At 63.7% G+C, this 53,557-nt stretch carries 55 protein-coding genes and 1 pseudogene (1 of these 56 running past the window's edge); 34 read left to right on the top strand and 22 right to left on the bottom strand.

Annotated features, from left to right (window positions below; all coding sequences use genetic code 11):
* The 3 genes from E3374_RS13075 to E3374_RS13085 form a co-directional block, all read right to left on the bottom strand.
* A protein-coding gene (locus tag E3374_RS13075) for a threonine synthase (protein WP_136689405.1) crosses the window boundary here: on the bottom strand, nt 1-500 show its 5' end (the start). It extends 577 nt beyond the left edge of the window; only the first 500 of its 1,077 coding nucleotides appear in the window; its start codon is at nt 498-500; the stop codon falls past the left edge of the window.
* A 106-nt stretch (nt 501-606) separates the two neighbouring features.
* Nucleotides 607-1,338 carry a sporulation protein gene (locus E3374_RS13080; RefSeq protein WP_136689406.1) on the bottom strand — a complete coding sequence of 244 codons (732 nt, stop codon included), beginning with the start codon at nt 1,336-1,338 and terminating at the stop codon, nt 607-609.
* A 106-nt stretch (nt 1,339-1,444) separates the two neighbouring features.
* Nucleotides 1,445-2,548 (bottom strand): DoxX family protein, encoded by a 1,104-nt coding sequence (locus tag E3374_RS13085; RefSeq protein ID WP_136689407.1) that lies wholly within the window; start codon nt 2,546-2,548, stop codon nt 1,445-1,447.
* A 395-nt stretch (nt 2,549-2,943) separates the two neighbouring features.
* On the opposite strand from E3374_RS13085, the gene E3374_RS13090 reads away from it, so the two are divergent.
* Together E3374_RS13090 and E3374_RS13095 are read left to right on the top strand one after the other, a co-directional pair.
* Nucleotides 2,944-4,203, top strand: coding sequence for an ABC transporter substrate-binding protein (locus tag E3374_RS13090; RefSeq protein WP_136689408.1), 1,260 nt, complete (start codon nt 2,944-2,946; stop codon nt 4,201-4,203).
* A complete protein-coding gene (locus E3374_RS13095) occupies nt 4,200-5,987 on the top strand; it encodes a PDC sensor domain-containing protein (protein ID WP_136689409.1) in 1,788 nt (595 codons plus the stop codon). Before E3374_RS13090 ends, E3374_RS13095 begins: the two co-directional genes overlap by 4 nt.
* A 180-nt stretch (nt 5,988-6,167) precedes the next feature.
* On the opposite strand, the gene E3374_RS13100 is transcribed toward E3374_RS13095, so the two are convergent.
* Nucleotides 6,168-7,124, bottom strand: a complete 957-nt coding sequence (locus E3374_RS13100; RefSeq protein WP_136689410.1) for a succinylglutamate desuccinylase/aspartoacylase family protein — start codon at nt 7,122-7,124, stop codon at nt 6,168-6,170.
* Nucleotides 7,125-7,224: 100 nt separating this feature from the next.
* On the opposite strand from E3374_RS13100, the gene E3374_RS13105 reads away from it, so the two are divergent.
* Nucleotides 7,225-7,491, top strand: a complete 267-nt coding sequence (locus tag E3374_RS13105; protein ID WP_136689411.1) for a DUF7536 family protein — start codon at nt 7,225-7,227, stop codon at nt 7,489-7,491.
* Nucleotides 7,492-7,555: 64 nt separating this feature from the next.
* Here E3374_RS13105 and E3374_RS13110 read toward each other — a convergent pair whose 3' ends face one another.
* Nucleotides 7,556-8,770, bottom strand: coding sequence for a potassium channel family protein (locus tag E3374_RS13110; RefSeq protein ID WP_136689412.1), 1,215 nt, complete (start codon nt 8,768-8,770; stop codon nt 7,556-7,558).
* 211 nt (nt 8,771-8,981) lie between these two features.
* Between E3374_RS13110 and citZ the strand changes: the two genes are divergently transcribed.
* From citZ to E3374_RS13125, 3 genes and pseudogenes are all read left to right on the top strand, one after another.
* Nucleotides 8,982-10,127: a citrate synthase gene (gene citZ / locus E3374_RS13115; RefSeq protein ID WP_136689413.1), complete on the top strand. Its 1,146-nt coding sequence runs from the start codon at nt 8,982-8,984 to the stop codon at nt 10,125-10,127.
* Nucleotides 10,128-10,160: 33 nt separating this feature from the next.
* Nucleotides 10,161-10,559 carry a type II toxin-antitoxin system death-on-curing family toxin gene (locus E3374_RS13120; protein ID WP_136689414.1) on the top strand — a complete coding sequence of 133 codons (399 nt, stop codon included), beginning with the start codon at nt 10,161-10,163 and terminating at the stop codon, nt 10,557-10,559.
* A gap of 219 nt (nt 10,560-10,778) precedes the next feature.
* Nucleotides 10,779-10,937: pseudogene (locus tag E3374_RS13125) on the top strand (citrate/2-methylcitrate synthase); the annotation flags it as partial.
* Between the two features lie 38 nt (nt 10,938-10,975).
* On the opposite strand, the gene E3374_RS13130 reads toward E3374_RS13125, so the two are convergent.
* The gene (locus E3374_RS13130) at nt 10,976-11,686 is read right to left on the bottom strand and encodes a hypothetical protein (protein WP_136689415.1); all 711 of its coding nucleotides are present in this window, start codon (nt 11,684-11,686) and stop codon (nt 10,976-10,978) included.
* Between the two features lie 126 nt (nt 11,687-11,812).
* Here E3374_RS13130 and E3374_RS13135 point away from each other — a divergent pair, with 126 nt between their 5' ends.
* From E3374_RS13135 to E3374_RS13145, 3 genes are read left to right on the top strand one after another with little or no spacing between them, the layout of a single operon-like run.
* Complete coding sequence (locus tag E3374_RS13135; protein WP_136689416.1) at nt 11,813-12,319, top strand: hypothetical protein; 507 nt, start codon at nt 11,813-11,815, stop codon at nt 12,317-12,319.
* 47 nt (nt 12,320-12,366) lie between these two features.
* Entirely contained in the window at nt 12,367-12,759 is a 393-nt protein-coding gene (locus E3374_RS13140) for a hypothetical protein (protein WP_136689417.1), read from the top strand.
* Entirely contained in the window at nt 12,711-13,325 is a 615-nt protein-coding gene (locus tag E3374_RS13145; protein ID WP_248299488.1) for a hypothetical protein, read from the top strand. Before E3374_RS13140 ends, E3374_RS13145 begins: the two co-directional genes overlap by 49 nt.
* Nucleotides 13,326-13,372: 47 nt before the next feature.
* On the opposite strand, the gene E3374_RS13150 is transcribed toward E3374_RS13145, so the two are convergent.
* On the bottom strand, nt 13,373-14,236 hold the full coding sequence (locus E3374_RS13150; protein ID WP_136689418.1) for an aldo/keto reductase: 864 nt from the start codon (nt 14,234-14,236) through the stop codon (nt 13,373-13,375).
* A 110-nt stretch (nt 14,237-14,346) separates the two neighbouring features.
* Here E3374_RS13150 and ilvA point away from each other — a divergent pair, with 110 nt between their 5' ends.
* Complete coding sequence (gene ilvA, locus E3374_RS13155) at nt 14,347-15,558, top strand: threonine ammonia-lyase (RefSeq protein WP_136689419.1); 1,212 nt, start codon at nt 14,347-14,349, stop codon at nt 15,556-15,558.
* A gap of 67 nt (nt 15,559-15,625) precedes the next feature.
* Here ilvA and E3374_RS13160 read toward each other — a convergent pair whose 3' ends face one another.
* From E3374_RS13160 to E3374_RS13170, 3 genes are all read right to left on the bottom strand, one after another.
* The gene (locus E3374_RS13160; RefSeq protein WP_169051846.1) at nt 15,626-16,903 is read right to left on the bottom strand and encodes a response regulator; all 1,278 of its coding nucleotides are present in this window, start codon (nt 16,901-16,903) and stop codon (nt 15,626-15,628) included.
* Between the two features lie 86 nt (nt 16,904-16,989).
* The gene (locus E3374_RS13165) at nt 16,990-17,361 is read right to left on the bottom strand and encodes a hypothetical protein (RefSeq protein WP_136689421.1); all 372 of its coding nucleotides are present in this window, start codon (nt 17,359-17,361) and stop codon (nt 16,990-16,992) included.
* 82 nt (nt 17,362-17,443) lie between these two features.
* Nucleotides 17,444-18,673 (bottom strand): twin-arginine translocation signal domain-containing protein, encoded by a 1,230-nt coding sequence (locus E3374_RS13170; protein ID WP_136689422.1) that lies wholly within the window; start codon nt 18,671-18,673, stop codon nt 17,444-17,446.
* Between the two features lie 478 nt (nt 18,674-19,151).
* Between E3374_RS13170 and E3374_RS13175 the strand changes: the two genes are divergently transcribed.
* Nucleotides 19,152-20,267, top strand: a complete 1,116-nt coding sequence (locus E3374_RS13175; RefSeq protein ID WP_136689423.1) for a tRNA (guanine(26)-N(2))-dimethyltransferase — start codon at nt 19,152-19,154, stop codon at nt 20,265-20,267.
* A 19-nt stretch (nt 20,268-20,286) separates the two neighbouring features.
* Here the strand turns inward: E3374_RS13175 and E3374_RS13180 are convergent, their stop codons facing one another.
* Nucleotides 20,287-20,676, bottom strand: coding sequence for a hypothetical protein (locus tag E3374_RS13180; RefSeq protein WP_136689424.1), 390 nt, complete (start codon nt 20,674-20,676; stop codon nt 20,287-20,289).
* Between the two features lie 116 nt (nt 20,677-20,792).
* Here E3374_RS13180 and E3374_RS13185 point away from each other — a divergent pair, with 116 nt between their 5' ends.
* Together E3374_RS13185 and E3374_RS13190 are read left to right on the top strand one after the other, a co-directional pair.
* On the top strand, nt 20,793-22,166 hold the full coding sequence (locus E3374_RS13185; RefSeq protein ID WP_136689425.1) for a YhjD/YihY/BrkB family envelope integrity protein: 1,374 nt from the start codon (nt 20,793-20,795) through the stop codon (nt 22,164-22,166).
* The gene (locus E3374_RS13190) at nt 22,163-23,017 is read left to right on the top strand and encodes a phosphatase PAP2 family protein (protein WP_248299489.1); all 855 of its coding nucleotides are present in this window, start codon (nt 22,163-22,165) and stop codon (nt 23,015-23,017) included. The genes E3374_RS13185 and E3374_RS13190 overlap by 4 nt, the downstream gene beginning before the upstream one ends.
* Before the next feature lie 21 nt (nt 23,018-23,038).
* Here the strand turns inward: E3374_RS13190 and glnA are convergent, their stop codons facing one another.
* Nucleotides 23,039-24,409: a type I glutamate--ammonia ligase gene (glnA, locus tag E3374_RS13195; RefSeq protein ID WP_136689427.1), complete on the bottom strand. Its 1,371-nt coding sequence runs from the start codon at nt 24,407-24,409 to the stop codon at nt 23,039-23,041.
* 126 nt (nt 24,410-24,535) lie between these two features.
* Here glnA and lrp point away from each other — a divergent pair, with 126 nt between their 5' ends.
* On the top strand, nt 24,536-24,994 hold the full coding sequence (gene lrp, locus E3374_RS13200) for an HTH-type transcriptional regulator Lrp (protein WP_136689428.1): 459 nt from the start codon (nt 24,536-24,538) through the stop codon (nt 24,992-24,994).
* A gap of 21 nt (nt 24,995-25,015) precedes the next feature.
* Here lrp and E3374_RS13205 read toward each other — a convergent pair whose 3' ends face one another.
* From E3374_RS13205 to E3374_RS13225, 5 genes are all read right to left on the bottom strand, one after another.
* The gene (locus E3374_RS13205; RefSeq protein ID WP_345890595.1) at nt 25,016-25,711 is read right to left on the bottom strand and encodes a DUF7384 family protein; all 696 of its coding nucleotides are present in this window, start codon (nt 25,709-25,711) and stop codon (nt 25,016-25,018) included.
* 235 nt (nt 25,712-25,946) lie between these two features.
* Nucleotides 25,947-26,630 carry a potassium channel family protein gene (locus E3374_RS13210; protein WP_282568470.1) on the bottom strand — a complete coding sequence of 228 codons (684 nt, stop codon included), beginning with the start codon at nt 26,628-26,630 and terminating at the stop codon, nt 25,947-25,949.
* Nucleotides 26,631-27,258: 628 nt separating this feature from the next.
* A complete protein-coding gene (locus E3374_RS13215; protein WP_136689430.1) occupies nt 27,259-27,405 on the bottom strand; it encodes a rubrerythrin-like domain-containing protein in 147 nt (48 codons plus the stop codon).
* Nucleotides 27,406-27,760: 355 nt separating this feature from the next.
* Nucleotides 27,761-28,795: a PAS domain-containing sensor histidine kinase gene (locus E3374_RS13220; RefSeq protein ID WP_136689431.1), complete on the bottom strand. Its 1,035-nt coding sequence runs from the start codon at nt 28,793-28,795 to the stop codon at nt 27,761-27,763.
* Nucleotides 28,792-30,390 carry a methyl-accepting chemotaxis protein gene (locus E3374_RS13225; protein WP_136689432.1) on the bottom strand — a complete coding sequence of 533 codons (1,599 nt, stop codon included), beginning with the start codon at nt 30,388-30,390 and terminating at the stop codon, nt 28,792-28,794. Before E3374_RS13225 ends, E3374_RS13220 begins: the two co-directional genes overlap by 4 nt.
* Nucleotides 30,391-30,709: 319 nt before the next feature.
* Between E3374_RS13225 and E3374_RS17220 the strand changes: the two genes are divergently transcribed.
* The 14 genes from E3374_RS17220 (at nt 30,710) to E3374_RS13290 (ending at nt 42,477) form a co-directional block, all read left to right on the top strand.
* The gene (locus tag E3374_RS17220) at nt 30,710-30,871 is read left to right on the top strand and encodes a hypothetical protein (protein ID WP_169051847.1); all 162 of its coding nucleotides are present in this window, start codon (nt 30,710-30,712) and stop codon (nt 30,869-30,871) included.
* Between the two features lie 225 nt (nt 30,872-31,096).
* Nucleotides 31,097-32,023, top strand: coding sequence for a ribonuclease Z (rnz, locus tag E3374_RS13230; protein ID WP_136689433.1), 927 nt, complete (start codon nt 31,097-31,099; stop codon nt 32,021-32,023).
* Between the two features lie 61 nt (nt 32,024-32,084).
* Nucleotides 32,085-33,236 (top strand): ATP-binding protein, encoded by a 1,152-nt coding sequence (locus tag E3374_RS13235; RefSeq protein ID WP_136689434.1) that lies wholly within the window; start codon nt 32,085-32,087, stop codon nt 33,234-33,236.
* Between the two features lie 59 nt (nt 33,237-33,295).
* Nucleotides 33,296-33,676 (top strand): VOC family protein, encoded by a 381-nt coding sequence (locus E3374_RS13240; protein ID WP_136689435.1) that lies wholly within the window; start codon nt 33,296-33,298, stop codon nt 33,674-33,676.
* Nucleotides 33,666-34,001, top strand: coding sequence for a polysaccharide deacetylase family protein (locus tag E3374_RS13245; RefSeq protein WP_136689436.1), 336 nt, complete (start codon nt 33,666-33,668; stop codon nt 33,999-34,001). Before E3374_RS13240 ends, E3374_RS13245 begins: the two co-directional genes overlap by 11 nt.
* Nucleotides 34,002-34,125: 124 nt before the next feature.
* Complete coding sequence (locus tag E3374_RS17225) at nt 34,126-34,326, top strand: hypothetical protein (protein WP_169051848.1); 201 nt, start codon at nt 34,126-34,128, stop codon at nt 34,324-34,326.
* A 207-nt stretch (nt 34,327-34,533) separates the two neighbouring features.
* On the top strand, nt 34,534-34,812 hold the full coding sequence (locus tag E3374_RS13255; protein ID WP_136689438.1) for a hypothetical protein: 279 nt from the start codon (nt 34,534-34,536) through the stop codon (nt 34,810-34,812).
* A gap of 329 nt (nt 34,813-35,141) precedes the next feature.
* Entirely contained in the window at nt 35,142-37,118 is a 1,977-nt protein-coding gene (locus E3374_RS13260) for a DUF460 domain-containing protein (RefSeq protein ID WP_136689439.1), read from the top strand.
* Between the two features lie 76 nt (nt 37,119-37,194).
* A complete protein-coding gene (locus E3374_RS13265) occupies nt 37,195-37,719 on the top strand; it encodes a hypothetical protein (RefSeq protein ID WP_136689440.1) in 525 nt (174 codons plus the stop codon).
* A gap of 104 nt (nt 37,720-37,823) precedes the next feature.
* On the top strand, nt 37,824-38,111 hold the full coding sequence (eif1A, locus tag E3374_RS13270) for a translation initiation factor eIF-1A (protein WP_136689441.1): 288 nt from the start codon (nt 37,824-37,826) through the stop codon (nt 38,109-38,111).
* 86 nt (nt 38,112-38,197) lie between these two features.
* Complete coding sequence (gene rio1 / locus E3374_RS13275) at nt 38,198-39,079, top strand: serine/threonine-protein kinase Rio1 (protein ID WP_136689442.1); 882 nt, start codon at nt 38,198-38,200, stop codon at nt 39,077-39,079.
* 116 nt (nt 39,080-39,195) lie between these two features.
* The gene (locus tag E3374_RS13280; protein ID WP_248299490.1) at nt 39,196-39,426 is read left to right on the top strand and encodes a hypothetical protein; all 231 of its coding nucleotides are present in this window, start codon (nt 39,196-39,198) and stop codon (nt 39,424-39,426) included.
* A 256-nt stretch (nt 39,427-39,682) separates the two neighbouring features.
* Nucleotides 39,683-41,809 (top strand): ribonucleoside triphosphate reductase, encoded by a 2,127-nt coding sequence (locus tag E3374_RS13285; protein WP_136689443.1) that lies wholly within the window; start codon nt 39,683-39,685, stop codon nt 41,807-41,809.
* Nucleotides 41,809-42,477, top strand: coding sequence for an anaerobic ribonucleoside-triphosphate reductase activating protein (locus tag E3374_RS13290; protein WP_136689444.1), 669 nt, complete (start codon nt 41,809-41,811; stop codon nt 42,475-42,477). The genes E3374_RS13285 and E3374_RS13290 overlap by 1 nt, the downstream gene beginning before the upstream one ends.
* A 16-nt stretch (nt 42,478-42,493) precedes the next feature.
* Here E3374_RS13290 and E3374_RS13295 read toward each other — a convergent pair whose 3' ends face one another.
* Complete coding sequence (locus tag E3374_RS13295) at nt 42,494-43,324, bottom strand: TrmB family transcriptional regulator (RefSeq protein ID WP_136689445.1); 831 nt, start codon at nt 43,322-43,324, stop codon at nt 42,494-42,496.
* A gap of 267 nt (nt 43,325-43,591) precedes the next feature.
* On the opposite strand from E3374_RS13295, the gene E3374_RS13300 reads away from it, so the two are divergent.
* Nucleotides 43,592-44,599, top strand: a complete 1,008-nt coding sequence (locus E3374_RS13300; RefSeq protein ID WP_136689458.1) for a transcription initiation factor IIB — start codon at nt 43,592-43,594, stop codon at nt 44,597-44,599.
* Nucleotides 44,600-44,786: 187 nt separating this feature from the next.
* Complete coding sequence (gene nagA / locus E3374_RS13305; protein ID WP_136689446.1) at nt 44,787-45,944, top strand: N-acetylglucosamine-6-phosphate deacetylase; 1,158 nt, start codon at nt 44,787-44,789, stop codon at nt 45,942-45,944.
* Between the two features lie 39 nt (nt 45,945-45,983).
* Here the strand turns inward: nagA and E3374_RS13310 are convergent, their stop codons facing one another.
* The gene (locus E3374_RS13310; RefSeq protein WP_136689447.1) at nt 45,984-46,505 is read right to left on the bottom strand and encodes a nitroreductase family protein; all 522 of its coding nucleotides are present in this window, start codon (nt 46,503-46,505) and stop codon (nt 45,984-45,986) included.
* A gap of 211 nt (nt 46,506-46,716) precedes the next feature.
* On the opposite strand from E3374_RS13310, the gene E3374_RS13315 reads away from it, so the two are divergent.
* A complete protein-coding gene (locus E3374_RS13315) occupies nt 46,717-48,012 on the top strand; it encodes an OFA family MFS transporter (RefSeq protein WP_136689448.1) in 1,296 nt (431 codons plus the stop codon).
* A gap of 16 nt (nt 48,013-48,028) precedes the next feature.
* On the opposite strand, the gene E3374_RS13320 is transcribed toward E3374_RS13315, so the two are convergent.
* On the bottom strand, nt 48,029-49,258 hold the full coding sequence (locus E3374_RS13320) for an MBL fold metallo-hydrolase (RefSeq protein WP_136689449.1): 1,230 nt from the start codon (nt 49,256-49,258) through the stop codon (nt 48,029-48,031).
* Nucleotides 49,259-49,399: 141 nt separating this feature from the next.
* Here E3374_RS13320 and E3374_RS13325 point away from each other — a divergent pair, with 141 nt between their 5' ends.
* The 3 genes from E3374_RS13325 (at nt 49,400) to E3374_RS13335 (ending at nt 51,672) form a co-directional block, all read left to right on the top strand.
* The gene (locus E3374_RS13325) at nt 49,400-50,080 is read left to right on the top strand and encodes a DUF502 domain-containing protein (protein ID WP_136689450.1); all 681 of its coding nucleotides are present in this window, start codon (nt 49,400-49,402) and stop codon (nt 50,078-50,080) included.
* A gap of 127 nt (nt 50,081-50,207) precedes the next feature.
* On the top strand, nt 50,208-51,374 hold the full coding sequence (locus E3374_RS13330; RefSeq protein ID WP_136689451.1) for an alpha-1 4-glucan-protein synthase: 1,167 nt from the start codon (nt 50,208-50,210) through the stop codon (nt 51,372-51,374).
* Nucleotides 51,375-51,450: 76 nt separating this feature from the next.
* Nucleotides 51,451-51,672, top strand: a complete 222-nt coding sequence (locus E3374_RS13335) for a hypothetical protein (RefSeq protein ID WP_136689452.1) — start codon at nt 51,451-51,453, stop codon at nt 51,670-51,672.
* On the opposite strand, the gene E3374_RS13340 is transcribed toward E3374_RS13335, so the two are convergent.
* Both E3374_RS13340 and E3374_RS13345 read right to left on the bottom strand, forming a co-directional pair.
* Nucleotides 51,626-52,606 (bottom strand): 5,10-methylenetetrahydromethanopterin reductase, encoded by a 981-nt coding sequence (locus E3374_RS13340; protein ID WP_136689453.1) that lies wholly within the window; start codon nt 52,604-52,606, stop codon nt 51,626-51,628. The two genes, E3374_RS13335 and E3374_RS13340, sit on opposite strands and share 47 nt — an antisense overlap.
* A complete protein-coding gene (locus tag E3374_RS13345) occupies nt 52,603-53,355 on the bottom strand; it encodes a coenzyme F420-0:L-glutamate ligase (protein WP_136689459.1) in 753 nt (250 codons plus the stop codon). Before E3374_RS13345 ends, E3374_RS13340 begins: the two co-directional genes overlap by 4 nt.
* Nucleotides 53,356-53,557: the final 202 nt, after the last annotated feature.

Here is a 53,557-nt window from a genome sequence, read left to right on the forward strand (position 1 = left end):
GTCACGTCCTCGCGGGTTCCTTCGACCCGCCGTATGTCCGCCCCAGTCCGCTCGATCGCCCCGAGTTTCCCCGGCTTGGCGTCGGCGGGGACGAAAATCTCGGCGTCGATACCGGCCCTGGCGGCGTAGGTCGCGATCGCCAGCCCCGCGTTGCCAGAGGAATCTTCGAAGACTCGGTCGACCCCACGTTCGAGAGCGTGAGAAATGACGACCGCAGCACCGCGATCCTTGAAACTCCCCGTTGGAAACAGGTGTTCGAGTTTGTACTGGACGCCGCGGTCCTCGGCCGCGATCAGCGGCGTCCACCCTTCGCCAAGCGAGACGTGGGGGTCGACCGGAAGGAAATTCTCGCAGGCCCAGAGTCCGGTATCACGGTCGATTTCTGTTGGCTTAGCTGGCAGTTCGGGATGCCCTCGCAAGTCGAACGGACTCCCGCACGCACATCGCCAGGGCCCCCCGACTGGGTACGTCCGTCCGCAGTCAGTACAGACGCGCTCCATGGGCGTTCTTCCAGGCCCGGGATCACGGATCTGTCGTTCGGGATTCAGCGGCGAATGTCAACTCACCATACAGTTGCTAGAGGATTTCCCTCCGATGGTGATGTGCTCAGAGTTGACGATCAATGAGATCTCTGAGTTGCTGTTCGATAGCTGCCGGATCCGTTGTGTCGACGGTGATGCGGTGCTGACTTTCGTCGGAACCGAACATCGACTCGCCGCGCTCATCGACTTCAACGACGACCGTGAGCGCGTCACCCTGGCGAACTGGGAACAGTTCAATCTCATCGAGCTTGCCACTGTAGGGGCCACTACGTGGCTTGTACTCGAATTCTTGTGCGAACGTTCCAGGGCCGAACGAACGGGCCTTGACGTTGTCCACCGAGCTGCGGGAAAAGCCGAGATTCTCGACAGCCTCGACGAGCCCGTCCAGATACGGGCCTGGACGCACTTCTAGGTGGTCTTTGTCCTTCGGATCAACTGACCAGTCGATATCTAATCCCGTATATATCCAGGCCTGTGTCTTGCCGATGGTCGGCGGCGTGGACTCGGGGATCTGGATTTCACCCGCGTCGATCGTGCGTTCCTCGCCGGCCGTGATCGTGAACTCCTCGGCCAGTGTCGTTTCCATAATTTTGCCAGTCGAATAGCTACTCCCCTCGTCAGTCTCGACCTCGTACCGTGTCATCACTGCAAGCTCAATCTCGTCGACCTCCTGATCGTCCGAGCCGCCTTCAATTTCGATGTGGGCCGAGATGCTGTCGCCAGGCTGGACCGTCTCCGTTTCGAGTATCGTATCGACCTCGGCTGACCCGACGCCGATGCGGTTGAGCAATCCCATGTGTCGTGGTCACAGCACCTGTGAGCTTAGTAGTGGGGGTCTCAGCAGTCTCTTCCTGCTGTGTCCCGCTTTCGGTGGATGGGCTCACGGATCTACCGTTCAGTGATCAGTCGGCCGACGTCTGGCGATTAGCGGCGCGCTCGAAGTCCGAATCGAGTCGCCGGCGAAGCGCGGGCAGCAGCGTCGCGTCCAGCGAGTAGCGACCGGCCCCGACCACGAGCAGTGCCGAGAGAAGCCCAAACAGCGTGATGTGGGCAAGCACCGGGTCGTCGGGCAAGCCAAACAGCGTCGTCGTCAGCATGAGGAAGCCGACGGCAGCACTGCCACGGGTGAACAGTCCCAGCAGGAATGCCACGCCGACGCCGGCTTCGACCAGGCCAGCACCGAACACCCACAGCTCCGGGGTGACGGGGACGACCGCCGTGAGGTCGTACTTTTCGACGACGGCCATCCCGCCCGCCGGGTTGAGCCACTTCTGGGTGACGCCGAGATACAGGAAGTTCACCCCGACGAAAAGCCGGAGCAGGGGTGCGACCGGCAGCCGGTCGATACCCACCTTCGAGAACAGTTCGGCCGGTGTCGCCAGGCCACGGGCGCGACTGACGAGTGTCCCCTCAGTGACCACCAGTCGTCGGAGCAGCATGTCAGCGCTCGGCTGGCCGGCACCGACGATCATGATGCCCAGAAAGCCCGCGATGTACTCGCTGGCCAGCAAGAGCGTGCTATCCGTGGTGAGGAGACCGAGATAGACGACCAGCCCGATCGCCGCAACGACGCGCGTCGCCAGCCCGAACAACAGGAGGAACCCGATACCGACCTGCAGGAGTCGCGCTTCGACCGGGAGACTCGGCGTGAACAGGTAGCCGGCGAAGCCGGCACCTACGAGCGGGAGCCCGACCGTCAGTCGTAGCATCCAGGGGAGGTATGGTCGGTAGGATTGCAACGTCTGACTGGCGACAGCGAGGTCCGGGATCGAGCCCGCAAACCGGAGATAGCCGACGATCACCAGGAGTGCGCCGATCGCGCCGCCGCCCAGGAGGGCGACGCTCTCCGGATCGGTGAAGACGGCGGCGAATAACTCGGCCACGCTGCCGGCGCTCTCCTCGTCGGTCACGTACTCGACGTGGGCGCTCGCCGGGACGGCCAGCATGGCCGAGGCCAGCACGGAAAGCAAGAGGGTGCTGAGCGTTCGTTCCGGTTTTGTTCGCATAGGACAGATTGGGTTCGAACGAGTAATACCGTTGGCTTCCCGGAAGGACGTGTCGGGGCCGAAACGAGCTACTGATTGCGTTTGTCTCTTTTCGATTCAATCAGGTAAAGTCCTCCCAATGCAGTGCGACGGGCTCGATCAGCCGATGGGGTCGGCAATCGCGTTTCCCGGGATGAATGCGAGCACCGCAGCGAGGGAGCTCGGAGACCAACCCGTAGTTGGTGATCGACGTGTCGGCATTCATGTGGTTCAGGAAGTACCCCCAATCCCACAGCGGTGTGAACGGATCGGCGCCTATCGGCGTCAGGGGTCGGGAAATTTATACGGCTGCTAATAATAATTAGAAATACAATCGGACCGACACTCTCATATGCCGGTGTAAGACAGCAGAACGTATGGGCCTTAGACCCAGCCGAAGACAGCTCCTCTCTGGAATCTGTAGTGGCGGGGTAGCCGGTTTGAGTGGTTGTGCCGGTTCCATTCCCGGTTTCAACTCGGGGGGAAGTGATAGACGCGAAGGACTTGATCGGACAATCAAGATCGGGACGATGCTTCCGCTGAGCGGTCCTCGAAGTGCAGTCGGGGAATCCATTCGCGAGGCCGCCGTGTTACCGATCGATCAAGTCCGAGACGACGTTGCTCTCACGTTCGAGCATCGATCTGTGGATACGGAGAGTGATCCGACGACGGCCGCCCGGAAAGCCACGTCGCTGGTTGACGAGGGATACCCGATGGTTACTGGTCCCCTCGATTCCGATATCGTTTTGCAGGCGACCCAACAGGTACTGATTCCATACAAGACCGTCTGCTGTTCTCCGGGAGCGACCACGCCGACGCTCACAACACTCAACGACGGCGGCTACGTCTTCCGGACTGCCATCTCCGATGCGATTCAGGGGAGCCTTCTCGCTGACACCGTGGCCAGGAAACTCGACTACGACACTGCAGGTACGCTCTACGTCAACAACGATTACGGATGGCAGCTAAGTCAGGCGTTTAGCCGCTCCTTTCGCCGGGATTACAACGGCACGATAACCGACCAGGTGCCCATCGAAGACACTTCGAACTCCTACGTTGATGCGATCGACCAGGCTACGGAGGGCGATCCCGACGCGCTCGTCCTCGCTGCGTATCCGGAGATGGGCGAAACACTTTTCTCCGATATGCTTACTCGGACCGACGCGGACATTCTCTGTACTGACGGCCTGCGGACCGGCGATATGCACCAGCAAGTCGATCGTTCACTCAACGGGATCCGTGGACTTGCGCCGCTCGTCGACGGTCCGGGAAGCGACGCTTTCGCCGAACTCTATACGAACGCATCCGGCAACGAGCCAGGTATCTTCGAGTCCTATGCCTACGATGCGACTGCGGTTCTCCTGCTCGCAAACGCTTATGCCGGTCAAAACGATTCCAAGGCGATCCAGAACGCCATTCGACGTGTCACGAACTCGGGTGGGACTGAGATCACTCCCGATACTCTTCTGGACGGTCTCCGCCGTGCAGCGCGGGGCCAGTCTATCGAATATCGGGGGGCGTCTAACGAAACGCGGTTCGATGAAAACGGCGATCCGACGGATACTACCTTCGAGTATTGGGCGTACGACAACAGTGTTGCCAGCGGAATCAGGGAACTCGATCGAATCAAACCATGAATCTTCCTTCGATCCCACCGACGTTCGTTCCGGAGTTCATCAGACGCCGGTACCTCGCAAAGTTCGTCATCGCCATCCTGTCGGTCGTCCTCGTGATTGCTGCGGTGGGGGCGATAAGTTACGTGGAAATCGACGAGACTGTGCGGGCAGACGCCAATGCACAACTTGAAACGACCGCGGAAATGCAGGCCGAACAAATCAGCTCCTGGGTCGAGTCCTTGACTGTCCAGACCCGCACAGCGTCCGCATCTCCTGTCCTACGGAACGGAGATCCACAGGAGATCCAGGGTCACCTCGTCGAAGAACAAGCACGGATGGGCGTCAACGTCCGGGCGATTCACTACATCGAGGCCGATACTGGGAACATTGTCACGAGCACGAACCCTGTCTATCGAGACAGGGCGCTGGATAGCCTCGAAGAACCATGGGCCGACAAGGAGTTCCGGAGTGATTTCGATCTTGACGAAGAGGTATGGAAATCCCAGCAAGCCTACGAATCGCCGACACTCGGCGATCAAGTCATGGCGTTTGCCAGTCCGGTCCCGGATCGGCCAGACCGCGTCGTTGTGATCATCGGGACACTCGAGTACCGGATCGAACAGTTACAACAAGAGAACTCTTCACAATCGACAGTCATCCTCGACGCGGAGGGTAACGACGTTTTCCAAGCGGCAGACGCATCGGTCGACAGCGGTGGCGATGCACTTGAGGCCGCACTCGGTGGGCGAGTGACTCGGATAAGCGACGGCGAGACTGTTCAGGCGTATGTTCCAGTCAGCAATACCCGCTGGGTCGCTGTCTCCAGGGTCCCGACTGAGGAAGCCTACGGGGTGGCGACCAACGTTGGACACAACGTCGTCTTGATGGTGTTGCTGAGTCTCGGAACGCTCAGTATCGTCGCAGTCGTTCTCGGCCGCCAGACAGTCGGACCACTGACAACACTACGCGATCGGGCAGCGAAGATGGAAGCGGGTGATCTCGGAGTCGATCTGGAGACAGACCGTGTCGACGAGATCGGTCGCCTGTATGACGGATTTGATAGTATGCGCAACTCGTTGCGCAAACAGATAACCGAAGCCCAGCAGGCCCGCAAACAAGCGGAGGTTTCCCGGGCGGAAGCGATGGAGATGAATGAGTATCTCCAGGACAAAGCCGAGGAATACAGCCAGATCATGGGCGAGTGTGCGGCCGGCGATCTCACTCAGCGGATGGAGACCGACGGCGAGAACGACGCGATGGATCGGATCGCGACCGACTTCAACGAGATGATCGGGGAACTCGAGAACACGACCGGCCAGCTCAGACACTTCGCCGACGAAGTCGAACAGGCGGGTGAAAGCGTCGAAACATCGGCTGAAAGCCTCCGAGATGCGTCCGAACAGATCGCAGAATCGATCCAACACATCTCTGATGACGCGTACAAGCAGCGTGAACGACTCGAAGATCTCTCGATGGCGATCGAGGATATCGTCGATCAGCTCGAACCGATCGCACGAGATACCGATGTCGACGTTCAGGCATCGCTCGATCAGCTCAGGGACGTGACCGAGACAGTCCAAGAGCTTGCCGAGGCAGTCGACGTGACCATGGCCGAATCCGAAAACGTCGCCGGTGCTGCCGAGGAACAGACAGCTGAACTCTCCGAAGTTTCACAGCGGGCACAGGACTTGACCCGGTATGCCGGACCGCTCAAGGACGTTCTCGATAGCTTCGAAACTGAATCGAAACACGAGTTCTATTTCCCGACCGGACCTGGTTCGCCAAGTGTAAACGAAGGTGAATAATTCGGCCGACTGTCTAACTTTCCCGGTTGAACTGCGCGAGTATCTCGGAATCGTCCGAAAATCAGATTTTCCCAATCACGAGAATCGTGGATTCTCGAACGATTTGACTTGCCGTCGGCTCTCAGCGGAACCTGTCAGCCCGAAGTGATAAATTTCGGTTGATTGCTGGAGTTGCTTTTCTCAGTACGAGTCCAGGTCAATGCCGACCGAGCAGACGTATTCGCCGGTTCCGACCTGTGGGAGTCGACGCGTTCGCCAGAAGATCCCCGAGGAGTCGGCGCGGACGCGTTCCTTGACCGAGCCGAAGATGTCGGTCACGGTGAAGAGGGTGTCGCCGGTGGTCACGCGCTCGCCGAGGTCGGGTTCGAACCTGACCAGTCCGCCCGCCGGGGCGCCGTACTGATCGAAGCTGTTCGCCCGCGTCTGTTTCTCCATCGGCGCCTCGCCGTCCAGGAAGTCGTAGTGGGCGAGTACATTCCACAGGCCGTCGAGTCCGGCCTGGATCGAGTCCTCGTCCCACCCGACGGCCCCGCCGAGTTCGGGATCGATCGTCGGGACACCTTCGTCTGGAGCCGCCCGTGCCAGTTGGCCGTCGGGTCCTTTCTGGTCGAGAACGTAGCCACAGCCGAAGGCTTTCGCGAGTTCGAGACACTCCTCGTGTAGGCGATGGCGCGTCCCACATCGAACACGCGTCTCGTCGATCATCCGGCTTGTCGAGCCCTGATGGAGATCCAGGATCAGGTCTGCCCGGGTGGCCTCTTCGAAGGTGGCGGCGGCGATGCGCTCGCTAGTTGTTCCCGTCTCCTCGCCCGGATAGGTCCGGTTGAGCTTCGTGTCGTCCAGCGGGTTGCGATGTTCGGCCACCTGGAACCCGTGGTAGTTGACGATCCCGACGAGCAGGATCGTCCCCTGGAGTTCGTCGGGATCGAGGTCGGGGACGAGGCGATTGAGGACGCCGACCCCGTTGAGTTCGTCACCGTCACTGGCGGCCTGCAGGTAGAGGGTGTCCCCCGTCTGTCGCCCGTTGACGACCGCGACCGGCAGGCCGACCGGACTTCCGTCTCGCGTCTCGCCGACCTGTAGCCGCCCCGTGTCGATCTCGCCCGGATCGGCACTGGCCGTGCCCAGACTCGTCATTGTGCGTTCTGGGTGGGGCCATCGCCTTGAGCGGTTCGATGTGGGAGAGCGGTGCCGGAAGGCCGGGACGTTCTTGACCCGGGCCTGCCAACTCGATGCCGTGTCCGGACAATCAGACGGCAAAGCCCGGTTGCTCGAGGCCCTCGACGTCCGGGGCCATCTCCGTCGGGGGATCGCGGTCGGAGTCGCCCTCGCCGTGGCGACGTACCTGCTGTTCGTCGCCGGCAGTAGCTCGCTCGGGACGCAGGCGTTGTACCTCTCGTTGACCGTCGTCCTCGCGTTGACCACTACGGCCGTCGTGACGACGATCCTCGTCGGGGCCGAGGCGTACAAACTCCTCTCCGAGGACGGGTCGGTCGACACGTGATCGAACGACTTTGCGGGGTGTGGCCCGTGTACCCGGTCGTCGGCTCGACCGGTCGCACCGCGGGTCAGCCACCGGTCAGTGCGGCCAGCCGTTCGGCCCCGCCGCGAGTCCCCTTGGCGATCAGCACGTCGCCGCCTTCGATCCCGGTTTCGGGACCGGGCGAGAGTTCCCAGTCCGTCCGGTGCTTGCCGGTCGGCTGGTCGCTCGGCCGCCGGACGGCAATGATGCGCATGCCCGTCTCGGTCTTCACCTCGAGATCCCCCAGTGTCGAGCCGGCGATGGTACTCCCTTCGGCGACGCGTTCACGGACGATCACCTCGTCGCTCTCCTCGACGGCGGCAGCGACCACGGGGTGGGTTCCGAGCCCACGGAGGACGCCCTCACTGATCTCCAGGGCGGCGTCGGAGATGACTTCCGTCGAGCGTGCCAGGTGGACCAGCCCGCGCAACCGCACGGGATCCTCGACCCGGCCGGCCGCCCGGAGCGTCCAGGCCTCGAACCGGGATTGCAGGGCGTCGACCTCGGCCTCCAGTTCCAGGACCTCCTCGGCGACGGCCTCGCTGTCGAACAGCACCGCGCCGTAGGCCAGGTCGACGGCGAGTTCGCTCATGTTCTTCATCAGCACGATCGAGTCGACCGCGCGTTCGAGGTCGTCGATGTCGCTCTCCGGCGGCGACGGGGGCTCGTACTCCTTCCCTGTCGTCGCCGCGTACATCGCCGCGATACCGTCCTCCGGACCGCGCGCCAGGAGCACGTCATCCGTCCGTAGCGTCGTCTCGGCCGTCGGATTGAGGAGCCACTCGCCCTCCCGGCGGATCGCGATGATTCGCACGCCCGTCGCGGTCTCGAGATTGAGGCCGCCGAGCGTCTCCCCGGCGTACGCCGAGTCCGGGCTGACGGTGGTCCTCACGAGCGTCTCGACCGCCTCGGGAAGGGTCGCCCGCATCGCTGCCGGCAGGCCGATGTCCTCCAGGACGACCTTGGCGATGTCGCCCGCCGCGTCGCTGATCTTCTCCGCCGCCCCGACCATTCCCAGGACCGGCGCCAGCGCCTCGGCGTCCTCCGGGTTGCGGGCGGCCATCAGCAGGCTCATCCGGGCCTGGAGATGGAGGACGTCCATCCGTTCCTCCAGGGCAAGGACCTCCTCTGCGATCTCGTCGCTGCTCAGAAGCACCGCCGAGTAAGACAGATCGATCAATAACTCTGCGGTGTCTTTCATCTCGGCCAGTACGTCCTTGACACTGACCGGCTCGTAGCTGACGTCCTCACCGTCGACCATCGTCTCCCGATTCACCGGCGCGCGCCAAAAGCGTTGCCCGACTGCCGGTCTGTCCACTCACACGGGCTCCACGGGCCGGCCCGTGGACGGACGTTCAATACTGTGGTCGATCGGTCCCGGGCGCACAACGAACGTCGAGATCGACAGGTGTCGCCGGCAGAGCCGGCCGGGAAACGGTAATGTTTTTCCCCGACGGACGGGAGATTACGGTATGTCTGAGCAGCTCCAGAAGGGACTGGAAGGTGTACTCGTCGCCGAGTCGTCGTTGAGCGACATCGACGGCGACGCGGGGCGGCTCGTCTACCGCGGCTATCCGATCGAGGACCTCGCCAGGAACGCCAGCTTCGAGGAAGTTCTGTATCTCCTCTGGGAAGGGAAACTCCCGACCAACGAGGAACTCGAAGGGTTCTCCGAACAGATGGCGAGCGAACGCGAGGTTGAGGAGGCGGTGCTCTCGACGGTTCGGGAACTGGCGGCCGCCGAGGAGAACCCGATGGCGGCCCTCCGGACGGCCGTCTCGATGCTTTCGGCCTACGACCCGGACGACTCGACGGGCGAGGCAGGCGACGGCGAGATAGCCCAGCGGAAGGGGCGCCGAATCACGGCGAAGATGCCGACGCTCGTCGCCGCCTACAAGCGGATCCGCGACGGCGAGGAGCCGATCGAACCGCGGACCGACCTCGGGCACGCCGAGAATTTCCTGTACATGCTCAACGGCGAGGTCCCGGAACAGACCCTCGCCGACATCTTCGACATGGCGCTGGTCGTCCACACCGACCACGGCATCAATGCCTCGACGTTCGCCGCGATGGTGACGGCCTCGACGCTGTCGGATCTGCACAGCTCGGTCACCAGCGCGATCGGCGCGCTGAAGGGTAATCTCCACGGCGGTGCCAACCAGAACGTGATGCGGACGCTGCTGGAGATCGACGAGAGTGACCTCACGGCCGTCGAGTGGGCCCGGGAGGCCCTCGATTCCGGCGAGCGCATCCCGGGGTTCGGCCACCGCGTCTACAGCGTCAAGGACCCCCGGGCGAAGATCCTCGGCGCGAAGTCAAAGGCGCTCGGCAAGGCCGCCGACGAGTACAAGTGGTACTCCTACAGCAGGGCCATCGAGGAGTTCATGGCCAAGGAGACCGGCATCGCCCCGAACGTCGACTTCTACTCCGCGTCGATGTACTACCAGATGGGCATCCCGATCGACCTCTATACGCCCATCTTCGCGATGAGTCGCGTTGGGGGCTGGGTGGCTCACGTCCTCGAATACCAGGCGGACAACCGCCTCATTCGTCCGCGAGCCCGGTACGTCGGGCCTGACGATCAGGAGTTCGTTCGGATCGACGAGCGTGAGAGATAGCGGGAGACATTAACCCGAGGATCCGGAAGACGCATGACCGATGAAGCGACTCTCCCGACACCGTCCGAGATCATCGAAATTCACGAGGAGATCGAAGAGTCCTATGGACTGAAATACACAGGCATCAGTGCTCACTTTTCGGAACAAACGCTCTCGAACGTCCTTTCTGACGCAGAAGAGTATGACAGTATTCATCTCCGAGCAGCGGCACTACTCAGGCGCCTCATCTCGGTGCATATCTTCGAGGACGGAAACAAGCGTACGGCCTGGACAGCCACGCGTCTCTACCTGGATCAATACGGTACGGAGCCAGCTGTCCGGGAGCCCGAACGGGTAGCTACTGTCCTCCGAAATATCCAGCGTTTCGATACCGAAGAACTCGCCAAGTGGCTCTCGAACGGGGAAATCGACGGCGAGAAACTGAACCGCTGATGGCAAAGAGTTATGCCACTACTCCGAGTAATACCTTCACGATGAGTTTGAGAGAATCACCGGACGACGACTCGGAGAGCCTCCGTGCTCGGGTCCGTCGTATCATCGACGAGGATCGGACTCTCTTCGACGAACTCGACGAGTAGCTCTTCTTCGATCTGTCCGGGACAGCAATATATCCCGGATTCGAATCGACTATGCGTCGGTGCTGTCCAGGACATCCCGATCGACCGCTATACGCCCATCTTCGCGATGTCCCGTGTCAGCGACTGGGTCGCCCACGTCCTCGAATACCAGGCGGACAACCGCCTCATTCGTCCGCGAGCCCGCTATGTCGGGCCCGACGATCAGGAGTTCGTCCGGATCGACGAGCGGTAGACCTCTCGCAACGCCCCGCAGGCCCCGGAATCACCTCGTCAGGCCGTCGAGTCGATCATCGTCGAGACCAGTTCGTAGTCGTATTCGGCTTCGTCCGGGCCTGCCGCGAGGCCGATCTCGAAGCGTGACGACCCATCGACCCGTCTTTCGACGATCCGGACCCGATGGCCGTCGGCCCCCTTGATCGGGACCGATTCGCCGTCCTGACTCGTCGCTGTCACGTCGGTGACGATCAGGGCGTGGCCTGCCGCGTCGGTGACGGATGCGTTTACGGGACCGATGGCGAACTCCTGGTCCTCCTCGGCGAGATCGACCGTGACCGGCTCCGACCGGCGACATGCGTCGGCCGTCGGTGTCGAGATGGGCGTCACCGTCGGTTTGTACGGTCCCGTATAGGTCTCTCGGAGACACGCCGTCATCTCGTCCGTGTCGGCGACGAAGACCACCTGGAGCGTTACTTCCAACGACTGCAGGGCGTCCGGAACGTCGCCGGCACGGACGTCGTACTCGACGGAAACGGCGACTGGCGTCGTCTCGGTTCCGGTACCGGCCGGGCTGTCCGTGCCGTCCGTCGCTTTCGTCGGGGTCGTCGTTTCGGTCGCCGGGACGGTGTCGGTTTCCGTCGGCGTCCTGTCCCCGGTTGGGGAGTCTTCGGATAGTTGTGGAGTCTCGTCGTTCGCCGTCGTCTGACAGCCAGTGAGGCCGAGGACTCCGGTGCCACAGAGGGCGAGGAACGTCCGACGGTTCATGATCACTCCTACCGCGGCCACTGAAAAGTGCTTTCAGAAAACTCAAACAACGGTTTGTGTTACCTCTCCCCGCGAGGATCTCTACTCGCCCGAAGACATATATTATATCAATCTTGAGTGATCGTTATGTCGAGCCGCCTGGTCCCCCTCCTGCTGGTCGTCGCTGTCGTCGCGATGGCTGGCTGTGCGACGACGAACACGCCGACGGCAATGCAAACGGCGACCGATATTCCGACGCCGACTGAGACCGCGACAGCCCAGACGACAACAGTGCCGACAACGACACCAACCCTATCCGCAACCCCGACGGCAACGACGACGAGCGAACCCACGACGGTTCCGAGTGGGGACAACGTCCCGGTCGTCCTCAGCAGCGTCGACGACGAGCCTCACACGCTGGACGTTGCTGTCACCAACGAGTCGGCCGTCCTCTTCAACGATACAGTCACGGTTGAGCCCGACGGAAAACAGACGGTCGCCACGCTGAAGGGACTGGAGACGACCTACCGGATTCAGGCGACGATGGACGGCGAGTCGATCGACGAGAACGTGACGCTGTATCCGGGACTACTCGAGAGCCAGATCAGGATCAACGATAGCGGGGGACTCGAATACGTGGATCTGGTCAATTAGCTGCTCGGCGATAGAGCTAAGCGTGTGTAGAACCTACACATGAAGTGATGGCTGAAGAGAAGACGCGCGTCGATTTCAACGCCCCGAAGTCCCTCGTCAAGCGGGCCGACAGCGTCTCGGAAGTCCTCGACATCTCGCGGACTCGCCTCCTGATCGAAGCGCTGGAGGACGAACTGGAAGAACTCGCAAACGACGAGGCGTTCCGTCGCCGCCTCGGTGACGCCTACTACGACGGGCGCGTCGAGTTCGACACTGTCGAAGCGATCCTCGGCCGTGAGGAGGCGATGCGGCTGCAACTGCTTGAGGCGTCGATCGACCGGACGCCGCCCGAGCCCCGACTCGAGGACGGGCATCCGAGCGACGACTCGTTCTACGAGGGCGAGATGCCCGAATGGACGGACGGTCGTGGGTCCTCGTCCGAGGACGAATCTCCTACCTGACGATGGCTGAGCGAGCCCTCGCCGTCCTCGACACGAATGTGCTGTTGAACCTCGCCACGCCGGTCGTCGACGGACGGGAGAGGGCCCCTTCGGGTGCGGACCCGCTCAAAGCCGTCCTCGCCGCCTACGACGTCCACGTCCCCGCGCGCGTCCTCGGCGAGGTGACCGACGCGAGCCAGAACGACGATCTCCTGGCTGCAGCCGCCGACTTGGTGCTCGGGGCGGCCCGTCATCTGACGACACACGACGTCGAGGAACGCACCGACGAACCGCTCGACTACGGGCTCGATCGCGGCGAGTCCGCAGGGATCTGGCTAGCCAACGAGTTGCAGGCGGATCTGTTCGTCACGGACGAGTTCAACACCACGAACTACCTGTTCGTCGCCCTCGCGCTCGACGATCGAAACACCCTCTTCACGACGCCACACGTCCTCTGTTCGCTCGCAAGAAACGACGTCCTTCCCGTGGCGTACGTCGAGGCGACACTCACCTACTACGTCGAAACCAAAGGGTGGGACGAGCAGTACGTCGCGCAGTTGCGGACGCGGTATCTCACCGACGAGTGAGATCGCGGCGAGAACGAACAGCCTCGGTATCGAGACCACTTCTCGCCTTACTGTGGGTCGATCCCGGAAAGCGCGGCCCGATCCTCGTCGGTCAGGTCAACGTGGGTCGCGGCGAGGTTCGCTTCGAGGTGTTCGACGCTCGATGTCCCGGGGATCGGCAGCGTCACGTCGGAGTGATCCAGCAGCCACGCCAGGGCGATCTGTCGCCGGGTCGCGTCGTGACGCTCGGCAACGTCGTCCAGCACCCCGGCGACCCCATCGTCGTCGACGGTGTACATCGGCCCCCAGGGGATGAAGCCGACGCCGTGAGATTCGCAGGCGTTCAAGACCGCCTCGTCCTCGCGATTGCCCACGTTGTAGCGGTTCTGTACGGTCGCGATGTCGACGATATCCATCGCCGTTTCGAGTTCCTCGACGGTGACGTTCGAGAGCCCGACGTGTTCGATCTGCCCGGCGTCCTTCATCTCGGCGAACGCGTGCACTGAGTCCTCGAAGTCGGTGTCGGGGTCCGGACGGTGGAACTGGTAGAGATCGATCCGATCGGTTCGTAGTCGATCGCGGCTGACCAACACCTGGTTGTGGAGGTACTCCGGGTCGCCGTGGGGCGTCCACTCGCCGTCGCGGTGACGGAGCAAGCCGGCCTTCGTGGCCACGACGACGTCGTCATCGTCGGTCAGCGCCTCGCCGAGTAAGCGCTCGCTGACGCCCGGGCCGTATGAGTCGGCCGTGTCGATGAAATCGACGCCGAGTTCGATCGCCCGGCGGATGACACGCTTCGCGTTCTCCTCGTCCTCGGGCGGGCCGATGATATCCTCGCCGGTGAGTCGCATCGCGCCGAACCCGAGCCGATGGACCGTCTCTTCGCCGCCGATGTCGAACGTGTCGCTCTCGTTCAGCAGGTTTTTCGTCATACGTTCGCTGGCGAGGGGCGCCACCTTCAAAGGCCTGAGGGTGGGTTCCGACAGTGGCAGCGTTCGCCGTCGTCCCGCAGAGTTACCACTATTCGACTACAACCTCCGACATGCTCACTCGCGAGGACGTCCTGGCCGCTCGCGACCGCGTCGCCGAGACGGCCAGGCACACGCCCCTGGAGCGCTCGTACTCGCTCTCGGCGATGACTGGCGCGGACGTCCACCTCAAGTACGAGACAGTCCAGCGGACGGGATCGTTCAAGATCCGCGGGGCGACCAACCGGATCGCGACACTCACCGACGAACAACAGGACGCCGGCGTCGTGGCGGCCAGCGCCGGCAATCACGCCCAGGGGGTCGCGCTCGCGGCCAGCCGGATGGGTGTCGACTCGACGATCGTCATGCCCGAGCGCGCTCCTGTCGCGAAGGTCAAGGCGACCCGAAGCTACGGCGGCAACGTCGTCCTTCACGGCGAGGACTACGACGCGGCGGCCGAGCGAGCCCACGAGATCGCCGAGCAAGCGGGACAGACGTACGTCCACGCCTTCGACGACGAAACCGTGATGGCCGGACAGGGCACACTCGGGCTGGAGATCGAGGAGGACTGCCCCGACGTGGACACGGTCGTCGTCGCGGTCGGCGGCGGCGGGTTGATCAGCGGCGTCGCGACCGCGCTGAAGGGGTACGAGGAGGACGTCCGTGTCGTCGGCGTCCAGGCCGAAGGAGCGGCGAGTCTTCCGCGGTCCCTGGAGGCGGGCGAAGTCGTCGAACGCGAGGGCGTCGAGACGATCGCTGACGGCATCGCCACGCGGAAGGTCGGCGAGCGGACCTTCGAGGTAATCCAGGATCGGGTCGACGAGGTCGTCACGGTTCCTGACTCGGCGATTGCCGTCGCGGTGACGACGTTGCTCGAACGGACCAAGACGCTCGTCGAAGGGGCCGGTGCGGTGCCCGTCGCTGCGATGCTCGAAGACGCCTTCGAGTACGACGAGGGCGAGACGATCGTGCCCGTACTCAGTGGCGGAAACATCGACCTGAACGTCCTGACGACGGTCGTCATGCGGGGGCTGATCGAGACCGGGCGATATCTCCGGATCCGGACCGTCCTGGAGGACCGGCCCGGTGCACTCGAAGAACTCGTCGAGGTGATCTCACGGGAACGGGGTAACATCTACGCGATCGAGCACGATCGGGCCTCGCGGGACATCGCAATGGACGATACTGTGGTGGATTTAGACGTCGAGACGCGCGGGTCGGATCACGTCGACGATCTCCTCGCTGCGCTCCGCGACAGCGGGTACGAAGTCCAGGTACTGGTTTGACAGCGTTCGCCTGCCCGTGGCGATCGCTCACGGCTGACACTGACGACTACCGCTCAGATACTGACGACTACCGCTCACGACGTTTCCGGCCGGTGATGTCCCGCATTGAACCGACGACGCCCAGGATCCGTCCATCGCTGTCCCGCAGCGGGTAGTCCCTGACAGAGAACGTCCGCGTCCGGCCGTCCGGTGCCGTCCGCTCGACCTCGTAGCTGAGAGTTTCGCCGTCGAGGACCCGCGCCTCGCGTTCGGCTATCTCCGCATCCCACGTCTCGCCCAGGACCTCCGGGAGCGACACCTCGCCTACGTCGCTCTCGGTGATTCCGTGGAACTCCCGATACCGCTCGTTGGCAAACACGAGCGTGTACTCGGTATCGATTCCGGCCAGTAGATCGCTCGCGGACTCGACCGCGCGCTCGTACACCCGGAGATCCGCCCGCTGTTCGCGTAACCGCCGCTCGCTCTCGACCCTGTGGATCGCGTGGGCGATGTCTTCGGCCACCTCTATCAACAGGTCGCGCTCGCACTCGTCCAGAGTGTCCTCGTGTCCGCTTGCGACGCTCATCACTCCGTAGCCTGTCTCACCGTAGATCAGCGGGACGGCGGCGATCGCGCGGATCCCGTGGTCTCGGGCCGTCGCTCGCCAGGAGTCGCCCCTCTCATTGTCGATTGACTCGACTGTGATCGGGTCACCGTCCTGGAGGGCGCGTGCGGCCGGCTCGTCGTCGGTCTCTCCCCCGAGATATCCCGTGGCTTCCCCAGCACTTGCCCGGGGCCGAACTGTCCCGTCCGCGGCTTCCCCGACCCAGGCCAGTCGGTACGGTTCCGTCCGACCGAGTACCTCACAGACCGCCGCGTCGACCTCCCGGCGGGTCTCGGCACGGACGAGTCGCTGGTTGACGTCCCGTAACACTCGCTGGATTCGCTGCATGGTCCGTGCGCGCTCCTGACTGCGATAGGTCTCGACCGCGTTGGTGACCCGATTTGCCAGCACTGCATACTGGCTTAGACCGGTCCCCTTCTGGAGATAGTCGGTGACGCCTGCGGCGATCGCCTCGCTCGCTATCTCTTCGGACCCCTTGCCGGTGTAGAGGACGAACGGCAACGCAGGATGGTCCTCGCGAACAGCCTCCAGGAACTCGATACCGTCCGTCCCCGGCATCTCGTAGTCGCTGACGATGCAGTCGACGTCCTGCCCCGCGAGTTCCTCCAGGGCCGCCTCGACACTCCTCGCGGTCTCGACGGTGAACCGATCGTCCTCGCGTTCGAGAAACTCCGCTGCCATCTCCGCGAGATCCGGTTCGTCGTCGACGTGCAACACGACGATCTCGTCACTCGATCCCATGTGTCTCGTGCACATTCACCACGTCGACAGTAAAATACACACACGATTTATCGTTCGGGAATGGGCAAGCTGCGTTCTCCGTTCTCTCAAAGGAAGTCCCGGACCTCGCTGTAATACATGTCGTGGTGATCGACGGCGTCGATTTCGCGGGCGATCAAAACTGCGAGGACGTGCCAACAGAGGTCGGTCGGATCGTCCGGATCGAGATTGTAATTTGCGTCTTCACAGGTACAGCCCTCGCCCTCGATGACGTACTCGTCGCTGTGACCGACGACGACCGTGAAATCCTGGTACTCCTTGACTCGGTCCTCGCCGACGGCCTCGATGGCTCGCACCCCGCGGGACCCATGGACGGTAGTGATACGATCGACTACGTCGGAGGTGAGTTCGCCAGCCTCGGCCAGGGCCGCCTGCCACTCCTCAAGTGCCGTCACTGTCCAGAATTGGACGGCGGGCATCAAAAACAGCCCGGTGCGATATCGGTCAGTCGGGGGAGTTCGAATCGCCGAGTGCGGTGAGCATCAGAGCGATTGCAGCAGCTTACGAACCTGACTCGTCTGTATTTCCACTGTTGACGTCGGCCCAGACCATCCGGTGATCGGACGCCGAGCGCACGGTCTCGATGCGATCGGTTCCGGGTTCGGGCCAGATGACGCCGCCGTCCTCGTAGGACAACTGCGGCGACGGCAACACGTAGTCCAGTTGTGCGACAACTGTGTCTTCCTCGCCCGACTGTCCGGGTCGCGTTCCGCGGATCCGGGTCGCGTACGGGTTGTCGAGGGATTCCCCGCCGGGACTCGTGGGTAACTCCTCGGTGTAGAAGTCGTCGTTCTCGTGGAAGAACGTGTGGGACGGCTTCAGTATCCGTTCGGTCGTCACTGCGCCGTTCTGATCGCCCATGAGCACGTAGTTGTCGTCTTCGAGGCCACCTCGATTGCCGTCATCGTCGTAGATGTAGTCGGCGTTGGCGACGTAATCGGCCCAAAACCGGATCTCGTCGTGGTTCCACCGACCGTTGAAATTGTTCGGGCCGTCGTACTGGGGTGGCGTCGGGTGGGAGGTGAGCACGTGGACGCGTTCGCCGTCCACGCGGATCGGAACGTCGGCGTGGGTTTTCGAGGGTAGCCGGAACGCGTCTGTCTCCTCGGGCGTGAGATATATACCGTCCTTTTTGTTGAGCCGTTCCGAGCCGTCGTCGAGAGGCATCAAGTTCCCGGGCATGTCTGCCCAAAGGAACTCCTGGAAGGTTCGGATCTCCGACTCGACGATCGGGTACTGACTGGCGACCGCGAGCCCGTATTGTCCGGGATACATGCCGAACCCGAACGCGTCACCGGGACGTTTGCCCGCAGAACCGTCCTTGTTGAAGTCGTAGTCCTCCTCCGGGAGCACACCCGTGTTGACCGGCGGCTGGAACGTATACGGGAACGCGATCGGGTCGAGATCTGACCGCTGGGGCTCACGCAGGTAGTTGTCGATGAACGCGCGGATGTTCTCGACGCTCGTCGACTTTCCCTCCTGCATGTTGTTGGTGAGTTCGTTGACAACAAGGACGTCCGGACGCACCTCCTGGATGAGTTCTGCCGCGGCGGATGGCTGCTCGTCGTACAACTGTTGGACCTGATTCGTCTCCAGATTCTCGATGTTGAACTGTGCAAAGCGCGTCGATTCGCGGTACTCGTATGCGCTCGCGGTGCCGACGATTCCCACGGTCGCTGCCGTCGCTCCGATTCCCTTCAGGAACGTCCGTCTGGTCGTGTCGTGCGACATCCTTTGTTTATATACTCGAATTCATTATAAAGGATTTGGTTATATAATGATAGTTCAGTCGTCAGTCGGACAGCGCAATCGTATAAATCGCACGCGATCGTGACCGGAATGTCGGCATCTTCCTGTAGACGAAAACCACGAAAATCGTCATTCTGGCCGTTATAACTGTGTTTTCGTGTCGTGGTTCCTTCTCCCACAGTCTGGGTCTTCACGGACATCTCCTGCCTTTTCACCTGGGATTTGTTCAAGGAGTTGTCGGGTCGTCTCCGCTGTGCCCCTCTATTTATATGTTGATCATATACATGAATAGTCGCGTGCCGTCGATCGGGATCGAATACCGTCAAGCGACCGGAGAGTTCCCCGTCGAACCTTCCACAGGATTGCAGTTTCGTGGGGACAGGGGCTGACCGATACGACGACTTTCGACGGCGCAGACGGAGAACGTATCGTTTTTCCTCGCGGCCGGCCCAGCGGAGGTATGCGTGAACGCGAGGGTCGGGTCACGGTCGAGATCCCCGAGCAGGCCGAGGAGGGCGTCGGCGACGACGTCTTCTTCAATCCCGTCCAGGAATTGAACCGCGACCTCACCGTCGCGACGATCCGAGCATACCGCGAGCGGATCGACGCTCACGATGCACACCCGGTCGAAACCTATCTCGACGCGACGGCCGCAAGCGGTATTCGCGGGGTCCGAGCGGCGGCAAACGGCTTCGAGGCGACCCTCTGTGACGTCGACGCGAACGCCGTCGAACGCTGTCGAGCCAATCTCGAAGCCAACGAACTCGATGGAGAGGTCATCCACCGGAACGCCAACGCTCTCATGCACGAACGGCAGTTCGACGTGGTGGATCTCGACCCGTTCGGGACGCCGATCCCCTTTGCCGACGCTGCCGTCCAGGCCGCGAGTCGACTGCTTTGCGTGACGGCGACCGACCTCGCACCTCTCTGTGGCGCACACTTTCAGAGCGGCGTCCGCTCCTACGGCGCAGTCCCGCGGAATACGGAGTACCACGGGGAGATGGGCGTTCGGATCCTGCTGGGCGCGCTGGTCCGGACCGCCGCTCGCTACGACATCGCCGCTGAACCGATCTTCATCCACGCCAGCGATCACTACGTCCGGACGTCCCTCGAATTCGACTACGGCGCACAGGTGGCCGACGACGCCCTCGAAGAACTCGGTCACATCCATCACTGCCAGCACTGTCTCCACCGCTTGACGGAACGCGGGCTGATCGCGAACCCTCCCGAGGCCTGTCCACATTGCGGTGAGCATCTCCAAACGGCCGGCCCGCTGTGGCTCGGGCGGACCCATGAGACAGCCTTTCTCGACCGAGTCGGTGATCACGTCGAGGACGATATGGGGACGGCAGAAGATGCTCGGGAGTTGGTGGAGACGCTGTCGTCCGAACTCGACGAGCCGACCCACTACGATCAACACCGCCTGTGTAAGCGTTGGGAGCGCTCGGCGATGGCGATGGACGACTTCCTCGACGCGTTGCGGGAGGCCGGATATGCCGCTAGCCGGACGCACTACGGCGGGACGACGTTCAAGACCGACGCTGATGTCGTCGAAATCCGCAAGGCGACGGCCTAAAGCGGCACGGCCGGACAGCTCACGGGAACGTGCCAGCCAGTCGCGAGACGACGTAGTGCCCGAACGCGTATACTGGGCGGAACAGGTGGTTGAGAAGTGCTAGCAGTCCGAGGACGCCGCCAAGCGTCTGGAGTTCGCCGGGTGAGGCTCCGAGGAACACCACCAAGACGACCCCGGCCACCAGCGGTCCCAGCGGGATCGACACCAGGTACGCCGCGAACCCGGGGTGATCGATCCGTTCGCGGAGCGTCTGTCGCATGGCTGTTCCGACCACTCCGATCGCGAGAACGCCGACGGCGAGGGCGAAGGTGGCTGACTGGCCCGCCACGCCGAGGGCAATCAACAGGAGACCGGCGGTAAACCCCATACCGGTACCCTGTCGGACCCACCCGACCAGTCGTTGATTCATGACCACCTCTGTGGGGGCCTGACGTAACCAGTTTTCGTTCGTCGTGATCACCGGGAACGGTCCTGCAGGGCCCCACTCGGCCAAGAGGTTTTGTCGTCGGCGACCGGAACCCGAGCATGGCTTCGACCGCACGCACGATTTTCGGGACCGGGCGCGAGGTCGTCGGCCTGACACTCTCCTCGAGGCTGTCCTTTCTGGCGGCCGCCACGGCCTACTACGCGTTCGTCTCGGTGTTTCCGCTGGCTCTGTTGGTCGTCGCCGTCGGATCGTTCGTCGGCGGGGACGTCCTGGCCGAGGCGGTCGTCGGCGCGGTCAGCGGCGTTCTCTCGGAAACCGGGCGGGACCTGCTCAGGGAGACGCTATCGAGCGGGGCCGGTCGCGGCGGGGCGACCGTCGCGGGTGTCGGCGTCCTGCTGTGGAGCGGCTTGCGCGTCTTTCGGGGTCTCACCTTGGCGTTTGCGACGGTGTACGGGACCGCCGACGAGACGACGTTCCTCGACCAGCTCCGGAACGCAGCCTTCGCGCTGTTCGCATTGGGTATGGCCGGCTCGGCCGTCGCCCTCGGGACCGTCGTCCTCTCACGGACTGGCGTCCCGCTGGTCGGCATCGTGGGGACCGTCGGAATCACGTTGGCACTCGCGATCGTCCTCCTTCCGATGTACGTCGTCGTTCCGGACGTTCCGGTCGGAATCAGGGAGGCTGTGCCGGGGACCATCACCGCGGCCGTCGGCTGGTCGCTGTTGAGCGTTCTCTTTCGCATCTATGCCGCCAATGCGGGCCAGTTCGACGTCTATGGTGTGGTCGGGGGCGTGTTGTTGTTCGTCACCTGGCTGTACTTCGGGGCGAGTATCCTCCTGTTGGGTGCGGTCGTCAACGCCGTACTGGCCGGACGAGACCGGCAACTACAACTTGAGGGCGATCCCAGAAGGAGCCAACCACTGACAATGACCGGGACGGACGGGACGGCCGGGGACGGGCCGGACGACGACGGAGACGAGACCGAACGACCGGACGCCCCGGACGACGACGGAGACGAGACCGAACGACCGGACGCCCCGGACGACGCTGCGGACGCGAGGAATGTCGGACGGGGCGACGTCGCGGACCCAGGGCACGGCGGAACCCGGACTGACGACACGGACGCGAAAATCGAAGAGCTACGCGCGGAGATCGATCGTCTCGAGGCCGAGATCGACGACAGAACTGTCCACCGTGAGGACGTCGAGAGTGACCTCCGGCGGTACGTTCGACGTCGCGTCCGGCGAGGCCACGCCCGCGGGTGGGGACCCTATCTCGTCCTCCTCTACGGGACTCTCATGACACTCGGTGCGTTCTACTTCCTCGGGGATGGCTTGGCCGTTCTCGCCATGCTGGTGATCTGGCTGTCGACGCTCGGACTGTACGCACTGATGGTCCTTCTCGGCCTGACGTTCAAACTCGTCGGGACGCCGGGACGCTTCCTCGATCGCATACGTGACTGGCGGTCGTGACCGTGACGACGCTCGAAGCGGCGGGTTGGTTCGTCGTCTCACTGGTGACGTTGCTCGGTGACCCGCTGGTGATCGCCGGCCTGGGACTGGGTGTCTTCTGGTTCGGGGATCGGCTTCAGGTCGCCGGCGACCGCTTCGAACCCGGGCGTGGCGCCCTCGCCTTCGCGGCGATCATCGGAGCACTCGCACTTTCTGTCGCGCTGAAGACCGGGTTCGGGCTGGCGCGCCCGCCGGGTGCGACCGACCTGCCCGGCGTGGCTGGAATGCCCGACACCGTCGCCCGGATATACACCTGGATCGTCGGCCCCGGCGGCTACGCCTTCCCGAGTGGCCACGCCACGGCGGCGACGGTCGGCTGGCTCGGCCTGGCGTGGGCGTTCCGGGGGGAGAACCGCGACCGGCCGTTCGCGTTCGCCGGGAGTATGGTCGCCGCGGTCGCCGTCTCGCGGGTCGTCCTCGGCGTCCACCGACCGGTCGAAGTCGTCGCCGGGATCACTGTCGGGCTGGCATACTTGGTAGTCGTCTTCGAGGTACTGGCACGTCCCCGTCGTGCGTTCGCACTCGCGGGCTTGCTCGGTGCTGTCGGCCCCATCTTCGTCGAATTGTCCGTCGACGGGCTCCTGGTTGCTGGCGTGGCTCTCGGCACGGCCGTCGGCGCGGAGGGTATCCGTGGGCGTGATCGGGGTGGGTCGAAGTCGATGGGCCTTGCGATGACGGCAGTCCTGGTGATGACCGGCGTCACATTCGTCCGAGCGGGTGGCTTCGGGACGCTGGTGGCGGCTGCCGGAATCGCCCTCGGTGCGCTGGTCGTGGCTGTTCGACGATCGAAATCCGGCGTCGAAAACGGGTGAGCGATCCGGGGCCGTGTGGCCTCAGTACTTCTCGAGGTACCGGTCGATCTCCCACTCCGAGACGTCGACCAGGTACTCCATGTGTTCCTGCCGTTTGGCCTGGACGAACTTCTCGCCAGTGTGGGGGCCGAGGGCATCCAGGATGACCTCGTCCGCTTCGAGGGCATCGACCGCCTCGCCGAGGTTCTCCGGCAGCGTGTCGATGCCGTACTCCTCGCGTTTTTCCTCGTCGAATTCGTAGATGTTCTCCCGGACGGGATCCGGACAGTCCAGTCCCTTCTCGATGCCGTCCAGCCCGGCGTGGATGAGCGCGGCGAAGCCGAGATACGGGTTACACGACGGGTCGGGGAAGCGGGCCTCGATCCGACTGGCTGCGGGCACGCGGGCGGCGGGCTTGCGGATCAGCGCCGAGCGGTTGCGGTCCGACCACGCGACGTAGACCGGCGCCTCGTAGCCCGGGACCAGCCGCTTGTAGCTGTTGACGGTCGGGTTCGTCACGGCGGTGATAGCGGGAGCGTGCTCTAAGATACCCGCGAGGTACTGCTTGGCCGTCTTGCTGAGGTTGAACTCGTCGTCGCCGTCGTGGAAGGCATTCTCGCCCTCGGCGGTGAACAGCGACATATGCGTGTGCATGCCCGAGCCGTTGATCTTCGGGATCGGCTTGGGCATGAACGTCGCGTGCAGGTCGTGTTCGGCCGCGATCGCGCGGACGACCGATCGGAAGGTGGCAACGTTGTCCGCCGTCGAGAGCGCGTCGTCGTAGGTGAAGTTGATCTCGTGTTGACCCTGGGCGACTTCGTGGTGGGAGGCCTCGATGTCGAAGCCCATGTCTTCCAGCCCGAAGATGATGTCCCGGCGTACGTCGCTGGCGAGGTCCTTCGGCGCGAGATCGAAGTACCCACCGTGGTCGCCGGTCTTGGTCGTGGCGCGGCCCTCCTCGTCCTCCTCGAAGAGGAAGAACTCGGGTTCGGGGGCCATGTTGACCTCGTAGCCCATCTCGTTGGCCCGGTCGATGGCGTTCTTCAGAATCCCACGCGGGTCCCCTTCGAAGGGTTGGCCGGTGGACGTATTAATCACGTCACAGATAAGTCGGGCCGCTGCGCTGTCCTCGCTGGTCCGCCACGGGAGCAACGCGAACGTCGAGGGGTCGGGGTCGAGACGCATGTCCGACTCCTGAATTCGGACGAACCCGTCGATAGAGGAGCCGTCGAAGTAGATCCCCTCAGTGAACGCCTTCTCGGCCTGGTCGGCCGTGATGGAGACGTTCTTGACCGTCCCCAGGATGTCCGTGAACTGCAACCGCAGGAAGTCGACGTTCTGTTCGTCGATCTCTTCGAGCACCGCCTCCGCCTCGGCGGAGAGCCCGCCGTCAGTGAGCTGATCGTTTGTCATCTTTCACGTCATTCGGGAGGTGCACCCCTGTTATAAAAACAGTGCCGTTCTGCGCAAATCTTCCGGTTGTGATCGAGAATTGGATGTTCGTAAAATTCTAATGGGAGGAACCCGTCTTCGATGGCAATGACGTACGAAAATCTCGATCGCAAACTCATCAACGAACTGCTCGACGACGGCCGGGCCAGTCTCCGTAGCCTCGCCGACGATCTCGACGTTTCGGTGACGACCGTCTCGAACCACCTCTCGGATCTGGAGGACGAAGGGATCATCAGTGGCTATACGCCCAAGGTCGATTACGACAAGATCGGCTACGACGTCACTGCCGTCCTCCAGCTCAAGGTAGAGGGGTCGGCTCTACCGGAAGTGACCGATCGCCTGCGCGAACAGGAACAGATGATCAGCGTCTACGAGGTCACTGGCGACCACGACATCATCGCGATCGGGAAGTTCAACGACACCGACGACATGAACGCCCAGATCAAGAGTCTGCTCACCGATCCCGAGATCAAGGAGTCCAACACGAGCGTCGTCCTCAACGCCGCCGTCGAGCACGAGCAGTTCGAACTCGAACTTGAGGAGTGACCGTTCTCCCCGTCGGCCCGCTCACCCCCTCGGATCGGCGTCCGGTCCCGGATAGCTGTCGCCGACCAACCCCTCGTAGACCGCGGCCGGATCGAAGACGGTCGCAAACGCCGCCGGCGTGCGAACGCTGATCGCGTATCGCTGCAGGGAGACGCCAGCTTTCGGACCCGTCAGTCGTTCGTCGAACGTCAGGACGTGACCCGCTTTGCCGGCGATCGCCGACGCGAGAGCTGGATGGTCTCCCTCTGGGTGTTCGACCCGGTGGCGATCCTCGTCGATCCGTGCCCGCCAGACTCCGGCCAGATCGTCGTCGGCCAGCGACGAGACGATTGCTTCGGTATCGCCTACCAGCGGATCGCTCGCGACGAGCGTCAGCCAGTCGTGGCCCCGCACGTGATCGAGTGTCTCTCGGGCCGGGCCGCCGATCAGCAGGTCAGCCGCCAGCACGTCGGCGCCGGCGGCCACTCGCGTCGGATCAGTCTCCGCCATCGTCCCGTGACCCCCCGTCGTTTCCTCATTTGACTCGCCGCGATCGGCGGCGTCCCGTTCGTCCCTCTCGTTTCGTTCGTTTCTGTCGTTCCGCTCGGCGGCGTCCCGGTCCCCTCTCCCGTTCCGCTCGTCCCCGTCTTCCCGCCGCGCGGCGAGGCGCTCCCGGATCGTCGCCACGTCGGTCTCGACGGCCGACGCTCGTTCGAAGAGGTCACCCCAGGTGTCCATGGACGCGGGTCGGACGGCCGGACCAAAAGCGCACGGATCGTGGAGCCGTCATGCAGTTGTCTGACGCGGTTTTATGTGTGACCACGGGGAACTCACTCACGGGCGCGCACAGACGGCCTCGTCGTCTTTCCCATCCTCCCACAGCGCGCCCGGGCACCCACTTTCCTTCCGGACCGACTGACCACCGGTCCGGATTCCGACGGGACTAGCGGCGTCACCGTCGTCGCTGCCGTTCTCAGGCGGGTTCCTCGGGCATGAGACTCGCCCGGATGTCCTCGATGGCTGTCGGTGGGGCGGTGATCGCGATCCGATCGTTGGCTGCGATCGTGTCACGGGGCAGCGGAATAGACATGGGTTCGTCGTCACGGCCGTGGGCGTACACTTGAGCGTCCCCCGGCAGATCCAGCGTGACGACGCGCGTTCCGACTATCGGCGAGCCCTCGGGGATCCGGATCGACGTGACCGTCAGGTTCTCCGTCAGGTCCGCGAGGACATCGAAGTCGCCACCGAGCATGGCCGTCTTCGCACCGGCAGCACCGAGTCGTTCGGGATAGATCACCTCGTCGACCTCGCTGGCGTAGTTCTCGTAGAGTTCCCTGCGGTAGTCCTCGTCGATCCGGAGCACCGTCCGGCAGCCGTGTTCGTTGCCGATCATGCAGGCTGCGAAGTTGGCGTTGAGATCACCCGTTAGACCGGCGACTGCGTCGGCCTCGGTGATCCCCGCCGCCTCGAGAGTCGACTCGTCGTTGCAATCGCCCAGTACCGCCTGCAACCCCTCTTCGCGGGCGCGTTCGACCTTCTCGGCGTCGATGTCGACAATCGTAACGTCGTGGCCCTCCTCCTGTAAGACCCGTGCGGTCCGCATCCCGACGCGGCCGAACCCGACGATGACGAACTTCATACCTGTGAGATGTGCCACCACACCTAAAAACACTCCCCTCGCTGCAACCTGGGTACCGTCACCGACGGAGGCTGGCTATCGGGTGAACGCTACTGTCCGGGGCCTTTGACGGCGAAACAGCCGTCTATCGTCGCGTATTACGAAAACGGCAGGATCGTCGGTGGACCGACGATCAAGCCCAGTTGTGGCAGGAAGCTGACAGGCTCGTTCCCGAGGGACAGTCACTCACGACGCTGGCCGCGAGAGAACGGTTCGACCGTTCGTCGGAACCGGACATGATCGTGTGGCGTGTTCACATCACCTCTGACGATCACTGCTACCGACTCTGTGGTAAAAACGTTTTGTTATGGTGCCATACTTGCACCGCCAAAGTGTGTATGAACGTTTCGCCTTTCGTCCAATATATGGAAAATACTCCGTAATATCCGCCAAAACAGTTGCTTATCGGACCTCTCTTCTGGTGGGTGCCGGTGGATCCACGACCGGGTCGACGTCACGGAGTTTCGGCTGCGTCCGACGCCGAGTCACGTTCCGGCAGCAGTTTCATACGGATTATTGCAGATTATTTCCGGATGACACCGACCCGGGAGTCGACGGATACCGGTACATCACGACAATAATCCGTATCACTCGTGCGGGACGGGTCTCACTCGCGCGGGACGGAGACGTTTTTCATGCGCCCGCCACACTCCGGACAGGTGGCGACCCGCTCGTCGGTGACAACGACTTCGAGACAGGAGCGACATTCGAAGCGCCGGGGAGTCGAGCGCGGGTACGGATCGGATCGAACCATGTTTGTCTGTCACAGACCCACACGCTTATCCGTTGTCCTAATATTCGCTAGAGAATATATACAGATAAGCTATTATCGAACGTTCGTACGGATACACTTCCAAAATTATTGTGTATTTCAATGTTTCTTGGACGCCTGTCGAATATATCATGAGCGCAGGCCGAACGAGATAGGGGGCGCGTTTCGAGTGACACGAGCACGTGTCGAACCCGTCTGGCGCCAGGGATGGGGTCGCAGGTCCGGCGATACAGACGTGGTTCTCTGCTGACTTTTGTTCGCTGCGCCGTTCTTGACCCACGCGCTGTCGGCGATACGGATATGGTTCTCTGCTGACCCCGGTATCGGTGTTGGGGAGTCACTGGCTACGAGGGAGTCTGACGGAGACTGTCGTTCGGCCGCCCCGGCGTTCGTACCCGAGCCGTCCGCCGAACCCCTCGACGAGCCACTTCGCCAGCCACAGCCCGAGCCCGCTACTGTGAGAGAGCTGTGAGATCGGGCGTTCGTCGAAGACGGCGGCCCGAGCGTACTCCGGGATACCCGGTCCCTCGTCGGTGATCGTGACCTCTACTTCTTCGCCATCGAGGCGTGCCGCGACACGAATCGTCGCAGGGTCGTCTCCCGAGCCGTCAGATGCGGCCCCGTGTTCCAGGGAGTTTTCGACGAGTGCGTCTATCGCGTCGAAGAGTCGCCGATCCCCTGCCACCGGCAGTTTCGAGGAGACATCGGTCTCGAAGACTACCTCGTCGTTCCCGCGGTATCGATCGATCACGTCCCGGAGTGTTCCGGCGAGGTCGACGGACGATGTCTCATCGGTGACGCCGCCCATGACGTCCCTGACCCGTCCGGCGGCGTGGCTCAGCTTCTCGAGGTCGTCGGCTGCCGCGCCGATCCGTCTGGCGTGTTCGAGGAGCGTGGCGTCTTCGAGTTCCTCGACCAGGATCTCCGTCGACAACGAGATCTGCGTGAGGTCGTTGCGGAGGTTGTGACGGAGTACCCGATGGAGAACCTCGTGGTGACGTTCCCGTCGGCGCCGGTCGGTCACATCGGTGTAGATCGCCAGTCCGAAGCGCTGGCCCTCACGTTCGTAGGGGACGCCACGGTAGAGGAATTCCCGAAGCCCGTCGTCGGTACGTCGGGAGACGGTCGCCCAGTTGGACTTGCCGTCGGCCGTCCGGTCGTCGAAGGACGTCGCCTCACTCGATCGATGGTCAGGGACGATGAACTCGTTCAGGGACTCTCCGACGATCTCGGTGCGTTCGTACCCGAAGACCTCTTCGAAAGCCGGGTTGACCGTCCGGACGACGGGAATTTGGTCGACCATCTCGATCTCGGCGACGGCGTCTTCCGTGAGTTCGAACAGTACTCCGAAACGGTTCCGGTCCGCGTTCATGCGTCCGAAGGCGTTGGGGCGTGTTCCGCCGGGACCACTTCGATCGATCGACCTTCCCCGGCGACGATCCGCCCGCCGACCGGCGTCGAAACGGTCGGATCGGTTGCGAGAACCACGTGACGTCGGTCGTTCTCGTCGACGAGACGAAACACCTGATCGGCGGCCCCAGCGTAGAACGCCGCCATCGTCTCGGCGACCGTCGAGCGATCGACGACGTTCAAGACGGTGTCGGTCGCTCCGAAGACTCCGTCGTCGTTCTCGAACCGGGCCGCCCGTGCTGCCTCCTCGCCGAGGGTGGCGATCTCGCCGGCGATGTTGCCGACGATCAGCAGGGGCCGGTCCCGTCGGCGGTCGGTTTCTCGGTTGGCCTCCGTGAGCGAACGGGTCCCGAGGTCGAAGACGTTCGAACCTCCCTGCCAGGTGTCGAACGCGTCGAGGACGAACAGGCGATCGTCGGCGAGTGTGGTTTCGAGGGTGACGTCTTTCTCCGCGAACGCCCGCCGGAGCGTCCCCCGGTCGAGGCTCGGCGGCGGGGTCAGTGATACCGCGCCGCCCGTCGCCACCGCTCCTGCCGTCACGGACGCTACGACGTCCGCCACACGCTGTTGCTCGTACTCCAGGACTATCTGTCCACCTTCTATCAGACCCCCGACGAGGTCGTCCAGACCACCGAGACCGGACGGGACGCGTTCGTATTCCGCCCCGGTCGTGACGACGGCGATCGCGTCGCCGACCTCGCCGAGCATCGTCGTCTGCTCGCCACGTGCCTCCCTGATCGCGACGATGTCGTCTCTGATGGCTTGGGCGCTGTCCGCCACGTCCTCGGAGCCGGTCGCGATCTCCTCGCTCGACGTCGCGAGATCGTCCGTTGCCGCCGAAACCGACTGTACGTCCGTCGCCGTCCGCTCGACGGTCTCGGCGACTGCCTCGAAGCGTTCTTCGGCGGTCTCGACGAAGTCCCTCCCGGTCTCGATCTCGGCGACTGTCGTCTCCAGCGTGGAAGCGGTCCTGTCCGCGGCCGCTCGGACCTCCTGGAGAGACGACTCGACGGCGTCGGCCTGTTCGCGGGACTCCTCGGCGAGGGTCTTTATTTCCTCGGCGACGACCGCGAACCCGTCGCTGTCTTCGGCCCGGGCCGCCTCGATGGAGGCGTTGATCGCCAGCATGTTCGTCTGCTCGGCGATATCGTCGATACCTGATAGCGCCTCCTCGATGTGCTCGATGCGCTCTTCGAGTCGTTGCATGTCTTCGAGGAGATCCTCACTGGTCGTCCGGACGTTCCCGACGACGTCCCCGGCTTCCGAGGCGGCTTCGCGTCCTTCAGCCGCCCGATCCGCCGCCTCCGTACTTCGCGTCGCCACCTGCTCGGCGCTGGCGGCGACCTCCTCGATAGTAGCGCTCAACTCGGACACCTCCTCGACGATCGCCCCGATCTCCTCGGCCTGATCGGCAGCACGATCGTCGATTACCGACAGTTGTTCGTCCACCTCCGCCGAGGTCGCCCGCAGGACTTCTATCGCGCCCGCCGCGGTCGAGAGGGCGCGCGTTTCGGTTCCGACTCTTCCGTCAGTCGTGGTTGGGGTATCGCTACTCATGGTTCCGTCCTCGAACAGTTACAACGACGGTTCAGTAGGCCGCCACACGTCTCACACTGAACCAAGGGACACACGTTCACGTCGTATCGAGATACCGGACCCAAATGAAGGCGCCAGTGGGTACCAATTCTTGCCATCGGCGGTCAAACGAACTGGACAATCTGGTAGTTCTCCCGACTATCTCACCATGTCCGTCCTGGTTGGGTTCGGCCGGACCCCGCTCCGTTCCTGGCGGACGATCCGACTTTGTGGTTCTCCGCGTACCGCTCGTCTGGATCGGGACTTCCGGAATCCGTCTCCGGTATCAACACTCATTTGTGTGGAGTTCGAGAGCGAGGGTGAGATGGGTGATGAGGAGTCAGCCGACGATCGGCCCTACACGTTCCAGTGTGCCAAGTGCGGCTGGGAGACGACAGCGGATCGCCGCCCCGTGGCCTGTGCGGTCTGTGGCGGCCGGATGCTGGCGATGCCCCCGAAGTGACTGGCAGTCCGGGGGATTCCCACGCTGACTCTCCCATGCCCGATTGCAGTTTTCGACGTTCTGGTGGACGATCAATCGGTTTTACCGATATATTTTCGGACGGACGTCAACAGCCAGTCGGGTTCCGGATGCTGCCAGGCTTTCCCTCCTTCGCCCCGCCACAATCCAGGCGTCGGGCGAGACGATCCGAAGGGCGTTTAGCCGTCGGCGAGCGAGCGGGAGGTAATGCGCGTGACGTTCCTCGGGACGAGCGGCGCGGTGCCGACGACCGAACGCAATCCTTCGGCTGTAATGGTCCGGCGGGAAGGTGAGCGTCTCCTCTTCGATTGTGGCGAGGGAACCCAGCGCCAGATGATGCGTTTCGGCACTGGGTTCGACGTGGCACATATCTTCGTCACGCACATGCACGGCGATCACGTGCTGGGCATCCCCGGTCTCTTGCAGACGATGGACTTCAACGATCGTGAGGCACCGCTCGCGATCCACGCGCCCCACGGGACGCGCTCACGACTGGAAGACCTCATCGGCGCGACCGGTGACCGACCGTCCTATCCGTTACGGATCACACAGAACGCTGCGGGGGATGTGGTGCTGGACGCCGAGGAATACGCGATCCGGGCGATCGAGACCGAACACCGCACGCGATCGGTCGGCTACGTCCTCACAGAGGACGACCGGAAGGGTCGTTTCGACCGCCAGAAGGCTGAGGAAGAACTGGGCATCCCGCCGGGACCCAAGTACTCGACGCTTCACGCGGGCGAACCCGTCGAACACGACGGTCGGACAGTCCGGCCCGAGGAAGTGGTCGGCCCACCACGACCGGGACGGACTGTCGTCTACAGCGGCGACACGCGGCCCGTCGAATCAATCCGGGCGGCAAGCGAGGACGCGGACCTGTTGATCCACGACGGGACGTTCGCCGAGGACCGCGCCGAACGGGCCGAACGGACGGGTCACTCGACGGCCCGGGAGGCCGCCCAACTGGCCGCGGCGGCGGGTGCGAACCGACTCGCACTGACGCACGTCTCGACGCGGTACGCCGGGCAAGCTGACAGATTGCAGCGGGAGGCCCGCGAGGCGTTCGGCGAGGGGGCTTTCGTCGCCGCCGACGGCCAGGCGATCGACGTACCGTATCCGGACGGGACCGGGTGACTGGTTCCCACGCGCGACGGATCCCAGAACAGTTACCCCGTTGTGGACGAAGAGTGACTCGATGGCGAAACAGCGGGCCGACGCGGCCGTGGCGCGTGTACTCGGGGGCGTCTCGTCGTCAGGCGTCCGTCTCGCCTGTGGCGGCCTGATCGCGGCGACGGGTCTGGCAGCGATTCTCGTCCCAGTAGTCCGCTTTCTCGGCGTGCCCGGGGCGATCGCAGGCCCCGCCCTCGGCGCGCTCGTTCCGGCGCTGTTTGGCTTCGTCGTCCTCGCCAGTGGGTTCTGGCTCGCGAACAGTTCTCTCGACGGGTCGCTGGCCGTTGCCGTCGTCGTATGGTGGTTTCTGGGAACGGCCTTCGGCGCCTTCGCGGCGCTTGGACTCGTAGGTTATCAGATCGCTGCCGGGGTCAACGTAGCCGACGCCGCGATCGTGCTCTGTGGAATGGCGTCGATCGGCGGCGTCGGCGGGCTACTGGTCGGCCGCTACGACGCCCGGAGTCAGCGCCGTCACGACGAACTCGAACGCGAACGCGAGCGACTCGCCGACGAGCGCGAGAAACTCGCACTGCTCAATCGGATCGTCCGCCACGACATCGGCAACGACCTCCAGATCATCGCCGGGATGACCGACCACCTCGAGACACACGTCGAACTGGGGGGCGAAGAATACCTCGAACGCGTCCAGCGGACCACCGAAGAGGCGATCCAGTTGACTGAACAGGTCCGGGCGTTCGTGGCGTCCCTCGGCGAGGACACGCCATCCGAACTCCGCCGCATCTCCGTACAGCGGGTGCTCGATACCCAGCTCGAGAACACGCGAGAGGTCTACCGCGAAGCGACGGTAACTCTCGACGGGGAGATTCCGGACGTGGCGGTCCACGCCGACGAACTCCTCTCGACGGTCTTTCACAACCTGCTCTCGAACGCGGTCGAACACAACGACCGCGAGAACCCGCACGTCGAGGTCTCGGTCGAACACGACGACGAGATGGTCGCCGTCTCGGTGGCCGACGACGGCCCGGGCATTCCGCCGGCCGAGCGCGAGCGACTCCACGACGTCGCGGACGGCCCTGACGGGCGAAACGGCTCCGGACTCGGGCTGTACATCGTGGGGATGCTCGTCGAGCGCTACGACGGGACGGTCTCGGTCGCCGACCGGGAGCCCCGCGGGACGGTCGTCACCGTCACGTTGCCGCTGGCCGACGGCGAGTGAGACGCCAGCCCGGACGTTTCGGTCGATACCGTAAACTGTGACGCCCCGGAAGAGAGAATATGGACCTGGCACACGTCGCTATCTGGGTGTCGGATCTCGATCGGTCACTCGAATTCTACCGCGAACTCGGCTTCGAGCGTGAGTGGTCGTTTACGGCTGACGGCGTCGAGAACGTCTACGTCACGGCCGACGCGGGCGAACTCCAGTTGCGCCACGACCCCGAGCGGACGACACCGATCGCTCCCTCGCGAGCCGACACTGATCACGTCGCGTTCGTCGTCGAGGACGTGCATGCAGTCGTCGAGCGAGCCCGGAAGGCAGGGGGCTCGGTCGTCGCCGATCCCCACGTCGTCGAGGCGGCGGGTGCCGACGCCGGCTTCGTCGAGGATCCGGACGGCCACACGCTGGAGTTCCTGAGTCCACTGGAGGGTGGATCGTGAGCGACCCACGCTTCGCGTTCGTTTTCGACGACGGGTTCGCGAGCGACTTCGAGGATCTCCGACCGGTGTTCCGGGCGACGGACGCGTCGGCGAGTTCGCGATCGTTCCCGACTGGCTGGGCGACGCTAACCGACTCACCGTCGACCAGATCCGGACGCTCGACATCGAGGGCCACGAAGTACTCGGCCACGGTCGCCGCCACCGCTATCTGGGGACCCATCGTGTGACCGCCGACGCCGCGGCGGGCGACCGGGCGGTCACGTCGACGATCACGTCTTTCCGGAGGGGGATCACGGCGTCTACGTCGGCGACACCTACGAGGTGACCGACGGCGAGCGAGCGGAGACGGTGACGCTCGCGGACAAACGCGGTACCGACGAGGGAACCTGGGATTCGATGCGACCGGCTGGGTGTTCTCCTCCGATGCGGCCGAGGTCCGCGCCTATCGGGTGGCGGCCGACGCCTACGAGGCCATCGCCAACGTGAGCGTCGACCCCGTACCGAACCCACCGGGAAGTCCGCTGACGAACTGGCGGCGGTACTACTTCCAGACGACGCATATGAAGTCTGAGGTGAGTTCGATAATAATCCACACTGGAAGGAAGTACATTAGCAAAATTGCGACGATCCCAATTGCATCTAACACTTGACTGTCGGAGGTTCCGGAGGCTGTTTGAATGAAAATCAAAACCACGAACCAGAGTGTGAGGACGTGAACCAATTCGGGTCTATCCATCGCCACACGGACGGTGAAATTGTGGACGGGAGTACTTTCTGATCAGTGGACGATCTGTACTGACCACTGTCCGTGGAACGGCATCGCCACAGTTTTCAGACTGACGTTGGAAATTCGATCGATGCCCTCCAACAAAGCGACAGCCGCGGCCCCGATAGCAACTGGCGTGCTTCTCGCTGGGACGGCTGCACGAGAAGTCGCACAGCACGGACTCGAACTCTGGACGACGCTGGCGCTCGCCGGTGGCCTCTCTGCGGTCGCTGTCGGCCTCGGCGTTCTGACCGGTCGTGGGTTCGACTCCGACGACGATCTCGACGGACACCATGACCGGACAACAGTCGCGCTCGTCGGCCTCGCGGTAACGAGTCTCGCCGTCGGTGCCGGGATTGCGCTGGCGTAGACGATGCCAATCGACCCGCGTCCGCCACATCCGATATCCGTCCAACGTACGCTGTGGTCCGGAATACGCAGCGACGCACGCCGCCGCGGTTTCTCAGTAGGTGGCCTGTTCCGAACGAGAGGCATTTTCTCAGTCTCTACCGATCCACCCTCTCACCAACGCCGGGGATCTCAGTGACCGATACGCACTGTGTATCTCGTACGAGGGAACTGACTGTTGCAGATAATACGAGAACCAATATGCCTATTTCTCCTCCAATCGCTATCAAGAGTGGATCCTAGCGCCGCCGGCGTCACCGGTTTATACCTCGGATCCCTATACGTTCCCACGTGCAACGGACGGCTGCACTGGACGACGTGATCTTCGGCGTGGACGTCCAGAGTGGGGACGTGCGCGGGGACGCACCTTCCTACGCGCTCGCGGTCTTCGACGGCGAGTCCGTCGAGCGCGACGTGGTGAGTCGCCGGAAACTCCGGCGGTTGATCGGGGACGAGGAACCCGCCATCGTCGCCACGGACAACATGTACGAACTCGCCGCCGACAAGGACGCCCTCGTCCACTTCCTCCGGGAACTTCCGGACGGGACACGGCTCGTTCAGGTGACCGGCGACGAACAGCCCGAACCGCTCTCCCGCGTCGCCTCCCGCCATGGCGTCCCCTACGGCAAGGACCCGATGGAGGAGGCCGAGGCAGCCGCCAGGCTCGCGGCTGCGAACGTCGGTTACGAGGTCTCGGCGTTCACCGACACGACCCGCGTGAAGGTCTCCCGCGGTCGCTCGACCGGCGGCGGTGGCGGCTGGAGCGAGGATCGCTTCACCCGGCGGATTCACGGCTCGGTGAAGAAACGCGCCCGTGACGTCGAGTGCGAGTTGGAGGCGGCGAACCTCGAATACGACCGCGATGTGACCGAGAAGTATGGCGGCTTCTCGAATGCGATCTTCGAGGTCCGGGCCGCCCCGGAAGACATCCCTGTCTCCCGGGAGCGTTCCGGAGACACCAGAACCGAGATCGAACGCGAGCGACGGGACGGCATCGAGTTCGAGCCACTGGCCCAGCGGCGCGATCACGTCGTCGTCGGCGTCGATCCCGGGACGACCACGGCGATCGCCGTCGTCGGGCTGGACGGCGAAGTGCTGGACGTCCACTCCACCCGGACTGCGGACACTGCGGGCGTCATCGAGTGGATTGTCGAGCGCGGCCGGCCGATCGTCGTCGCGGCGGACGTCACACCCATGCCCGAGACTGTCGAGAAGCTCCGCCGGAGCTTCGACGCCGCCGGCTGGACGCCTGACAGCGACCTTCCCGTCGACGAGAAACTCCATCGGACGCGCGAGCAAGCCTACGACAACGATCACGAACGGGACGCGCTGGCGGCCGCACTCGAAGCCTCCGACGATCACGAGGACCAGTTCGAACGGGTCGCCGCGAAGGTACCCCCGCGCCAGGAGGTCGGCCCCGTTCTCGCCCGCGTTGTCGCCGGCGAGGAGTCCGTCGAGAGCGTCCTCGAGGACCGCAGGGAGGACGACGGCGAACCCGCAGAGACAACCGAACATACGCCCCGGGAACTGACCGCGGAGGAGAAACGGATCAAGCGTCTCCAGGATCGTGTCGACCGGCTCGAATCCCACGTCGAGGACCTCCGGGGAACGATCGACGAGAAGGACGAGACGATCGCCGAGTACGAGGACAAACTCGAAGCTGCCCGCAGCGAACAGCGGGCGGAGACGCGCAAACGGAGAGAGGTGTCTCGCCTCGAACGGGAGAACGACCGCCTGGAGCGCGAACTACAGAGCGAGCGCGACCGAGTCGAAGACCTGGAGGGCAAGCTTGAGCGCCTGAAGGCCCTGTGGAAACTCGATCACTCGAACTTCGCCGAAGTCGAGGAGACCAAAGAGGGACTGGTCCCCGTGAAGGTCGTCGAGAAGTTCACCACCGGGGCGATCGAGGACGCAGACGATCGCTTCGGGCTCGCAGAGGGGGACATCATTCTCTTCCGGGACGCGACGGGCGCGGGCCGGTCGACGGCCGAGCGGCTTGCCGAACTGGAGCCGCGACTCGTCCTGCGAACAGGTGGGCTCTCGGACGTCTCCGACGAGGTCCTCTTCGAAGAGAGAGTCCCCGTCGCGCCGGCCGACAGCGTCACCGTCCAGGAGGTCGACGAACTCGCTGTCGCCCGTGAACGCGAGGTCGAGGCCGCGATCGAAGAGTGGCGGGAGTACAGTCGCGAACGCGAAAAGGCTCGGACCGCCGAGATGGTCGACAAGTTGATCAGCGAACATCGCGCCTCGGATCGCGGGAAGAGCTAGTTACCCGCCCGGACATTCCGGACCGTCCGCGACCGGAACCCGTATCGATTTCACCGTCGCCGTTTGAGCCTCAAACATGGAGGAGTTCGTCGCCGAAAATCTAGATCGGTACGCAGATACCCAGGGAGTCCTCCCGGAGCGTCTCGACGAGTTCGGACGGCAGTACCGCGAACAGGGCCATCTGACCCGGGAGCAACTCTACGAGTTAGCCTACGAGACCGCAACCCGGAGCGCCTATCACGTCGAGTCCAACCCCAGAGAGCGCTGTATCGAGGTGACGCGGAACGTCCGTCGCGTCGAGGGAGACTTCTCGAAGGTGACACTCCTCTCGGGACTCTCGGGGTTCAAGGCCCCGGTGGCTTCGGCCGTGTTGACGGCGCTCGATCCCGGTCGCCACGCCGTGGTTGACACGCGCGTCTGGGCCGCGCTGGACCGGTTGGACCATCTCGATGGTCGCAAGGAGGACTTCGACGCCGGCGATTACGTGTCGATGATCGAACCGATACGGGAGCTCGCCGACGAGACGGGCTATTCACCCGCGGAGGTCGGATACGCCTTGTTCGCGTACGACGAGCACGTCCGGGAGGGGACGCTCCACTGAACGGGGGATCCGTCGGGCCACCCGCCGACGATGGGCATCGCCCCACGTGTGAACACGAGACGCATTTTGCAAACCTTATACCGATCCCTGCCGAACGAACGCGTATGAGCGATCAGGGACGGACGGACCTCCGGATGCCTGACGACGACGAGGTGTTCGCCGTCGTCACCAACATGCTGGGGGCCAACCGTGTCAAGGTACGGTGTATGGATGGCGTCGAGCGGACCGCCCGCATTCCGGGCAAGATGCAGAAACGCATCTGGATCCGCGAGGACGACGTCGTTCTGGTCGAACCCTGGGACTGGCAGGACGAGAAAGCCGACGTCACTTGGCGCTACGAGAAACAGGAAGCCGATCAGTTGCGTGAGGAGGGACACATCCAGGAACCGTGATGGGTGAGACATGACGGTGGGACACCCACCGACCGGCCGCGTCGGACCGCTGACCAATCCTTTCCACACTGTTTTACGGGGAAACGATGACTGAATTCGGCCTGATCGACGACGACGGAGCCGAGTCCCCGGGTGACGAGTTCGAGGAGATCGAGATCGAGGACACCGAAGCCGACCGCATCGCCCGCCGCCGGGATAGAGAGTTCAGCGAGTTCCGCAAGCGCATCAAGAACACCGAGCAGTTCAAAGTCGAGGCGTCGGTCTTCGACGACGCCACCTTCGCCGCGCTGTACAAACTCGTCCAGGACGGCCACATCGACGCCTTCGGTGCCCCCATTTCGACCGGCAAGGAGGCCAACGTCTATACTGCCCTCGCGGGGGATCACGAGGTGGCCGTCAAGGTCTACCGGATCAACGCGAGCGATTTCAAGGACATGCGGGGGTATCTCGACGGCGACCCGCGATTCGAGGGGATCGGCTCGGACAAGAAGAAGGTCGTCACCGCCTGGGTCCGCAAGGAGTTCGCCAACCTCAAGCGCGCCCAGCAGGCCGGTGTCCGCGTTCCGAATCCAATTGCTGTCGAGCGCAACGTCCTCGTGATGGAGTACATCGCGACCGACGAGCGGGGGCGGGCCAAACGGCTCAACGAGGTTCACATCGAGAACCCCGAGACGGCTTTCGAGGTACTTCGGGAGTACATGCGTCGGCTTCACGCCGCTGGCCTGGTTCACGGCGACCTCAGCGAGTACAACGTCGTCTTCCACGAGGGAGAGCTGGTCGTGATTGACCTTGGCCAGGCCGTAACGGTCCTCTCGCCCAACGCCGAGGATTTCCTCCGGCGCGATTGTGAGAACGTCGCGAACTTCTTCGCCGGGCAGGGGGTCGAGGTGACCGCTGATGAGCTGTACGACTACGTTACCGGAACTGGACAGCACGGCGACGGTTCGTCCGCAGCCTCGAAGGACTAGCGTCGGGGTCCAGTCTGCACCCATCCGAAACGAAGCTACCTACGCTTCGTTCGCTGATGGCTCACACTGACTCGCACACAGGTTGATATCGGTGAAACAGAAGGAATTTAGTGTATATGAACCGAGTGGATCGCATGAGGATATTCGTTGCCGAAACTCGACCGGGGCGAATCTTCCAGGTCGTTGCCTCCGTTATCATCCTTGTCGCCGCTATTGACTACGTTGGCGTCATTGACTTGACCTCGATTCCGGTGTATCTCTTTCTCGCTGGTTCGGCCAGGCTCGGTCAGGATATCATCGAGGCCCGTCTCACAGACGAGCACCGGATTACTGAAAGCGATGGGTAACGTGAGACACTACGGACAACGGCAAGAGACGTCTCTCCTTCCACCTGCCAGTACTACCCCGAAGCCGGCGGCGATGGTTGCTGCGCTACCCAGCAGTGCTCCACCCGTGCCCGTCACGGTTCGATCTATCACGACCTTCCAGGATACTCTCCATCGGATGATCGTCCGGGGACTGCTCGCCGAACGGCAGTACAAATAAATTTGTATAACGGCAATCGTAGTTGTTTAGTGAGGGGCCGGCGAAGCAAGCGTCCGCATGATCGAGCAGGTCCGCAAGCGTGACGGGAGGAGGGAGACGTTCGATCGCTCGAAGATCGCGATCGCCATCAGGCAGACGTTCGCGGCGGCCGAAACTGACTCAGACGCCGGGATCGACGCCCTGACTGACGGCGTGGTCGATCGCCTGGATTCGTCCGACGGGACGGTGGCCGTCGAGACGATCCAGGATCACGTCGAGCGAACGCTGGTCGAGGCTGGGGAGTACGAAGCCGCCAAGCGGTACATTCTCTATCGACACCGTCACACCGAGTTGCGTGATCTGGAAGGGCTGGTGGAAGGCAACGGGAGGAAAGCTGACGAGCTCACGCAGGGACCGGTCGACGCCTACGTCGACCGCGAGGACTGGCGCGTCCGGGAGAACTCCAACATGGACTACTCCCTGCAGGGACTGAACATCCACCTCACCGAGCGCACGATCGAGGACTACTGGCTGGAAAAGATCTACAGCCCCGAAGTTGCGACAGCTCACAATTCGGGTACGATCCATCTCCACGACCTGGGTGTGTTGGGGCCCTACTGCGTCGGTTGGGACATCGAGGACATCCTCCGGGAGGGCCTGAAGGGCGTCCGCGGGAAGGTCGAGTCCGCGCCCGCAAACCACTTCGACGTGGCGTTGATGCAACTCGTGAACTTTCTCTATACCTTGCAGGGCGAAGCCGCTGGCGCGCAAGCCCTCTCGAACTTCGACACCTACCTCGCGCCGTTCGTCCGTGCGGACGACCTCGAGTACGAGGCGGTCCGCCACCAGATCCAGCAGTTCGTCTTCAACCTCAACGTCCCGACCCGGGTCGGTTTTCAGGCTCCGTTCACCAATCTCTCGATGGACCTGACGGTGCCCGACCACCTCGCCGAGAAGCCGGTCGTGATCGGCGGCGAAGCCCAGGATTCGACCTACGGTGACTTCCAGGACGAAGTGGACATGATCAACCGTGCCTTCGCCGAGGTGATGCTCGAGGGCGACGCGAAAGGTCGGCCGTTCACGTTCCCGATTCCTACCTACTCCATCACCGAGGATTTCGAGTGGGACAACGAGACCCTCGACCCTGTCTGGGAGATGACCGCAAAGTATGGAACACCGTACTTCTCGAACTTCGTCAACAGCGAGATGGACACCGAGGACGCCCGCTCGATGTGTTGCCGGCTCCGGCTGGACAACCGCGAACTCGAAACACGGGGCGGCGGGCTGTTCGGGTCGAACCCGCTCACTGGCTCGATCGGCGTCGTCACGATCAACTTGCCCCAGCTGGGTTATCGGGCCGACGACGAGTGCGAGTTCTTCGACCGGCTCGAATCGTTCATGGACGTCGCAAAGCGAAGTCTGGAAACCAAACGCGAGGTCCTCGAACGATATACCGAGCAAGGACTCTATCCCTACGCGAAGTTTTACCTCCGGAACGTCGAGGAAGCTCACGACAGCTACTGGGCAAACCACTTCTCGACGATCGGACTCATCGGCACCCACGAGGCACTTCTGAACCTTCGCGGACCCGACTCGGGTATCGACACGCCCGAAGGCAAGCGATTCGCGGAGAGGGTCCTCGAGTTCATGCGCGATCGACTCCGGGAGTATCAGGCCGAGACCGGACACATGTACAATCTTGAGGCGACTCCGGCGGAGGGATCCTCCTACAGGCTTGCACGACGGGACCGCGAGCAGTTCCCCGATCTGCGTGTCCACGCCACCGATCGACTCGGCGGTGAGGAGCCGATCTACACGAACTCCACACAGCTTCCCTTCGGTGCGAAGACCGATATCTTCGACGCCCTGAATCATCAGGACGATCTCCAGACGAAGTACACCGGGGGCACGGTCTTTCACGGTTGGCTCGGCGAAGCGATGCCCTCACCCGAGTCGACCAAGCAACTGGTCAGGACGATCGCCGAGAACTACGAGCTGCCCTACTACACGCTGACGCCGACGTTCTCGGTCTGTCCGACCCACGGCTATCACAGCGGCGAACACGAGAAGTGTCCGGACTGCGGGGAAGCCTGTGAGGTGTACTCGCGGGTCGTGGGCTATCTCCGGCCCACCGAGAACTGGAACCCCGGCAAGCACGAGGAGTTCGAGCAACGGGCGGATTTCCGTCCGGGCGCCGCGGATTGATGGATCTCGGTGGCCTCCAGCGGACGACGCTGTCTGACTTCCCCGGTCGTGTCGCCTGTGCGGTCTTCACTTCGGGTTGTAACCTCCGGTGTCCGTACTGTCACAACCCGGAGCTGCTCAACGGAGAGCCGTCACTGCCCGAGGAAGACTTCTTCTCGTTCCTCACCGAACGGGCGGACGTTCTCGACGGCGTCGTCGTCAGCGGTGGCGAGCCGACGCTCCAGGCGGATCTGCCCGCGTTCGTTCGACGAATAGCCGATCGGGGCTTGGACGTGAAACTCGACACGAACGGCACGCGTCCGGAAGCATTGCGGGACGTTCTCGATACCGGCGCGATCGATTACGTTGCGATGGATCTCAAGACCCGCCCCGGTCGCTACGACGAACTCGGGGCCGATGTGGGGGACGCTGTCACGCACAGCGTCGAACTCGTCCGCACCAGCGGGATAAACCACGAGTTCCGGACGACGTTCGATCCGGGCGTCGTCGCCCCGCGTGACTTCGAACGAATGTTCGATCTCGTCGATGAGGGCCCGCTGTTCGTCCAATCGGTCGAGACGGCTGGAGTACTCGATCCTGAGACAGTCCGAGAAACGCCGGCCGATCCACTGGTGTCGATCCGGGACGCGGTCGGGGAGTTGCCGGGATGTATCGGTGACAGAGGTTGACGGGGATCCTCTCGACTTAGACCGTCTGTTTGGCCCCGCTCCGGATCGCGTCGGCGAGCAACGGCCGCATCATGCCGATCAGGGGTGCGGAGTCGCCGTCGGTCCAGACGGCCCTGTGCTTCCGGACGCCCGGCAGGGACGTCTCGATGTCCCCACTCACGAGTAGTTGTCCCCCGTCGACCATGAGGATGGCGCTGACAGCGCCGGGCTGGATCGGGTGGGATTCCCACCAGGTCCAGGTCTCAAGTACCTGCGCGTTCGGGAGTGCCTCCCGTAACTGGTGGCGGATTGACTCCGCGGGTGACCCGATCACGATGTCGACGCCGCGACCGGACGCCGCCCGCAGGGCGTCGAGCAACTCCGTTGTCAGGAGGTCCTCGACAGCCGCCGCGAGCAACACTTCCTCCTCGGCTGCCTCCAGCAATCCCACCATACGCTCGCTGACCTCGGCATCCCCCTCCATAACCCAGACGTCGCCGGCCGCCTTCTCTGCCTCGGGGGCCTGGAGCCGTCCGAGCAGCGAGTCCAGTCGCTCGAGTGTCTCGGTGACTCGCCGATCAAGCAGCGAGATGGCTTCCTCGGGATCGGCCGCACGGAACTCTCGTGGGGTCCCCTGCTGGACGTCCACCAGGCCCTGTTCTTGGAGTCCATCCATACAGTCATAGACCCGCGCCCGCGGGACGTCCGCTACCTCGCTGACCTCCTTTGCAGTTCCCTGCTGGATCCGGGTCAGGCCGACGAGACACTTCGCCTCGTACTCCGTGAAGTCGAGGGTCCCCAGTAACTCGACGCTCTCCTCGACGATCGATTGATCGCTGTCCCCCGCGGGTGGCCCCTGCTCGGTCATGACTGAACCATCGGTGAGATACCGTTGGGTTCCGTTCGTTCCACACCGGAATAATCCTTTGGTTGTTTCTACGATCGTTACAACGTACGCTCGGCTCTTCTATACCGTGTATTTGACGTGAGTGCTGAATCACTCCCGATGGACTCGGACTCTTCTGTTCTATCCATCGTATCTACTTTGTTTCTATTGTAGTGAAAAACTGTCGAAAGCACTAAATAGTCCGGTCGGCTACGTATGAGTACAGACGGCAACAGCAGGCTTTGGATCATGTCAGGGACGAATTCGGCACGGACGGTGACCGAGCACCGAGCGGGCAACCGGCGGACTGACGAGCGTGAAAGCGAGGAGTCAGTCGAGACCTGCCCCGAGTGTGGCGGGACCGTCGTCACCGACGAGGGGCGCGGCGAGCGGGTCTGTGAGGACTGTGGTGTCGTCCTGGAGGAGGATGCCATCGATCACGGGCCGGAGTGGCGCGCGTTCACTCCGAGCGAAACCGAGGAACGCAGCCGCGTCGGCGCGCCGACGACGAAGCTCCTTCACGACGAGGGCCTCTCGACCTCGATCGGCTGGTCGAACACGGACGCCAGCGGGCGGACACTCTCGGCTAGCCAGCGCGAGAAAATGGGACGCCTGCGGATCTGGGACGAGCGCTTTCGTGCTCGGGACGCCCGCGATCGCAATCTCAAGCAAGCACTGGGCGAGATCGACCGTATGGCGAGTGCACTTGGTCTCCCCGAGGACGTTCGCGAGACTGCAAGCGTGATCTACCGCCGTGCGCTCGAAGCGGACCTGTTGCCCGGACGCTCGATCGAGGGGATGGCAACGGCCTCACTGTACGCCGCCGCCCGCCAGGCCGGCAACCCCCGCAGCCTCGACGAGTTCGAACCCGTCAGTCGCGTCCGCCGCCAGAAGTTCGCCCGTGCCTACCGGTATCTCGCCCGCGAACTCGAACTCGGGATCGCGCCGGCTGACCCTGCCGAGTACCTTCCGCGGTTCGTTTCCGATCTGGAGGGGAGCGAGGGACTCGAACGTCGGGCCCGCGAACTCCTCGCGACCGCGAAGGACGAGGGCGTCCACAGCGGCAAGAACCCGACTGGTATGGCCGCGGGGGCGATCTACGCCGCGGGACTGTTGATCGACGACCGGATCACCCAGGGAGAGATCGCCGAGGTGGCCGACGTCAGCGAAGTCACGATCCGCGATCGCTACTCTGAACTCCTCGCACTGCTCGAACGCGGCGATGTCGACGCCAGAACCGAACGTGGGGCCGCCTGATCGCACTCACTTTCTGGGCCAGGGGCCGACAGTCGCGCCGAATGGCTCTCCACGACGGGGCTCGGAGTGGAACCCCGATCCACTACCAGATGGTGACTGTCTATCGCGTCGAATCGTTTCCACTACCGGATAGTGACTGTCTATTGCGTCGAATCGTTTTACACGACGGGACGGGTAGCTTTTCGGGATGGCTGCCAGCGAGACGCTCGCCGTCGGTCGCGTACTGACTCCACACACCACGATCGAGGACGCCGTCCTCGCCATCGAGGACGGACGCATCGCGGCGATCGAGGAGCGTGTGGACGACGCCGATGCGACGCTTTCGTTCCCCGACGGGATCGCCGTTCCGGGGTTCGTCGACACACACGTCCATGGGTACGCTGGTCACTCGGTCTGTGGTGATCCCGACGCGCTGGTCGGGATTGCCGAAGGCGTCGTCGGGACGGGCGTCACCACGCTGTTCCCGACAACTGTTTCCGAATCCCGGTCGGTCCTCGTCGCCGCGGCCGAGGCGACCGCGACCGCCGTCGAACGCGACCACGACGGCGCCGCTGTCGGCGGCCTCCACCTCGAAGGCCCCTATCTCGATCCCGACCAGCGGGGTGCACAGGATCCCGACGCGTTGTGCGACCCGGACGTGGACGAACTGCGGGCGATCGCCGACGCGGCCGACGGCACGCTCTCGCGGATCACCCTCGCCCCCGAACTGTCCGGCGCGATGGAGCTCGTCCGGACTGCTCGCGGGCGTGATATCGTCGTTTCGGCGGGTCACACCGCCGCCGATTACGACACCGCATCCCGGGCGTTCGACGCCGGTGTCTCGATCGCCACACATCTCTACAACGGAATGGGGGCGTTCCACCACCGCGAACCGGGGATCCTGGGGGCGGCGCTCGTCCGCGAGGACGTGACGGCCGAACTCATCGCCGATCTGATCCACCTCCATCCCGCCGCCATCGAACTCGCGCTGGCCGCGAAGGGACCGGAACGGTGCATGCTCGTTACCGACGCGATCGCCGCGACGGAGTTGCCGGACGGCGAGTATGAGATCGGTGATCTCGATGTAGTCGTCGAGGACGGCGAAAGCCGGCTCGCGGACGGCACGCTGGCCGGCAGCACGCTCACGATGGACGCCGCCGTCCGGAACCTCGTTCAGTCGGTGGGTGTGGGCCTTCCGACGGCGGTCCGGATGGCGAGTACGGTCCCCGCCCGGGCGATGGGACTGCAGGACCGTGGCCGGCTGGCTCCCGGCCTGCGCGGGGACGTGACGGTTCTCGATCCGGACCTGCGGGTCCGGGCGACCCTCGTCGACGGCGAGGTCGTCCACGAACGCGGAGACGACTGAGCTGTGGGGTGGTTCCGACCCTGGTGACTGCAGTCGACGCTACTTCGGACAGGTCTCGAATCCGAAGATATCCGCCAGCGGTTTGCGGTCCTTCTCGACGGGCGCGAGTTCCCCGTCAGGATACCCGAGTGTCATCAGTTCGATCACCTGCCACTCGGCGGGAACGTCGAGGAGTTCCGTAACTCGCTCCTGGTCGAACGAGCCGATCCAGCAGGTCCCCAGTCCCATCTCGACGGCCCGCAGGGAGAGGTGATCGAGGGCGATAGCCAGGTCCACCGGCCCGGTCTCGATACCACAGCGCATCGTGTCCGTCGGCGTCGTCGAGATGCCGGCAATCACGACCGGCGCCTCGTCGACGGCGCGCTGTTCGAAGCTGGCGTCGTACAGGGCCCCCAGACGGTCGTTTTCGGTCACTGCGACGAACCGCCAGGACTGATCGTTACGTGCCGAGGGCGCCAGCCGGACGCTCTCGAACAGTTCCTGGATCGTCTTCTCGCTCACGTCCCGATCGGCGTAAGAGCGGACGGCACGCCGTGTTCGGATCGCCTCGGATACGTCCATACCGGGCGAGCATTTCGCCGGGCATCGAGTAATGGTTTCCCCTTTCGCTCCTGACCGGGAAATATCCTACCTTGCGATAAGAAAGTCGCGCCCTGAACGGCGCGGAGGATGTCACGCTGGCGAGGCGCGACGACAACGGTTATCGGATCGTAGTGAGTTTCACCGGACGACTCGTCCGAACCATGCTCGGAGCCACGCCCGGAGGGACGCGATGAGCGAGAAGGTCGATCACGGCGCTCGTGCCCGGGAAGTGCTGGGCTTCTCACGGTGGTGGCTGGTGATCGCCGCCGGGGCCATGATGGCGGTCGTCGGTCCCTACCAGTACGTCTGGAGCAGCCTCCGGGACCCCGTCGCGGCCAACTTGGGTATCGACAGTGCCGCGCTCTCGACGGTCTTTACCCTGTACGTCGTCATCCAGGCCGGCAGTCAGTTCCCCGTCGGCTGGTGGCGTGACCGCCACGGCCCACGTCTCCTTTCTCTCCTGGCGGCCGTCCTCGCCGGCGGTGGCTACCTCGGACTGTCAGTCGCACGGACGACGTGGGGGATCTACCTCGCCTACTCGCTGGGCGCACTGGGCGTCGGTATCGTCTACACGGTCGCCGTCAACACCGCGCTGAAGTGGTTCCCCGACCGCCGTGGACTCACTGCCGGCGTCGGGACGATGGCCTTCGCCGGCGGGAGCGCCGCCCTCGTCCCGTACGTTCGTGCGAACACGGGGCCCGAGAGTCCGATCACGGCGTACGTCGACGTCGTCCAGCACGTCGGCGTGCTCATCTTCGTGGTCGTGTTCGTCGGCGCGCTGGTCCTGCGGGATCCGCCCGACGAGTGCTTCGCCGGAGACGAGAGTGGAAACGTGACCGACATCGGCCGGCAGTTCTCCTGGCGGGAGATGTTGCACACCCGGCAGTTCTGGCTCATGTACGCGATGTTCGTCGCCGTTTCGAGCGCCGAACTCATGTTGATCGAGAAGATAGTCTCCTACGCGGGGACGCTCGGCCTCGCGGCGACCATTGCCACGGCCGCCGCGACGTTGCTCCCGATCGCCAGTGCGCTGGGTCGGCTGACGATCGGCGGGCTCAGCGATCGCATCGGGCGGATCCGGACGATGGTCGGTACCTTCGCGCTGGCCGGGATCGGGCTATTCGCGGTCGTGGCGTTCGGCCGAGGTGGTGTCGGTGCGGCGTTCGTCGCGAGCGTCGTCTTCAGCGTGTTCTTCTCGAGTCCGCAGTATACGCTGTTCCCGAGCGTAGTCGGGGACTTCTATGGCGAGAAACACTCCAGTGCGAACTACGCGCTGCTTTACTCCGCGAAGATCTGGGGCGGCGTCTTCGGCGGGACTGTCACCGGTGCCGGGGTCGTCGTCCTGGGCTGGGATCCGACGTTCCTGCTCGGCGGCGGGCTAGCCGTGCTGGCCGGGATCGCCGCCCTCGGACTCGACACACCGGCCGAATCCGCGATCGACCCGCCGGACGGCGATACGGGTCCGGGTCCTCGTTCGAACTCGTGATGGATTCTGCCGATCGTCACAGATCGATCGTGTCACCGCGTTCGGGAGCCGAAGCGTCGAATCCGTTCTCGGATAGCTCCCCCGAAAAGGCTTCACAACGATCGCCGTGACCGACGAGCACCTGCGAGTCGCGGTAGTGATCGAGGAACTCCAGCAGTCCGCCGCGGTCGGCGTGGGCGGAGAAATCGTACTGTTCGACCTGGGCCGCGACGGGCATGACCTGTCCGTCGATCTCCGCACGGCCGGTCTCTAACAGTTCCCGACCCGGGGTTCCTTCGACCTGGTAGCCGGTCATTGCGATCTTGTTCACCGGCCGATCACGGATCGCCGGGACGTAGGTCATCGCCGGGCCGCCCGAGAGCATCCCCGAAGTGGTGATGATCGCCGTGTTCTGTTCGGCGATCCGCTTCCGTTGCCCGTTCCCGCCGGTGATGAAGCGGGCGTGAGACTTCGCCCGCCGCAGTGCCTCGGGGTCGCGGACAAACTCGGGGTGTCGCCGGACCAGTTCCGTCACGTGCGTGCCCATTCCATCGACGTAACAGGGGATGTCGTGGGCGGCACAGATCAGCATCGCCTCCTGGGTGCGACCGATTGCGAACGCCGGAATCACGACCGTTCCACCCTCCCATAGCGTCGTCCTGACGCTCTCGGCGAAGCGCTCCTCGATCGCCGCCCGGTCCTCGTGACTCACGTCCGAGTAGGTGCTCTCGGTGATCACGGCGTCGGCTGCGGGACGGGCGGTGGTGCCGGCGACGAGTCGCTGATCTGCCGTGTGGAAATCCCCCGTATACAGCAGTCGGGTCTCCCCGTCATCGATCAGAATGTGGGTGCTCCCGGGGATGTGGCCGGCATCGAAGAGCGTGACTTCGTAGCCCGCCGCCTCGAACGTCTCGCGGTACCCGTGGGTCTCGGAAACCTGTGTGACGCGTTTGACCTCCTGCTCGGTAAAGGGACAGTCGTAGGTTCCTCCATGCAGTTTCAGGGTGTCCCGCGCCAGCGTCAGCGCCAGTTCCCGCGTCGGCGGCGTCCAGTGGATCGGCGGTCGACGGTCGCCCGACAGCAGTGCCGGGATCGTCCCGACGTGATCGAGGTGGCCATGACTCACGACAACGGCCTCGGGATCGGCGTCGAGCGGAAACTGCGGCGGTGTGGCGGTCTTCATGCCGAAATCGACCAGCAGGTCGCCATCGATCAACACCCCGCTGCGGCCGATCTCGCGGGCCCCGCCGAGAAACCGGACGTTCATCGACGTCCCGTAGCGGCCGGATCGGTTTGGGGGCGTCGATCCGGTCGTGTCCTTGATCGGCGATGCCAACCGGACGGCGATCGTCGAACCGGTGCCAACGGGTGCCGGGAGTTAAGGGCGTCCCGTGGCTCGGTACGGACGATGGTCCGGACCAAGACGATACGCCGAAGCTTCATCGCGGGGGTGTTCTTCGTGGCCCCACTGGTAGTCACCATCGTCGCGCTGCGGTTGCTGATCGGCTGGGTGTCGGGTTTCGTCAACCCGATCGTCGAAGCGACTGCGCTCTCACAGTACACTGCCAACATCACACTCGTCGCCCAGGGCATCACCGCGATCACACTGGTCCTCGTCGTGACCGGTCTCGGATATCTCGCCCAGCGGTCGATCGGCCAATGGCTGTTCGCGTGGTTCGACCGTGTCTTCGGCCTCGTGCCGGTGGTGAGCGTCATCTACACGAGCGTCCGCCAGATGACCCACGCACTGCGCAACCGTGAGAACCGCTACGAGAACGTAGTCCTCGTCGAGTACCCCCGTGACGGCGTCTACTCGGTCGGGTTCGTCACCGCCGAGAGTCCCGAATCTGTCCAAGCGGTCACCGGTGAGGCGTTCAACGTCTTCGTCCCGACCAGCCCGAACGTAACCGGCGGGCGACTCCTGCTGGTCCCGAAAGCCGACGTCCACGACGTCGACATCAGCGTTCGACGGGCGATCCGCCTGCTGATGACGACCGGTATGGCCGAGGAACAATCTGGAATCGAACGCCTAGCCGAAACGACCGACGTCGACCTCCCTGACGTCGGTGATGCCGACGAAGACGAGTGACGTATCGATTGGAGTGACCCACGGCTGCAGCCGTCGATGGCGGGATGCCGAGGCGCGATAACTCCGGGAGAGCCGCGAACAGCCGCGATCAGCAACTTTTTAGGCATCCCTAAACAACCGGGCAGTAATGCCAACTCAGGACGTCTGCGTGATCGTGCCCACCATACGCCAGCACGAGTGTGTGCGGGCGTACGCCGAGAACGCCCGCGAACACGGGTTCGATCTCGATCGGTTGTTCGTCGTCCTCGTCACGGAGGATTGCTGTGATACCGAGGCGATGGAGCGAATGCTGGCCGAGGAAGGCCTCTCCGGTGCCGTCTTCGACGGGAGTGCCCGCGAGGAGTGGTTTCGCGAGCACGGGATCGCCCACTACGCCCATCTGATCCCCGAGGCCAGTCACGCACAGACGTCCTTCGGGCTGGTGTACCTCTGGGCGCACGACCGCTTCGAGTACGGCGTCTTCATCGACGACGATACCCTGCCCCACGATGACGTGGACTTCTTCGGAACGCACTTGGCGAACCTCCAGCACGAGGGTGCTATCACCGCCGTAGAATCTAACGAAGACTGGGTCAACGTCCTCTATCAGTCCGATTCGGACCTCTATCCGCGGGGGTATCCCTACAGCGCGATGGACGAGGACTGGACCGAGACGACCACGGAAGTCGGGGACGTCGTGGCCTCTCAAGGATTGTGGACGAATGTTCCCGATCTCGATGCCGTCCGCATCCTCATGGACGGGGACCTCCAGGGACAAGCCCAGACCCGCACGACGGCCGACGACTTCGGCCCCGACTTCGTGGTCCAGTCTGGCAATTACCTCACTGTCTGCTCGATGAACCTCGCCTTTCGCCGGGAGGTCGTCCCCGCGTTCTACCAGTTTCCGATGGACGACAACCCCTGGGATGTCGGGCGGTTCGACGATATCTGGTCGGGATTGCTTCTCAAACGAGCCTGTGACGTCCTCGGCAAGCACCTCTACAACGGCGACCCCCTCTGTGAACACAACAAGGCTCCCCGATCCACCTTCAGTGACCTGGCGAACGAGGTCGCCGGGCTAGAACTCAACGAACACGTCTGGGAGATCGTCGACCGGGCCGGCGAGGACGCCGGTTCCTATCGAGAGGTCGCCAACGCGGTGGCCGGGGAACTTATTGCTGCCGACGCCAGCGAGTGGGAAAACGGCGAGTTCCTCGCCTATTGCGGCGAACACCTAACGGAGTGGCTTGACTGTCTGGCGGCACTGGAGGACGACGCCGTCGCAGAATCGCAAGCCGCAGCCACGACGGACTGATCGATCGATTCTCTAGTCAGTTAGACAACACTACCGCTGTCCAAGCACCCAAGTACCGTGCGTGTGAACTGAAATCATGGCCACGTTCATCAGCGACCTTCTCGATAGCATCGTCGAGATGCCGGCACGATTCGTCGACGTCGCGATGCACGATCCGATCGGTGCCGTCCTGATCGCCTTTGGCGCGCTGTTCGTCGGCCTGGCAGTGCTCGCAGGTGGTGTTCTCTCGCTGGGGGCCGCCCTCGACCTGCTCAGGCCGTTCCGGCCCGCCCGAGAGCATCGGCCGCGAGGTCGATAGCCACCTCCAGATCCGGTCCGAGCGGCGACGCGACGACGAAGCTGTCGACGTACTCGCGAGCCGTGGCTATTCGCTCGGCGACGACATCCGGGGTCCCGGCGATTGCGAACGCGTCGATCATCGCCGGCGTCACCGCCCCGAATGCCTCCTCGAAGTCTCCGCGCTCGATCGCCTCGCCGATCGTCGCTGCCTGGTCGTGATCGAGGTCGTGTCTATCCAGCACCGGGGGCGCCGCACTGCCGGCGATGAACGCGACGGGCGGACGGGCGGCCTCCCGTGCCGGTCCACTGTCCTCGGCGACGCTGACGCTCGCGTAGGCGGCGACGTCAAGGTCGCCGCGCTCGTCCGGTCGCTCCTCACGCCCCTCCTCGATCCGATCCGCTGACCACGCCAGATCCCGGGGATGAGCGGCGTTGACGAGCACGCCGTCGGCGTGTTTCGCGCTCATCCGAAGCATGTGTGGTCCCTGTGCGCCGACGTACACCGGAAGCGATCCCACCTCGTAGTTCAGACTCGCATCCGTCACCTGGAACGTCCCATCGTGATCGACAGTTTCGCCGACCCAGAGATCCTGAGCGACTTTGAACGTCTCCAGAACTCGCCGGAGCGGCGACTCGCGTTCGACGCCCAGGTTCGACAGCGTCGAGGCGTCACCGGCACCGATCCCGAACAGTCCGCGGCCGTCGCTTATCTCCTGGAGGGTGGCCATTCGCGAAGCCAGCCGGACGGGATGGGTCTCGTAGGGATTGACCACGCCCGGTCCTAATTCGATCGTCTCGGTCGCTCGGGCGATCGCGCCAAGCGTCAGGAACGGGTCGCGATTGTTGTAGTGGTTGCTGGCGAAGACGACGTCGAAGCCCGCCGCTTGGGCGCGTTCTGCCAGTCGCGTTACCTCCTCGACCGGGTGTTCCGGAGTGAGTTCGATCGCGTTCATGTATCGTATTCGAATTCGGCGAGTGCCTGGCGGACGAGATCGTTTTCCTGGTCGCGAAACAGCGCGTCGTGGCCCGCGTGATCGCCGAACTCCCACTCGCGGATCACCGCGACCGGGAGCCCGTCTGCCCCCTCGCCGGTGACGAGATTCGCGGCGGCGGCGAGTTCGTCGGCGACTGCCTCGACGGTCGCCGAAAGCTCGCGTCCCTCGCGGTCGTGCTCGCCGCGCCAGTCCCGACAGGCCGGCAGGCCGGTCCAGCCGACTGCGACGCCGCGCTGGCCCTGTCGGAACGCACGCCCCGACGTGTCCGTGACGACCACTGGGACGTCGAGGCGCTCGTGCAGCTGTTGGGCACTCGTTGTCGGATTCTCGGGCAACAGCAACAGGTCGCCGCCGGGCACGTTCGAGCGGTCGATACCCGCGTTGACGGTGATGTGCCCGAACCGCGTCACTGCCAGGATGAACGGGGCGGCGAGGACGATCTCCTCGCTCTCCTCGATGACCGCCTGGGCGAAGCGGGGGTCCTTTCGCTCACCGGTGATCGCGCCGATCCGGTCGGCGATCTCCCGCGCCCGATCGCCGGGTTCGAACTCCCCGAGGTCCGCCTGCCTGCCCTCTGCCTTCGAGACGACCGTACTGGCGACTGTGAGGACGTCGCCGTCCCGTAGGTCGACGTGCTCGTCGAGCAGCGCCGCCAGGTCGTCGCCGGAACGTACCTCCGGCAGTCCCTCGACCGCGAAGACTTCCATGTCGTCGACTCCGGCGGGACCGTCCAAAAGTCGCCCGGTCGTGGCCGGTTCGGCCGCCGCCGAAACCCGAATCGCCCATATCGAACGGAGCACCAACCGGCGCGTCACCCTCGCGGCTCCTTCCAGTCGCCGCTCGCTTGTTCCGAGACCTCGCTGCTCGCGGTTCGTTTCACTCTCCGCTCGCATTCCCCGAGGTCTCCCT

It is taken from the genome of Halorhabdus amylolytica (assembly GCF_004944975.1).
In the GTDB taxonomy this organism is placed as follows: domain Archaea; phylum Halobacteriota; class Halobacteria; order Halobacteriales; family Haloarculaceae; genus Halorhabdus; species Halorhabdus amylolytica.

Coding starts and splice junctions, on each gene's coding strand:
- E3374_RS13080 (WP_136689406.1), bottom strand. CDS start 1,338: ATGGGATTGCTCAACCGCATCGGCGTCGGGTCAGCCGAGGTCGATACG.
- E3374_RS13085 (WP_136689407.1), bottom strand. CDS start 2,548: ATGCGAACAAAACCGGAACGAACGCTCAGCACCCTCTTGCTTTCCGTG.
- E3374_RS13090 (WP_136689408.1), top strand. CDS start 2,944: ATGGGCCTTAGACCCAGCCGAAGACAGCTCCTCTCTGGAATCTGTAGT.
- E3374_RS13095 (WP_136689409.1), top strand. CDS start 4,200: ATGAATCTTCCTTCGATCCCACCGACGTTCGTTCCGGAGTTCATCAGA.
- E3374_RS13100 (WP_136689410.1), bottom strand. CDS start 7,124: ATGACGAGTCTGGGCACGGCCAGTGCCGATCCGGGCGAGATCGACACG.
- E3374_RS13110 (WP_136689412.1), bottom strand. CDS start 8,770: ATGGTCGACGGTGAGGACGTCAGCTACGAGCCGGTCAGTGTCAAGGAC.
- citZ (WP_136689413.1), top strand. CDS start 8,982: ATGTCTGAGCAGCTCCAGAAGGGACTGGAAGGTGTACTCGTCGCCGAG.
- E3374_RS13120 (WP_136689414.1), top strand. CDS start 10,161: ATGACCGATGAAGCGACTCTCCCGACACCGTCCGAGATCATCGAAATT.
- E3374_RS13130 (WP_136689415.1), bottom strand. CDS start 11,686: ATGAACCGTCGGACGTTCCTCGCCCTCTGTGGCACCGGAGTCCTCGGC.
- E3374_RS13135 (WP_136689416.1), top strand. CDS start 11,813: ATGTCGAGCCGCCTGGTCCCCCTCCTGCTGGTCGTCGCTGTCGTCGCG.
- E3374_RS13140 (WP_136689417.1), top strand. CDS start 12,367: ATGGCTGAAGAGAAGACGCGCGTCGATTTCAACGCCCCGAAGTCCCTC.
- E3374_RS13145 (WP_248299488.1), top strand. CDS start 12,711: ATGGACGGACGGTCGTGGGTCCTCGTCCGAGGACGAATCTCCTACCTG.
- E3374_RS13150 (WP_136689418.1), bottom strand. CDS start 14,236: ATGACGAAAAACCTGCTGAACGAGAGCGACACGTTCGACATCGGCGGC.
- ilvA (WP_136689419.1), top strand. CDS start 14,347: ATGCTCACTCGCGAGGACGTCCTGGCCGCTCGCGACCGCGTCGCCGAG.
- E3374_RS13160 (WP_169051846.1), bottom strand. CDS start 16,903: ATGGGATCGAGTGACGAGATCGTCGTGTTGCACGTCGACGACGAACCG.
- E3374_RS13165 (WP_136689421.1), bottom strand. CDS start 17,361: ATGCCCGCCGTCCAATTCTGGACAGTGACGGCACTTGAGGAGTGGCAG.
- E3374_RS13170 (WP_136689422.1), bottom strand. CDS start 18,673: ATGTCGCACGACACGACCAGACGGACGTTCCTGAAGGGAATCGGAGCG.
- E3374_RS13175 (WP_136689423.1), top strand. CDS start 19,152: ATGCGTGAACGCGAGGGTCGGGTCACGGTCGAGATCCCCGAGCAGGCC.
- E3374_RS13180 (WP_136689424.1), bottom strand. CDS start 20,676: ATGAATCAACGACTGGTCGGGTGGGTCCGACAGGGTACCGGTATGGGG.
- E3374_RS13185 (WP_136689425.1), top strand. CDS start 20,793: ATGGCTTCGACCGCACGCACGATTTTCGGGACCGGGCGCGAGGTCGTC.
- glnA (WP_136689427.1), bottom strand. CDS start 24,409: ATGACAAACGATCAGCTCACTGACGGCGGGCTCTCCGCCGAGGCGGAG.
- lrp (WP_136689428.1), top strand. CDS start 24,536: ATGACGTACGAAAATCTCGATCGCAAACTCATCAACGAACTGCTCGAC.
- E3374_RS13205 (WP_345890595.1), bottom strand. CDS start 25,711: ATGGACACCTGGGGTGACCTCTTCGAACGAGCGTCGGCCGTCGAGACC.
- E3374_RS13215 (WP_136689430.1), bottom strand. CDS start 27,405: ATGGTTCGATCCGATCCGTACCCGCGCTCGACTCCCCGGCGCTTCGAA.
- E3374_RS13220 (WP_136689431.1), bottom strand. CDS start 28,795: ATGAACGCGGACCGGAACCGTTTCGGAGTACTGTTCGAACTCACGGAA.
- E3374_RS13225 (WP_136689432.1), bottom strand. CDS start 30,390: ATGAGTAGCGATACCCCAACCACGACTGACGGAAGAGTCGGAACCGAA.
- rnz (WP_136689433.1), top strand. CDS start 31,097: ATGCGCGTGACGTTCCTCGGGACGAGCGGCGCGGTGCCGACGACCGAA.
- E3374_RS13235 (WP_136689434.1), top strand. CDS start 32,085: ATGGCGAAACAGCGGGCCGACGCGGCCGTGGCGCGTGTACTCGGGGGC.
- E3374_RS13240 (WP_136689435.1), top strand. CDS start 33,296: ATGGACCTGGCACACGTCGCTATCTGGGTGTCGGATCTCGATCGGTCA.
- E3374_RS13255 (WP_136689438.1), top strand. CDS start 34,534: ATGCCCTCCAACAAAGCGACAGCCGCGGCCCCGATAGCAACTGGCGTG.
- E3374_RS13265 (WP_136689440.1), top strand. CDS start 37,195: ATGGAGGAGTTCGTCGCCGAAAATCTAGATCGGTACGCAGATACCCAG.
- eif1A (WP_136689441.1), top strand. CDS start 37,824: ATGAGCGATCAGGGACGGACGGACCTCCGGATGCCTGACGACGACGAG.
- rio1 (WP_136689442.1), top strand. CDS start 38,198: ATGACTGAATTCGGCCTGATCGACGACGACGGAGCCGAGTCCCCGGGT.
- E3374_RS13280 (WP_248299490.1), top strand. CDS start 39,196: ATGAACCGAGTGGATCGCATGAGGATATTCGTTGCCGAAACTCGACCG.
- E3374_RS13285 (WP_136689443.1), top strand. CDS start 39,683: ATGATCGAGCAGGTCCGCAAGCGTGACGGGAGGAGGGAGACGTTCGAT.
- E3374_RS13290 (WP_136689444.1), top strand. CDS start 41,809: ATGGATCTCGGTGGCCTCCAGCGGACGACGCTGTCTGACTTCCCCGGT.
- E3374_RS13295 (WP_136689445.1), bottom strand. CDS start 43,324: ATGACCGAGCAGGGGCCACCCGCGGGGGACAGCGATCAATCGATCGTC.
- E3374_RS13300 (WP_136689458.1), top strand. CDS start 43,592: ATGTCAGGGACGAATTCGGCACGGACGGTGACCGAGCACCGAGCGGGC.
- nagA (WP_136689446.1), top strand. CDS start 44,787: ATGGCTGCCAGCGAGACGCTCGCCGTCGGTCGCGTACTGACTCCACAC.
- E3374_RS13310 (WP_136689447.1), bottom strand. CDS start 46,505: ATGGACGTATCCGAGGCGATCCGAACACGGCGTGCCGTCCGCTCTTAC.
- E3374_RS13315 (WP_136689448.1), top strand. CDS start 46,717: ATGAGCGAGAAGGTCGATCACGGCGCTCGTGCCCGGGAAGTGCTGGGC.
- E3374_RS13320 (WP_136689449.1), bottom strand. CDS start 49,258: ATGAACGTCCGGTTTCTCGGCGGGGCCCGCGAGATCGGCCGCAGCGGG.
- E3374_RS13325 (WP_136689450.1), top strand. CDS start 49,400: ATGGTCCGGACCAAGACGATACGCCGAAGCTTCATCGCGGGGGTGTTC.
- E3374_RS13330 (WP_136689451.1), top strand. CDS start 50,208: ATGCCAACTCAGGACGTCTGCGTGATCGTGCCCACCATACGCCAGCAC.
- E3374_RS13335 (WP_136689452.1), top strand. CDS start 51,451: ATGGCCACGTTCATCAGCGACCTTCTCGATAGCATCGTCGAGATGCCG.
- E3374_RS13340 (WP_136689453.1), bottom strand. CDS start 52,606: ATGAACGCGATCGAACTCACTCCGGAACACCCGGTCGAGGAGGTAACG.
- E3374_RS13345 (WP_136689459.1), bottom strand. CDS start 53,355: ATGGAAGTCTTCGCGGTCGAGGGACTGCCGGAGGTACGTTCCGGCGAC.